The organism is Kitasatospora sp. NPDC058190 (assembly GCF_042883685.1).
Lineage (GTDB): Bacteria > Actinomycetota > Actinomycetes > Streptomycetales > Streptomycetaceae > Kitasatospora.
The window spans coordinates 1-55,397 of sequence record NZ_JBHVVI010000024.1; the positions used below are offsets into that span (position 1 = coordinate 1).

The 55,397-nt window shown below is 72.7% G+C and carries 48 protein-coding genes, 3 tRNA genes and 2 pseudogenes (1 of these 53 running past the window's edge); 24 read left to right on the forward strand and 29 right to left on the reverse strand.

Translation table 11 applies throughout. From position 1 onward, the window contains the following. Nucleotides 1-105: 105 nt before the first annotated feature. The 3 genes from ACFVWU_RS13980 to ACFVWU_RS13990 all read left to right on the forward strand — a co-directional run bounded on the left by ACFVWU_RS13980 (nt 106) and on the right by ACFVWU_RS13990 (nt 1,471). Entirely contained in the window at nt 106-606 is a 501-nt protein-coding gene (locus ACFVWU_RS13980) for a ribonuclease (protein WP_387619503.1), read from the forward strand. Between the two features lie 80 nt (nt 607-686). Further along, a complete protein-coding gene (locus ACFVWU_RS13985; RefSeq protein WP_387619506.1) occupies nt 687-1,160 on the forward strand; it encodes a hypothetical protein in 474 nt (157 codons plus the stop codon). After that, nucleotides 1,160-1,471, forward strand: a complete 312-nt coding sequence (locus ACFVWU_RS13990) for a transcriptional regulator (protein WP_387619509.1) — start codon at nt 1,160-1,162, stop codon at nt 1,469-1,471. The genes ACFVWU_RS13985 and ACFVWU_RS13990 overlap by 1 nt, the downstream gene beginning before the upstream one ends. 13 nt (nt 1,472-1,484) lie before the next feature. Here the strand turns inward: ACFVWU_RS13990 and ACFVWU_RS13995 are convergent, their stop codons facing one another. Next, on the reverse strand, nt 1,485-2,480 hold the full coding sequence (locus ACFVWU_RS13995) for a hypothetical protein (RefSeq protein WP_387619511.1): 996 nt from the start codon (nt 2,478-2,480) through the stop codon (nt 1,485-1,487). A gap of 113 nt (nt 2,481-2,593) precedes the next feature. Here ACFVWU_RS13995 and ACFVWU_RS14000 point away from each other — a divergent pair, with 113 nt between their 5' ends. Further along, a complete protein-coding gene (locus ACFVWU_RS14000; protein WP_387619514.1) occupies nt 2,594-3,853 on the forward strand; it encodes an ADP-ribosylglycohydrolase family protein in 1,260 nt (419 codons plus the stop codon). Nucleotides 3,854-3,858: 5 nt separating this feature from the next. Here ACFVWU_RS14000 and ACFVWU_RS14005 read toward each other — a convergent pair whose 3' ends face one another. Beyond that, entirely contained in the window at nt 3,859-4,593 is a 735-nt protein-coding gene (locus ACFVWU_RS14005; protein WP_355669436.1) for a GNAT family protein, read from the reverse strand. 681 nt (nt 4,594-5,274) lie between these two features. Here ACFVWU_RS14005 and ACFVWU_RS14010 point away from each other — a divergent pair. From ACFVWU_RS14010 to ACFVWU_RS14030, 5 genes are all read left to right on the forward strand, one after another. Then, nucleotides 5,275-6,219: a PAC2 family protein gene (locus tag ACFVWU_RS14010; protein ID WP_387619517.1), complete on the forward strand. Its 945-nt coding sequence runs from the start codon at nt 5,275-5,277 to the stop codon at nt 6,217-6,219. A 138-nt stretch (nt 6,220-6,357) separates the two neighbouring features. Then, entirely contained in the window at nt 6,358-7,359 is a 1,002-nt protein-coding gene (locus ACFVWU_RS14015; protein WP_387619520.1) for an SGNH/GDSL hydrolase family protein, read from the forward strand. Nucleotides 7,360-7,517: 158 nt separating this feature from the next. Then, on the forward strand, nt 7,518-8,828 hold the full coding sequence (locus ACFVWU_RS14020) for a deoxyguanosinetriphosphate triphosphohydrolase (RefSeq protein WP_387619522.1): 1,311 nt from the start codon (nt 7,518-7,520) through the stop codon (nt 8,826-8,828). 65 nt (nt 8,829-8,893) lie between these two features. Next, nucleotides 8,894-10,798, forward strand: coding sequence for a DNA primase (dnaG, locus tag ACFVWU_RS14025; protein WP_387619525.1), 1,905 nt, complete (start codon nt 8,894-8,896; stop codon nt 10,796-10,798). Nucleotides 10,799-10,935: 137 nt separating this feature from the next. Further along, nucleotides 10,936-12,120, forward strand: coding sequence for an RNA polymerase sigma factor (locus ACFVWU_RS14030; RefSeq protein ID WP_387619528.1), 1,185 nt, complete (start codon nt 10,936-10,938; stop codon nt 12,118-12,120). A 7-nt stretch (nt 12,121-12,127) separates the two neighbouring features. Here the strand turns inward: ACFVWU_RS14030 and ACFVWU_RS14035 are convergent, their stop codons facing one another. From ACFVWU_RS14035 to ACFVWU_RS14050, 4 genes are all read right to left on the reverse strand, one after another. Continuing rightward, nucleotides 12,128-13,225 (reverse strand): DUF2690 domain-containing protein, encoded by a 1,098-nt coding sequence (locus ACFVWU_RS14035; protein ID WP_387619531.1) that lies wholly within the window; start codon nt 13,223-13,225, stop codon nt 12,128-12,130. A gap of 397 nt (nt 13,226-13,622) precedes the next feature. Further along, nucleotides 13,623-15,026, reverse strand: a complete 1,404-nt coding sequence (locus tag ACFVWU_RS14040; RefSeq protein WP_387619534.1) for a glutamate decarboxylase — start codon at nt 15,024-15,026, stop codon at nt 13,623-13,625. A gap of 130 nt (nt 15,027-15,156) precedes the next feature. Then, entirely contained in the window at nt 15,157-16,602 is a 1,446-nt protein-coding gene (locus tag ACFVWU_RS14045) for an FGGY family carbohydrate kinase (RefSeq protein WP_387619537.1), read from the reverse strand. A 125-nt stretch (nt 16,603-16,727) separates the two neighbouring features. After that, nucleotides 16,728-17,021 (reverse strand): hypothetical protein, encoded by a 294-nt coding sequence (locus ACFVWU_RS14050; protein ID WP_387619539.1) that lies wholly within the window; start codon nt 17,019-17,021, stop codon nt 16,728-16,730. Nucleotides 17,022-17,263: 242 nt separating this feature from the next. On the opposite strand from ACFVWU_RS14050, the gene ACFVWU_RS14055 reads away from it, so the two are divergent. Both ACFVWU_RS14055 and ACFVWU_RS14060 read left to right on the forward strand, forming a co-directional pair. Then, nucleotides 17,264-17,336 (forward strand) — tRNA-Asn (locus tag ACFVWU_RS14055). Between the two features lie 62 nt (nt 17,337-17,398). Further along, nucleotides 17,399-17,471 (forward strand) — tRNA-Asn (locus ACFVWU_RS14060). Nucleotides 17,472-17,650: 179 nt separating this feature from the next. On the opposite strand, the gene ACFVWU_RS14065 is transcribed toward ACFVWU_RS14060, so the two are convergent. Next, nucleotides 17,651-18,397, reverse strand: a complete 747-nt coding sequence (locus ACFVWU_RS14065) for a trypsin-like serine peptidase (RefSeq protein WP_387619542.1) — start codon at nt 18,395-18,397, stop codon at nt 17,651-17,653. A gap of 120 nt (nt 18,398-18,517) precedes the next feature. Continuing rightward, the gene (locus tag ACFVWU_RS14070; protein ID WP_387619682.1) at nt 18,518-19,369 is read right to left on the reverse strand and encodes a trypsin-like serine peptidase; all 852 of its coding nucleotides are present in this window, start codon (nt 19,367-19,369) and stop codon (nt 18,518-18,520) included. A gap of 196 nt (nt 19,370-19,565) precedes the next feature. Here ACFVWU_RS14070 and ACFVWU_RS14075 point away from each other — a divergent pair. Continuing rightward, nucleotides 19,566-19,639 (forward strand) — tRNA-Ile (locus tag ACFVWU_RS14075). A gap of 309 nt (nt 19,640-19,948) precedes the next feature. Here ACFVWU_RS14075 and ACFVWU_RS14080 read toward each other — a convergent pair. Together ACFVWU_RS14080 and ACFVWU_RS14085 are read right to left on the reverse strand one after the other, a co-directional pair. Further along, nucleotides 19,949-21,499: a DHA2 family efflux MFS transporter permease subunit gene (locus ACFVWU_RS14080; protein WP_387619545.1), complete on the reverse strand. Its 1,551-nt coding sequence runs from the start codon at nt 21,497-21,499 to the stop codon at nt 19,949-19,951. Nucleotides 21,500-21,524: 25 nt separating this feature from the next. Continuing rightward, complete coding sequence (locus ACFVWU_RS14085) at nt 21,525-22,106, reverse strand: NADPH-dependent FMN reductase (protein ID WP_387619547.1); 582 nt, start codon at nt 22,104-22,106, stop codon at nt 21,525-21,527. 133 nt (nt 22,107-22,239) lie between these two features. On the opposite strand from ACFVWU_RS14085, the gene ACFVWU_RS14090 reads away from it, so the two are divergent. Both ACFVWU_RS14090 and ACFVWU_RS14095 read left to right on the forward strand, forming a co-directional pair. Then, nucleotides 22,240-22,896, forward strand: coding sequence for a TetR/AcrR family transcriptional regulator (locus ACFVWU_RS14090; RefSeq protein WP_387619550.1), 657 nt, complete (start codon nt 22,240-22,242; stop codon nt 22,894-22,896). A 1,151-nt stretch (nt 22,897-24,047) separates the two neighbouring features. Further along, nucleotides 24,048-24,296 (forward strand): annotated as a pseudogene (locus tag ACFVWU_RS14095) (transposase); the annotation flags it as partial. 105 nt (nt 24,297-24,401) lie between these two features. On the opposite strand, the gene ACFVWU_RS14100 reads toward ACFVWU_RS14095, so the two are convergent. Together ACFVWU_RS14100 and ACFVWU_RS14105 are read right to left on the reverse strand one after the other, a co-directional pair. After that, nucleotides 24,402-24,704 carry a hypothetical protein gene (locus tag ACFVWU_RS14100; protein ID WP_387619689.1) on the reverse strand — a complete coding sequence of 101 codons (303 nt, stop codon included), beginning with the start codon at nt 24,702-24,704 and terminating at the stop codon, nt 24,402-24,404. After that, nucleotides 24,688-26,157: a hypothetical protein gene (locus ACFVWU_RS14105; RefSeq protein ID WP_387619553.1), complete on the reverse strand. Its 1,470-nt coding sequence runs from the start codon at nt 26,155-26,157 to the stop codon at nt 24,688-24,690. Before ACFVWU_RS14105 ends, ACFVWU_RS14100 begins: the two co-directional genes overlap by 17 nt. 704 nt (nt 26,158-26,861) lie before the next feature. Here ACFVWU_RS14105 and ACFVWU_RS14110 point away from each other — a divergent pair. From ACFVWU_RS14110 to ACFVWU_RS14125, 4 genes are all read left to right on the forward strand, one after another. Next, nucleotides 26,862-27,809 carry an SPFH domain-containing protein gene (locus ACFVWU_RS14110; RefSeq protein WP_387619555.1) on the forward strand — a complete coding sequence of 316 codons (948 nt, stop codon included), beginning with the start codon at nt 26,862-26,864 and terminating at the stop codon, nt 27,807-27,809. 10 nt (nt 27,810-27,819) lie between these two features. Continuing rightward, nucleotides 27,820-28,047, forward strand: a complete 228-nt coding sequence (locus ACFVWU_RS14115) for a hypothetical protein (RefSeq protein ID WP_387619558.1) — start codon at nt 27,820-27,822, stop codon at nt 28,045-28,047. Between the two features lie 41 nt (nt 28,048-28,088). Further along, on the forward strand, nt 28,089-28,718 hold the full coding sequence (locus ACFVWU_RS14120) for a GPP34 family phosphoprotein (RefSeq protein ID WP_387619561.1): 630 nt from the start codon (nt 28,089-28,091) through the stop codon (nt 28,716-28,718). Nucleotides 28,719-28,797: 79 nt separating this feature from the next. Then, a complete protein-coding gene (locus tag ACFVWU_RS14125) occupies nt 28,798-29,709 on the forward strand; it encodes a 1-aminocyclopropane-1-carboxylate deaminase/D-cysteine desulfhydrase (RefSeq protein WP_387619564.1) in 912 nt (303 codons plus the stop codon). Between the two features lie 4 nt (nt 29,710-29,713). Here the strand turns inward: ACFVWU_RS14125 and ACFVWU_RS14130 are convergent, their stop codons facing one another. Together ACFVWU_RS14130 and ACFVWU_RS14135 are read right to left on the reverse strand one after the other, a co-directional pair. Then, entirely contained in the window at nt 29,714-31,219 is a 1,506-nt protein-coding gene (locus ACFVWU_RS14130; RefSeq protein WP_387619566.1) for an LCP family protein, read from the reverse strand. 119 nt (nt 31,220-31,338) lie between these two features. Continuing rightward, nucleotides 31,339-31,803 (reverse strand): MarR family winged helix-turn-helix transcriptional regulator, encoded by a 465-nt coding sequence (locus tag ACFVWU_RS14135; protein WP_387619569.1) that lies wholly within the window; start codon nt 31,801-31,803, stop codon nt 31,339-31,341. Between the two features lie 106 nt (nt 31,804-31,909). Between ACFVWU_RS14135 and ACFVWU_RS14140 the strand changes: the two genes are divergently transcribed. After that, nucleotides 31,910-32,935, forward strand: a complete 1,026-nt coding sequence (locus ACFVWU_RS14140; protein WP_387619571.1) for an NADP-dependent oxidoreductase — start codon at nt 31,910-31,912, stop codon at nt 32,933-32,935. Between the two features lie 352 nt (nt 32,936-33,287). Next, nucleotides 33,288-33,782 carry a DUF3145 domain-containing protein gene (locus ACFVWU_RS14145; RefSeq protein WP_188296478.1) on the forward strand — a complete coding sequence of 165 codons (495 nt, stop codon included), beginning with the start codon at nt 33,288-33,290 and terminating at the stop codon, nt 33,780-33,782. Nucleotides 33,783-33,846: 64 nt separating this feature from the next. Here the strand turns inward: ACFVWU_RS14145 and fabF are convergent, their stop codons facing one another. The 5 genes from fabF to ACFVWU_RS14170 all read right to left on the reverse strand — a co-directional run bounded on the left by fabF (nt 33,847) and on the right by ACFVWU_RS14170 (nt 38,890). Then, nucleotides 33,847-35,109: a beta-ketoacyl-ACP synthase II gene (gene fabF / locus ACFVWU_RS14150; protein WP_387619574.1), complete on the reverse strand. Its 1,263-nt coding sequence runs from the start codon at nt 35,107-35,109 to the stop codon at nt 33,847-33,849. Between the two features lie 183 nt (nt 35,110-35,292). Next, the gene (locus ACFVWU_RS14155) at nt 35,293-35,535 is read right to left on the reverse strand and encodes an acyl carrier protein (protein WP_380610724.1); all 243 of its coding nucleotides are present in this window, start codon (nt 35,533-35,535) and stop codon (nt 35,293-35,295) included. Between the two features lie 80 nt (nt 35,536-35,615). Further along, nucleotides 35,616-36,647, reverse strand: coding sequence for a beta-ketoacyl-ACP synthase III (locus tag ACFVWU_RS14160; RefSeq protein ID WP_387619578.1), 1,032 nt, complete (start codon nt 36,645-36,647; stop codon nt 35,616-35,618). Then, entirely contained in the window at nt 36,644-37,603 is a 960-nt protein-coding gene (locus ACFVWU_RS14165) for an ACP S-malonyltransferase (RefSeq protein ID WP_387619580.1), read from the reverse strand. The genes ACFVWU_RS14160 and ACFVWU_RS14165 overlap by 4 nt, the downstream gene beginning before the upstream one ends. Nucleotides 37,604-37,693: 90 nt before the next feature. Further along, the gene (locus ACFVWU_RS14170; RefSeq protein WP_387619686.1) at nt 37,694-38,890 is read right to left on the reverse strand and encodes a PucR family transcriptional regulator; all 1,197 of its coding nucleotides are present in this window, start codon (nt 38,888-38,890) and stop codon (nt 37,694-37,696) included. A 355-nt stretch (nt 38,891-39,245) separates the two neighbouring features. Here ACFVWU_RS14170 and ACFVWU_RS14175 point away from each other — a divergent pair, with 355 nt between their 5' ends. After that, nucleotides 39,246-40,022 carry a pirin family protein gene (locus ACFVWU_RS14175; protein ID WP_387619583.1) on the forward strand — a complete coding sequence of 259 codons (777 nt, stop codon included), beginning with the start codon at nt 39,246-39,248 and terminating at the stop codon, nt 40,020-40,022. Nucleotides 40,023-40,063: 41 nt separating this feature from the next. On the opposite strand, the gene ACFVWU_RS14180 is transcribed toward ACFVWU_RS14175, so the two are convergent. Further along, nucleotides 40,064-41,569 carry a hypothetical protein gene (locus tag ACFVWU_RS14180; protein WP_387619586.1) on the reverse strand — a complete coding sequence of 502 codons (1,506 nt, stop codon included), beginning with the start codon at nt 41,567-41,569 and terminating at the stop codon, nt 40,064-40,066. Nucleotides 41,570-41,685: 116 nt separating this feature from the next. Beyond that, nucleotides 41,686-42,519, reverse strand: coding sequence for a serine hydrolase domain-containing protein (locus ACFVWU_RS14185; protein WP_387619588.1), 834 nt, complete (start codon nt 42,517-42,519; stop codon nt 41,686-41,688). Nucleotides 42,520-42,640: 121 nt separating this feature from the next. Here ACFVWU_RS14185 and ACFVWU_RS14190 point away from each other — a divergent pair, with 121 nt between their 5' ends. Beyond that, on the forward strand, nt 42,641-43,144 hold the full coding sequence (locus ACFVWU_RS14190) for a MerR family transcriptional regulator (protein WP_387619590.1): 504 nt from the start codon (nt 42,641-42,643) through the stop codon (nt 43,142-43,144). On the opposite strand, the pseudogene ACFVWU_RS14195 reads toward ACFVWU_RS14190, so the two are convergent. Then, nucleotides 43,077-44,398: pseudogene (locus ACFVWU_RS14195) on the reverse strand (RNA-guided endonuclease InsQ/TnpB family protein). The gene ACFVWU_RS14190 and the pseudogene ACFVWU_RS14195 sit on opposite strands and share 68 nt — an antisense overlap. A 156-nt stretch (nt 44,399-44,554) precedes the next feature. On the opposite strand from ACFVWU_RS14195, the gene ACFVWU_RS14200 reads away from it, so the two are divergent. Further along, complete coding sequence (locus ACFVWU_RS14200) at nt 44,555-45,568, forward strand: aldo/keto reductase (protein WP_387619593.1); 1,014 nt, start codon at nt 44,555-44,557, stop codon at nt 45,566-45,568. Between the two features lie 78 nt (nt 45,569-45,646). Here the strand turns inward: ACFVWU_RS14200 and ACFVWU_RS14205 are convergent, their stop codons facing one another. Continuing rightward, nucleotides 45,647-46,225, reverse strand: coding sequence for a TIGR03086 family metal-binding protein (locus ACFVWU_RS14205; RefSeq protein ID WP_387619596.1), 579 nt, complete (start codon nt 46,223-46,225; stop codon nt 45,647-45,649). 110 nt (nt 46,226-46,335) lie between these two features. Here ACFVWU_RS14205 and ACFVWU_RS14210 point away from each other — a divergent pair, with 110 nt between their 5' ends. After that, nucleotides 46,336-47,316: a helix-turn-helix transcriptional regulator gene (locus tag ACFVWU_RS14210; RefSeq protein ID WP_387619599.1), complete on the forward strand. Its 981-nt coding sequence runs from the start codon at nt 46,336-46,338 to the stop codon at nt 47,314-47,316. 40 nt (nt 47,317-47,356) lie between these two features. On the opposite strand, the gene ACFVWU_RS14215 is transcribed toward ACFVWU_RS14210, so the two are convergent. The 6 genes from ACFVWU_RS14215 to ACFVWU_RS14240 form a co-directional block, all read right to left on the reverse strand. Further along, complete coding sequence (locus ACFVWU_RS14215) at nt 47,357-48,571, reverse strand: alpha/beta hydrolase (protein WP_387619601.1); 1,215 nt, start codon at nt 48,569-48,571, stop codon at nt 47,357-47,359. A gap of 186 nt (nt 48,572-48,757) precedes the next feature. Beyond that, nucleotides 48,758-49,105: an MmcQ/YjbR family DNA-binding protein gene (locus ACFVWU_RS14220; protein WP_387619604.1), complete on the reverse strand. Its 348-nt coding sequence runs from the start codon at nt 49,103-49,105 to the stop codon at nt 48,758-48,760. Nucleotides 49,106-49,212: 107 nt separating this feature from the next. Next, nucleotides 49,213-51,591, reverse strand: coding sequence for a Dyp-type peroxidase (locus ACFVWU_RS14225; protein WP_387619607.1), 2,379 nt, complete (start codon nt 51,589-51,591; stop codon nt 49,213-49,215). 29 nt (nt 51,592-51,620) lie between these two features. Beyond that, nucleotides 51,621-53,540, reverse strand: coding sequence for a galactose oxidase-like domain-containing protein (locus ACFVWU_RS14230; protein WP_387619610.1), 1,920 nt, complete (start codon nt 53,538-53,540; stop codon nt 51,621-51,623). A gap of 263 nt (nt 53,541-53,803) precedes the next feature. Further along, entirely contained in the window at nt 53,804-55,033 is a 1,230-nt protein-coding gene (locus ACFVWU_RS14235; protein WP_387619613.1) for an acyltransferase, read from the reverse strand. A gap of 33 nt (nt 55,034-55,066) precedes the next feature. Further along, nucleotides 55,067-55,397, reverse strand: partial view of an alpha/beta hydrolase gene (locus ACFVWU_RS14240; protein ID WP_387619616.1) — the end only. Its footprint extends 794 nt past the window's final position; only the last 331 of its 1,125 coding nucleotides appear in the window; the start codon falls outside the window, past its right edge — the gene reads right to left on this strand; its stop codon occupies nt 55,067-55,069.

Below are 55,397 nucleotides of genomic sequence, written 5' to 3' on the forward strand. Positions count from 1 at the left end.
GGGACGGACAACGGCGTCCGTCCCCGCCCGGCCGTACGTTCGTGTGGTGTCCGTCATGTGTGTGACTGGCTGAGCCGGACGTCGCCGGCTGCCAAGCTGGACCGCATGACCAGAAGCAAGAGCCCGCTCGTCGTCGTGGCCGTCCTGATCCTGGCGGTCCTCGCCGGAGCCGGCTACCTGCTCGCCGGCAAGGGTGGCAGCAGCCACCCCAAGGCCGCCGCGAGCGCCACCACCGCGGCGAAGCCCTCGGCCCCCAAGCCCACCCCGCCGTCCGGCGGCGGCACCCCCGCCACCGCCGGCAGCTGGGTCCCCGCCGACCCGGCGCTGGCCGACGTCTGCCGCACCAAGCTCCCCAGCCAGGCCCAGGACACCCTCACCCTGATCGCCAGGAACGGCCCCTACCCGTACAACCGCGACGGCATCGTCTTCGAGAACCGCGAGAGCCGCCTGCCGAAGAAGGCCGACGGCTACTACCACGAGTTCACCGTGGTCACCCCGGGCTCCAACGACCGCGGCACCCGTCGCGTCGTCACCGGCGGTTCGGGCGAGCAGTACTGGTCCCCGGACCACTACGTCACCTTCCAGGAGATCGACCCGCGCTGCTGAACCGGCGGCTTGTGGAAAGTACTTTCCAGCTCGGAAAGTTAGTGCCATAGTGGAATCACCATCGCTACGAGGGGGATTCCATGGGCGAGTCGATTCCTGCTGACCTGTCCGCCGCCGAGGCGCTACGCCTGGCCGACCGCGCCGGGGCGGCCGCCCGGCGGGCACAGCAACTGCCCCGCTGGTACGGGCCGGTGATCGCGGCCGGCTTCGCCGTGGTCGGGCTCGCGGTCGGCCAGGCCATCGTGGCCGAACAGGTCTGGCTGATCGCGGTCCTCGGCGCGCTGCCGGGCTCGCTCGGCGGGGTCGCCGCCCGGATCGCGGTGCGCCGGAGCGGGGTCGTGCCGCGCGGGAGCGCCCCCGGTCTCGGTGTTCCGGTCGTGCTGGCGGTGCTCGGGGTGAGCGCGGCGGGCCTGGGCGCGCTGGCGCTCGCCCGGCTGGCCGGCGGCGACCCGCGCTGGATGGGGGCGGCGGCCGGGATCGCGGCCGGCACGGCCTTCTGGATCGCGATGGACCGACTCAACCACCGCGTCCGACACATGCGGGAGAACAGCTGATGCCCGCCGCCCTCGACCCGCTCCTCCAGCACGCCACCCGGCTCACCGTGCTCGCCTTCCTCGGCGCCTGCCGCGAGGCCGAGTTCGGCGCCGTCCGGGACCACTGCGAGGTCTCCGACTCCGTCCTCAGCAAGGCCGCCACCGCCCTCGAACAGGCTGGGTACGTGCAGGTGAAGAAGGGCTACGTCGGCAAGCGCCCGCGCACCTGGCTCGCCGCCACCCGCGAGGGCCGCGCCGCACTCGCCGGCCACCTCGCCGAACTCCAGCGACTGGTCGCCGCCGCCGAAGCCGCCGGGGCCCAACACGCCTGACAAGCCGACGAGGTCACCGCGCCCGGCGCCAGGTGATGCGGTGGTGCCGGCCGTGGGGGCCGGTGGTGAGCAGGGCGGTCAGCTCGTGCAGCACCGGTGCCGGGTCGCGGCGCAGCTGGACCGGGGTGGTGCGGACCACCGGCAGGCCGGCGGCGGTGAGCCGGTTGGCTCGGGCGAGGCCGCGTTCGTGGTCGGCCGGGCGCAGGTGGTAGGCGCGGGAGTCGATCTCCAGCGCCACGCAGGCGTGCGGCCAGTAGGCGTCCGGGACGGCGAGGAAGCGGCCGTCCAGGAAGAGCACCGGGTTCCAGAGCGGCTCGGGCAGACCCGCGCCGGAAAGCACTTCGCGGGCCTCGCCCTCCACCACCGAGCGGACCCCGGCGGTCAGGTCCTCCACCACCAGGGCCACCTGCGGCAGCGCCAATGCGCCCGGCCGGGCCAGCAACTGGTCCAGCAGCTCGCCGAGTTCGCAGTGCCGCCGCTGCACGGCCTCGGCGCACAGCGCCCGGAACCGGCGCGGCCCGGTCTCCTGCGGCGCGAGGTCCGCCAGCGCCCGCGCGACCGTGGCGCTCCACAGCCCGTCGTCCCGCTCGACCCCGCCCGGCATCGCCCCGGACGCCCGGTGGATCCGGACGAACTCCCGGTCGGCCACTCGGCGTTGGCCGGGAATCAGGACGTCCACCTCGCCGAGGTCGGCCGGGTGCCCGGCGCTCGGCAGCCCCGCGTCGGCCAGCACCGCGAGCCCGGTCAGCAGCACCTCCCCGGGCTGCGGCTCCCGCCCCTTCGGACCCGCGTACGCCAGCGCGGCCCGCAGTTTCTGATGAACAGTCAATCGTCCGCTCTGCAGGCAGATCACCCGCGGCAGCACCTGCTGCCACGGCCCGCCCGGCCGTAGCCGGTGGGCGATGGTGCCGGAGGGAACGCCGAGTCGGCGCAGCTGCGCCCGGGTGGCGATGTGCTGCTGGTCGGCGCCGAGCAGGACGACGGGGTCGAGGGGGTTCGCGCGGGTCATGCCCCGGGTGCTGCCCGCCCGGATCGGAGGTATGCGAAACATCCCCCGTCGGGGGTGCCGGCGTAACGGAGTTGACGAAACGGCGGTTCAGCGGATCAGCTTGGGAGCACATGATGACCGAATCCCACGGCCCCGCGCTCGACGCGCTCAACGGCCTCTCCGTCGGTGACGCCCTCGGCGCCCAGTTCTTCGTCCCGGAAACCGCCCGGGCCCACCACGCCTCCCGTACCGAACCGCCCGGCCCCTGGCCGTGGACCGACGACACCGAGATGGCCTGCTCGGTGTACGCCGCCCACCGCGAACGCGGCACGATCGACACCTTCGACCTCACCCACGCCTTCGCCCGCCGACACGACTTCGACCGCGGCTACGGCCCCGCTGCCAACCGGCTGCTCCGGCTGATCCGGGAAGGCGGCGACGCGAAGGCCCTGGCCGCCGAACTCTTCGACGGCCAGGGCTCGTACGGCAACGGCGCGGCGATGCGGGTCGCTCCGCTGGGGGCGGCTTACGCGGATGACCCATCCGCCGTGGTCCGGCCCGCCGCCGACACCGCGGTGATCACCCATGCCCACCCGCAGGCGGTGGACGGCGCGATCGCGGTCGCGGTGGCGGCCGCGTACGCGGTGCGGGCCCGGACCGAGACCATGACGCCGAACACCTTCCTGGCGGCGGTCGCCGAGCTGACCCCGCGCGGGGCGGTCCGCGACGGTCTGACCGAGGCGATCGGCCTGCTCGCCGAACCGGACCCGCTGGTCGCCGCCAAGGTGCTCGGCAACGGCAGCCGGACCTCCGCGGTCGACACCGTCCCGTACGCGCTCTGGTGCGCCACCCGCCGGCTGGTCGACTACCGGGCGGCGATCTGGGAGGCGATCGCGCCCGGCGGCGACATGGACACCGTGGCCGCGATCACCGGAGGGGTGGTCGCCGCCCACACCGGTACCCAGGGCATCCCGGCAGCGTGGATGGCCGCCCGCGAGTCGCTGCCCGACTGGCTGCCCCACACGGCGGGTACCGTCCGGCCCGCCCCGACGCGATCGCAGGACCACCTGAAGCCGATGCTGCTGCCCCGCCCCTGCCCGGTGCCGGACGTGGTCTGGACCGAGGAACAGTGGCGGCGGATCCGTTCCGGGCTGCGCTCCCAGGTGATGGAGCACAAGTGGGAGTCCTACACGTCCGAGGGCGTGCTGCACCTGCACCGCAGTTGGACCGGCTTCGGGATCTGGAGCGTCCGGGTCGCCCCGGTGAAGGGCGGCGGCTGGCGACCGGTCTCGGCCCTCACCGAGCAGCATCCCGACCGGTACAAGGGCGCTCCCGACCCGGAGGGCCTCGCGGCCGTCCTCGGCCTGGCCGCGGAGGGTTACGGCTGGCCGTAACCCCCTCAGGCCGTGATCATCAGCTGCCCGGCGCCGCTGCCGCCTTGTCTAAGGCACTCCTGGTTGATCGCCGGATCCGGGGCGCTCGGCGAGGTGGCGGCGGCGATCCGCAGCTCGATGATGTCCCGGACGGCGGGCCACTCGGAGTCCAGGATCGAGTAGAACGCGGTCGAGCGCACCACCCCGTCCAGCCCGCGCGAGTGCGCCCGGCGGACGCCCTCGGAGGTGGCCCCGAGCCGCTCGATCGCGGCCCGCGAGCGCAGGTTGCGGGCGTCCGCGCGCAGCGAGATCCGCTGCACGCCCCAGGTCTCGAAGGCGTGCCGCAGCATCAGCAGCTTGGCCTCGGTGTTGATGCCGGTGCCCTGGGCGCGCGGCGAGAGCCAGGTGTTGCCGATCTCGGCGGCGTCCGGGACGGCCGTCTCCGGATCGCCGAACGGCACGCCGGGCACCGGCGGCCACACCATCGGGCCCTGCCAGTAGTCGAGTTCCAGGAACCGGGTGGAGCCGACCACCCGGCCGTCGGCGACGTTCACCGTCGCGAACGGCAGCGACCGGCCCGCGGCCTGGTCGGCGAGCGCCCGCGCGATGTAGTCGCGGGCGGCTTCCAGGCCGTGCGGGACGGGGGTGAAGGCGTAGGTCGTACGGTCCTCGGCGCCGGCCGTGGCGATGGCCTCGGCGTGGTGCGCGGCGAGGGGCTCCAGCCGCACGGTGCGGCCGGTGAGGATGACAGGTACGGGCACGGAACCTTCGGTCCTTCATCGGTCGTAGGGTGCCTCCCGCGCCGGGGTGCGGCACGGGGTGCGGTGGACTGACTTCGCCCCGCTCCGGTTTCCGTCCTCCGGGTACCCGTGTACGCCGGAGGATTCCGGTCGGGTGGGGCGGGGGCCCGGAACGGGCGGCGCAGGGTGCCGGAACGGACACGGGTCCTCGGACCGGTCCGGCGGGAAGTGCGAGGGGACAGTGTCGTCCGCGAAATGGCCGAGGAGGAAACGAGAGCGCGAAGGGAAGCAGGCGGCCAGGTGAAGGCAAGATGCGTCGTGGGTGTCTGCCAGAGTACCGATCCGGGTCGTGATCGACGGCGTTACGGACGACGTGACGACGACGCGACGATGCGAGGCAGCGAGAGGACGATACCCGCCAGAAGGCGGTGCGTCACTTCGCGGCACGCGAATGGCGGCGCGGGCCGCCGCGGCGCGCCCCGGATCGGCCTGCTGAACACCCGTGACCAGGGGCTTTTCCTTCGGGTGCGATCATGGTCCGGAGCGGTCGGCAACGGCCCTCGAGCGAGCCGCCCGCCGGGTCGTCGGCCGGGTCGTCCGACGGACCGTTCGCCGCAGCGGGAATTCCGGCGCCGCCCGGCACGCTGGAGGGGATGAGAGCCGGTCGGATCGGGACGAGCAGAGAACGGGGATGGGTGCGCGGTGCGTGACTTCCAGGCGCTGTACGAGCTGGATCAGCAGGGCGTGGCTGCGGTGGCCGCGGCCACCGCGGAGCTGCGCGACACCGGAGCCGGCCTGGTGCTGCTCCACCACTTCGAGGGCTTCATGGACGCCGGGGAGGCCGGCGGCCAGGTGGTGGCCCACCTGCTGGAGACGGGCTCGCCCCAGGTGGTGGCCCGCTTCGACCACGACCGCCTGGTCGACTACCGGGCCCGCCGCCCCGCGATGGTCTTCGACCGCGAGCAGTGGACGTCCTACGACCCGCCGGAGATCCTGCTCCAGCTGGTCCGCGACGCCGCCGGCGCGCCGTTCCTGCTGCTCAGCGGCCCCGAGCCGGACGTCGAGTGGGAGCGCTTCACGCGCGCCGTCCGCGAGCTGGTGGAACGCTTCGAGGTCCGCCTGGTCCTGGACTTCCACGGCATCCCGATGGGCGTGCCGCACACCCGCCCGGTCGGCCTGACCCCGCACGGCAACCGGCTCGACCTCGCGGCGGGCTACCCGCAGTGGTTCGAGCAGGCGCAGGTCCCGGGCAGCGCCCAGGCCCTGCTGGAGTACCGCCTGGCCGAGGCCGGGCACGACGTGCTGGGCTTCGCGGTGCACGTTCCGCACTACGTGGCCCGTTCGGCCTACCCGGCCGCCGCGGTGCTGATCCTGGAGGCGGTGCAGTCCGCCACCGGCCTGGTGCTGCCCGGCAAGCTGCTGCGCGAGCGGGTCGGTGAGGTCTACGCCGACATCGAGGAGCAGCTCTCCCAGGGGGACGGCGAGTTGCGCTCGGCGATCCGCGGCATGGAGGGCCAGTACGACGCGGTCGCGGGCGCGGAGGGCCGGGAGAGCCTGCTCGCCGAGCCGGTCGACCTGCCCTCGGCGGACGAGCTGGGCCGGCGCTTCGAGGAGTTCCTCGCCGAGCACGAGCGCGGCGCGGAGTAGGCGGCGCGGAGTAGGCGGCGCGGCGCGGTTGGGGCCTGCCGGGAGTCATCCGGCGGGCCCGTACGTTGGACCCCGGGGTGCCCCGGGGACGGGCCGCCGTACGGAGCCGCCCGCCACTCGTACCCCGGGAGGGACGCCATGCCGAGGACCACACGCCCGACCGTCGCCGTGACGGCCGGGGTGGCCGCCCTGCTGCTGGCCGGGTGCGGCGGCGGGGGCGGTTCGGACGCTTCGACGCCGGGCTTCGCGGGCGCGCTGCCCGGCCGGCCGGCCGCCGAGGCGACCCCGACACCCACGCCGACCCCCACCCCGACTCCCACCGGCCCGTACGTGGCGCTCGGCGACTCGTACACGGCGGGGATGAAGATCGCCCCGCAGGTCGGCGAGCCCAGCGGCTGCTCCCGCTCCGGGGTCAACTACCCCGCCCTGCTGGCGAAGGCGCTCGACCTGCCGCCCGCGCAGTTCCGGGACGTCAGCTGCAGCGGCGCCCGCACCGGGGACCTGCGGTCCCCGCAGAAGACCGACGGCGGGCCCAACCCGGCCCAGCTGGACGCGCTGACCCCGGCCACCCGGCTGGTCACCGTCGGGATCGGCGGCAACGACGCGGGCTTCATGCAGGTCGTCACCGAGTGCGCCAAGGACAACCTGGTGGACGCGGTGAAGGGCCTGGTCAGCGACGATCGGGCGGACGCGCCCTGCCGGGCGCACTACTCCACCGGCGGCGGCGACCAGCTGCAGGCCCGGGTGGACGCGACCGGCGAGCAGGTCTCCCAGATCCTCCAGGAGATCCGGCGGCGCTCCCCGCAGGCCCGGGTCTACGTGGTCGGCTACCCGGCGCTGTTCCCGGCCGACCCGACGAGCTGCGCGCCGGTGCTCGGTACGACGCTCGCGCCGGCGGACCTGGGCTTCCTGGCGGAGAAGGAGCAGCAGCTCAACGGGATGCTCAGGAAGCGCGCGGAGGCCGCCGGGGCGGTCTTCGTGGACACCGCGGGCCCCTCGGCCGGGCACGACATGTGCGCGGGGGAGGACACCCGCTGGATCGAGCCGCCCTTCCCGGCCCGGGGACTGGCGCCGGTGCACCCCAACGCCAAGGGGCAGGAGGCGGCGGCCGCCGCGGTGCTGAAGGCCGTCCGGGGCTGAGCGCGCCCCGGGGAGCGGTGCGGGAACCGGGCCGTCCGGGTGCGAGCGGTCAGCGGGGAGGGGCACCAGCGCGCCGCTCACCATTCACGCCCCGGCCCGCGCCCCTTCGCGCGCGGCACACCCCGCGTGTCGGAGGCGCGGCGTACCGTGAGATTCATATGGATGACACCACGCACCGCCTCGCCGCCCCGCTCCCGTACGACCACGCCGCCGAGGCCCGCTGGGTCCCCGAACCGGACAAACGCCCCGGCCGTACGGCGTTCCAGCGCGACCGCGCCCGGGTGCTGCACTCGGCGGCGCTGCGCCGGCTGGCCGGCACCACCCAGGTGGTCGCCCCGATGCGCAGTGACTTCCCGCGCACCCGGCTCACCCACTCGCTCGAATGCGCCCAGGTCGGCCGGGAGTTGGGCGCGGCCCTGGGCTGCGACCCGGACCTGGTGGAGACCGGCTGCCTGGCCCACGACATCGGCCACCCGCCCTTCGGTCACACCGGCGAGGAGGCCCTCGACCAGGCCGCCGAGGCCTGCGGCGGCTTCGAGGGCAACGCCCAGTCGCTGCGCATCCTCACCCGGCTCGAACCCAAGCGCTTCGCGCCCCAGGACGGCCAGCCCGCGGCCAGGCTGGCCCCCTGGCCCGGCCGCAGCGTCGGCCTCAACCTGACCCGGGCCGCCCTGGACGCCGCCACCAAGTACCCGTGGACCAAGGGCGCCCACCCCACCGACCCGGCCTCGCACAAGTACGGCGTCTACGCCGACGACCTGCCGGTCTTCCGCTGGCTGCGGGCCGGCTCCCCGGCCGGGCGCAAGTGCTTCGAGGCCACCGTGATGGACTGGTCCGACGACGTGGCCTACTCCACCCACGACGTCGAGGACGGCCTCCAGGCCGGCCACATCGACCCGGCCGCGCTGCGCGCCCCGAGCGAGCGCGCCGAGCTGTTCAAGGTCGCCGAGCGCTACGCCCCGGACGCCGAGCCGGAGGAACTGGCCGCCGCCCTGGACCGGCTGCTCGCCCAGGACTGGTGGCCGCGCAGCTACGACGGCACCGCGCGCGCCCGGGCCGGACTCAAGGACCTCACCAGCCAGCTGATCGGCCGTTTCTGCCTGGCCGCCGAGCAGGCCACCCGCGCCCGCTACGGCCCGGGCCGGCTCACCCGCTACACCGCCGAGCTGGTGGTGCCCAGGGACGTCCGGCTGGAGTGCGCGGTGCTCAAGGCGGTCGCCGTCCGCTTCGTCATGCAGCGCGACGAGCAGGCCCAGCTGCGCGCCCGCCAGCGGATCGTGATCGCCGAGCTGGCGTACGTGCTCACCCAGCGGGCCCCCGAGGGGCTGGACCCGGTCTTCGCCGCGATGTACCGCGAGGCCGAGGACGACCGCGCCGCGCTGCGCACGGTCGTCGACCAGATCGCCACCCTGACGGACGCCTCGGCCCTCGCCCTGCACGCCAGACTCGTCGGCGCCGCCTGGGCGTGAGCGCGGAACGGGCACCGGCCCCGTACCACGGCTCGAAACCCCGGCCACCCCAGTAGACTTCCGGGGTGGCCGGGCGGATCAGGGACGAAGACGTACAGGCGGTGCGCAGCGCACTGCCGATCGACGCGGTGGTCGGCGACTACGTACAGCTGACCAACGGTGGCGGCGGCGAGTACAAGGGCGTCTGCCCCTTCCACGACGAGAAGTCCGCCTCCTTCTACGTGAACCCCGCCAAGGGCGTCTTCCACTGCTTCGGCTGCCAGGAGAACGGCGACACCATCGCCTTCCTGATGAAGATCGAGCACTTCACCTTCGCCGAGGCCGTCGAGCGGATGGCCGCCCAGGCCGGCATCACCCTGCGCTACGAGGAGGGCGGCTACAGCCCCCGCCACCAGCAGGGCGAGCGGACCCGGCTGGTCGAGGCGCACAAGGTGGCCGCCGCCTACTACCAGGAGCAGCTGGCCTCGCCGGAGGCGGAGATCGGCCGCCGCTTCCTGGCCGAGCGCGGTTTCGACGAGGAGGCCGCGAAGGCCTTCGGCGTCGGCTACGCCCCTGTGGGGTGGGAGCACCTGGTCCGTTTCCTGCGCGGCAAGGGCTTCACCGACAAGGAGATCCTGCTCGGCGGCCTGGCCTCGCAGGGCCAGCGCGGCGGCCTGATCGACCGCTTCCGGGGCCGGCTGGTCTGGCCGATCCGGGACATCGCGGGCGAGGTGGTCGGCTTCGGCGCCCGCCGGCTGCGCGAGGACGACAACGGCCCGAAGTACCTGAACACCCCCGAGACGCCGATCTACAAGAAGTCCCACGTGCTGTACGGCATCGACCTGGCGAAGAAGGAGATCGCCAAGTCGGGCCGCGCGGTGGTGGTCGAGGGCTACACCGACGTGATGGCCTGCCACCTGGCCGGGGTGACCTCGGCGGTGGCCACCTGCGGTACCGCCTTCGCCGAGGACCACATCAAGATCATCCGCCGGCTGCTGATGGACACCTCGCAGTACCGGGGTGAGACGGTCTTCACCTTCGACGGCGACGCGGCCGGCCAGAAGGCCGCCCTGCGGGCCTTCGAGGACGACCAGAAGTTCGCCGCCAAGACCTCCATCGCGGTCAGCCCGGGCGGCATGGACCCCTGTGAGCTGCGCCTGGCCCAGGGCGACGAGGCGGTCAAGCAGCTGATCGACAACCCGGTCCCGCTGTTCGAGTTCGCGCTGAACTCGGTGGTGGCCCGGCACCGGGTGGACACCCCGGAGGGGCGTTCGGCGGCGCTGGAGGAGGCGGCCCCGATCGTCGCCAAGATCAAGGACCGCTCGATCCAGCACGAGTACGCCGTCCGCCTGGCCGGCATGCTCGGCATCCTGGACGAGCCCTTCGTGGTCCGCCGGGTCTCCCAGCTGGCCCGCTGGGACCGCGAGCGCCAGCAGAACCCGCGCGGCGCGGGCACCCGCCGCCCCGAGCCGGTCCAGCCGCAGCGTCCCGCGCAGCCCGCCTTCCGGCTCAACCCGCGCGACCCGGCCCAGTTCGTCGAGCGCGAGCTGCTCAAGCTGGCGCTCCAGCACCCGGACCTGGTCAGCCCGGCCTTCGACCACTACGGCGACGACGAGTTCCCGACCCCGCCGTACACCGCCGTCCGGCAGGCCATCGCCAAGGCCGGCGGCGCCGCGTACGGGGCGACCCTGCCCGACTTCACCGGTGCGGTGCGCGAGGCCTCCCCGGACGACCGGGTGCGCTCGCTGGTGACCGAGCTGACCGTCGAGCCGGTGCGCTCGCGCCGCAAGGCGGACGCGGTCTACGCGGGTGAGTTCCTGGTCAAGCTGCGCCTGCTCGCGGTGGACCGGCGGGTCAACGAGGTCCGCGCCTACCTCCAGCGGCTCGGCCACCGGGCCGACGCCGAGCAGCTGCACGCGGTGCAGACCGAGCTGTGGCAGCTCCAGCAGTACGGGCAGCAGCTCCGCAGCCGGGGCGCGGCGGCGCTGTAGGCGCCGCTGTTCCACCAGCCCGTTGCGCAGAAAGTCGGCGCACGAGTCTCGGCCACGGAGTGTGGCGTACCGCACACTGGAGGGCGTCCCACCTCCGTACAGCGCGGGTCCGCCAGAGTCGCGCCCGCCCCGAGGGGATGCCCGTGGACCAAGGCCTTGCCACAGCGACCACCGCCAGTAGACGAACCGAGCCGGCGGAACCCGCCGAACCGGCCGGGGAGCAGGAGACAGACCACGGCCGGGCCGGGGCGGCGCCCCCGGCCGGCGCCCGGGTCCCCGCCCAGGGCCTGCCGGAGGGGCACCCCGACAGCCCGGACGCCGACATCGAGTCCGCCGACGCCGCCGACGAGTCCGCCGACGAGGACGAGCCCCCAGAACCCCCCGAGCCTCCCGAACCCGCCGAGGGCGGCGGCCCGGCTGCCGACCTGCTGCGCCAGTACCTGCGCGAAATCGGCCGGATCCGGCTCCTCACCGCGCCTGAGGAAGTCGAACTGGCCCGCCGGATCGAGGCCGGGCTGTTCGCCGAGGAGCAGCTGAACGGGGATCCGCCGCCGCCCGACCCGCTGGCCGGCGAGCTGGACACCCTGGTGGTCCTCGGCCGGATCGCCAAGCGCCGCCTGATCGAGGCGAACCTGCGCCTGGTGGTGTCCGTCGCCAAACGCTATGTCGGCCGCGGGCTGACCCTGCTGGACCTGATCCAGGAGGGCAACCTCGGCCTGATCCGGGCGGTGGAGAAGTTCGACTACGCCCGCGGCTTCAAGTTCTCCACCTACGCGACCTGGTGGATCCGGCAGGCGATGAGCCGGGCGCTGGCCGACCAGGCCCGGACGATCCGGGTGCCGGTGCACGTGGTCGAGCTGATCAACCGGGTCGTCCGGGTCCAGCGCGCGCTGTTGCAGGAACGCGGCCTGGAACCGACCGCGGCCGACATCGGCACCGCCCTGGAGCTCACCGAGGAACGGGTGCGCGAGCTGCTCCGGCTGGCCCAGGAGCCGATCTCGCTGCACACCCCGGTCGGCGAGCAGGACGACGTCGCGCTCGGCGACCTGATTGAGGACGCCGACGCCGCCTCGCCCGCCGAGTCCGCGACCTTCCTGCTGCTGCGCCAGCACCTGGACGCGGTGCTGGCCACCCTCGGCGAGCGGGAGCGTCAGGTCGTCCAGCTCCGCTACGGGCTGGACGACGGCCGCCCGCGCACGCTGGAGGAGATCGGCGCGGTGTTCGGCGTGACGCGGGAGCGGATCCGCCAGATCGAGTCCAAGACACTGGTCAAGCTCCGCGACCACGCCTACACCGAGCAGCTGCGCGGCTACCTCGACTAGGCCGGGCCTAGGGTGCGGACGGAGACGCGGACGGGCTCTGTGCGGCCTGGGCCGGGCTCGCCGAGCCACCGGGCGTCGCCGGGGCCCCGGCGCCCGGGGGCGGTGAGGCGGAGCCGGTCGGGATCGGGGTGGAGGCCACCACCGAGGCCAGGTTGACGACGGTCGTGGTGCAGTCGTGCCCGGCCGGCTGGAAGCCGCAGACCTGGAAGCCGACCCCCGGGTCCGCGGCGTTCAGCATCATCGAGTAGTTGTCGTAGCCCCAGTGGATGAGGGCCGTCTCACTCTCCCCGGTGCTGTCGGTGATCACCGCGTAGTCCTTGGGCTCACCCTCGGTGATCGCGGCCCAGGCGGCCTGACAGGTCTGGCTGTAGCGGAGGTAGACGACCACCTTGCCGATGACCTGGGTCTGCAGCGTCCGGGCGTCCTTGCCGCAGCCGGTGGTCTGGGGGTTCTTGTGCGCGCAGCCGAGGGCCTGGCAGACGGGCTCGGACGGGACGGGCATCGCGCTGGGGACGGCGGGCGGGGTCGGGGCGTCGGCCGCGGAGGCCTCGTCGTGGTGCCGGGTGATCCGCAGGCCGACCAGCACCAGCAGCAGCGCCAGCACCGCCGCGCCCGAGAACAGCACCGCCGGGCGTCGCCACCAGGCGACGGCGGGGCGGTCGGCCTCCTCGGCGGCAGGTCCGCCGGTCAGCAGTTCCTCGGCCGCCGACTCCTCGCCCGTAGCGGCGGTGGCAGCGGTGACGGCCGAAACAGCCACAGGAGCCTCGCCCGGCTCCTCGACGGAAGGCGCGTCAGCGGTCGGCTCCTCGGCGGTCGGCTCCTCAGTGGTCGGCTCCTCGGCGGCGGGCTCCAGCGCCAGCCGCCACAGCCGCCGCAGCTCCGCCGCGTCGCACTCCACCGCCCCGACCAGCGCCTCCAACGCCTGCTCGGTCACCACCCGCTTGCCGTTCAGCCAGCGCTCCCAGGAGGCCCGGCTGTAGTGGGTCCGGGTGGCCAGTTCGGCCAGCGAGAGCCCGGCGGTGTCCTTGATGGCCCGGAGTTCCTCCGCCAGTCGCCGGGCGGGTCGGGAGAGCTCCTCGGGCAGTTCTTTCCAGGCGGAAGCCAATGCGGCCCTCCAAGGTCGCGAGACGGGACACGGGGGACAGGGCAGGAAGTGCACGCCCGGCCCGGGCCGTTCGGTGTCTACCCTTCTCCAACCTCAGCGGCCTGGTGTCTCAAACTCCAGGTCATGGCGTTGAGACGGACGGAAGTGTCTCACAACCCCCCGGAACGCTCGAACAATCGCGTGTTCGTGGTGCAGAGTTCTCTGGCCGGTGCGATTTCGCCGCTCCGGCCGCTTCGTTCGGGCCTCGGCCGGTCGGCCGTGGTGGCCCGACACCGAGTCCCGGATACCCCCACCGTTCGGGGCAGCCTCGCGGGGGGAGGCTGCCCCGAACGCCGGGACCCCGGTGGGAGGGTGCTTCCCCGCACCCTCCCACCGGCCCCTCCGGGTGGTGGCGCCGTCAGTGGTGGAAGCCCTCGTGGACGGGCATCCCGAGTTCCTTGAGCGGGACGGGCTGGCGCCGCAGCTCCGGCAGCAGCCGGTTGAGGTCGGTCAGCAGCAGATCGGCGAGGTCCCGGGAGAAGCCGTTGCGGCAGACCACCCGGAGCACCGAGAGGTCCTCCCGGTCCGCCGGGAAGGTGTACGCGGGCACCTGCCAGCCGCGCTCGCGCAGTCGCCGCGAGACGTCGAAGACGTCGAAGGGCACGTCCTCGGTGGTGGTGAAGGCGAACACCGGTAGCTGGTCACCGTGGGTCAGCAGCCGGAAGCAGCCCAGCTTCCCGATCTCCCCGGCCAGATAGGTGGCGACCTCCCGACAGGCGCCCTGGACGGCCTTGAAGCCCTCCCGGCCGAGTCGGAGGAGGATGTAGTACTGCGCCGCGACCTGTGCGCCGGGCCGGGAGAAGTTGAGTGCGAAGGTCGGCATCTCGCCGCCCAGGTAGTTGACCCGGAAGACCAGTTCCTGCGGCAGTGACTCCTGGTCGCGCCACAGTGCCCAGCCGACGCCCGGGTAGACCAGGCCGTACTTGTGCCCGGAGGTGTTGATCGAGGCCACCCGGGGCAGCCGGAAGTCCCAGACCAGCTCCGGGTCGAGGAAGGGCGCCACCATGCCGCCGGAGGCGCCGTCCACGTGCACCGGGATGTCCAGGCCGGTGCGCTCCTGGAGCTCGTCCAGGGCCGCGCAGATCTCCGCGATCGGCTCGTACGACCCGTCGAAGGTGGAGCCGAGGACGCCGACCACGCCGATGGTGTTCTCGTCGCACAGGGCGACCGCCTGCTCGGCGTCGAGGTGGAAGCGCTCGCCCTCCATCGGCGCGGTGCGGGCCTCGATCTCCCAGAAGGTGCAGAACTTGTCCCAGCACACCTGGACGTTGACGCCCATCACCAGGTTGGGCCGGGCGCCGGCCGCGTAGCGCTCGGGGTTGCGGCGCATCCAGCGGCGCTTGAGCGCCATCCCGGCGAGCATGCAGGCCTCGCTGGAGCCGGTGGTGGAGCAGCCGACCGCGAGGTCCGGGTCGGGGGCGTGCCAGAGGTCGGCGAGGATGGCCACGCAGCGCCGCTCCAGTTCGGCGGTCTGCGGGTACTCGTCCTTGTCGATCATGTTCTTGTCCAGGCACTCGGTCATCAGCCGGGTGGCCTGCACCTCCATCGAGGTGGTGACGAAGGTCGCCAGGTTGAGCTTGGCGCTGCCGTCCAGCATCAGCTCGTCGTGGATCAGCTGGTACGCGGTTTCGGCCGCGACCGGGCCGTCGCCGAGCCGGTGGACGGGCGGGGCGAGCTGCATCGAGCCCAGCGGGTCGGTGACGCCCAGGAACGGACTGACGCTCAGCCGGCGGCCGTTGCCGGCCCCTTTGTGCAAGGCCATGGGATGCTGCCGCCCTTCGCGTCGGTGGCCGTGTTCCGACCCACGCTGCCACCGGTCGTCGGGTGACGCATCTTCAGCGACGGACTCCAGCCAACGCCGCCCCCGGCAGTTTGAGGGCTCCCGGGCGGCCTCAGGCCGACGGGCCCGAGGCCGCCTCCGGGTGGATCTGGTGGCGGGCGGCCCGGTACTGCCGGCGCACCGCCGCGCCGATCGCGAGGTCCTGCTCGCCGTCCGGCTCGACCGTCTCGGCGTCCGGCAGCTCCCACTGCGGCGGCTCCGGGGTGCCCGCCAGCGCCCAGGCCGCCTGCCGGGCGGCGCCGCGGGCGGCGTGCGCGCCCGGCGCCGGCACCACGACCGGGACGCCGAACAGCATCGGGGCGATGTGCCGGACGGCGGGCAGCCGGCCGGCCGTACCGAGCAGGAAGACCCGCTTGATCCCCACGCCCTGGGCGCGCAGCACGTCCAGCGCGTCGGCGATGTTGCAGAGCATGCCCTCGACGGCGGCCCGGGCCAGGTGCTGAGGTGCCATCGCCTCGGCCCGCAGACCGGTCAGGGTGCCGGCCGCGTGCGGCAGCGCGGGGGTGCGTTCGCCGTCCAGGTACGGCAGCAGCACCAGGCCGTAGGCGCCGGGGGAGGAGTGCAGGGCGAGATCGCTCAACCCGTCCAGGTCCAGACCGAGCATGGCGGCGGTGGAGCGCAGCACCTGGGCGGCGTTCAGGGTGGCCACCATCGGCAGGTGGTGCCCGCTCGCGTCGGCGAAGGAGGAGACCAGGCCGGAGGCGTCCACCACGGCCTTCTCGTGCACCGCGAAGATCGTCCCGGTGCTGCCGAGCGAGACCACCGCGTCGCCCGGGCCGAGGCCCAGGCCCAGCGCGGCGGCCATGTTGTCGCCGGTGCCGGCCGAGATCAGCAGGCCCTCGGGGGTGTGCCCGGCGGGTTCGGCGGGGCCGAGCACCTCGGGCAGCTTGAGCTCGTGGCCGAGCGCCAGCTCGACCAGGTCCTGCCGGTACCCGCCGGTGATCGGGGACCAGTAGCCGGTGCCGGAGGCGTCGCCCCGGTCGGTGGTGCGGCGCTTGGAGTGGCCGAGCAGCTGCCAGACCAGCCAGTCGTGCGGCAGCAGCACCTCGGCGACCCGGCGGGCGTTGGCCGGCTCGAACTCGGCCAGCCAGCGCAGCTTGGCGATGGTGTAGGTGGGGCCGGGCACCGCGCCGATCGCGGAGGTCCAGGCGGCCGGGCCGCCGAGGGCGTCCAGCAGCTTGGCGGCGGCGCCGCTGGAGCGCGGGTCGTGCCACAGGATCGCGGGTCGGACCAGCACCCCTCCCGCGTCCAGGCCGATCATGCCGTGCTGCTGCGCGCTGACGCCGATCGCCCGGACGCTCTCCAGCAGGCCGCCGGTCGCGGCGTCGCCGAGTGAGTGCAGCCACATCTGCGGGTCGGCCTCGCCCGCGCGGAGGTCCTGGTCCTCGGGGACGGGATGGGGGGCCTTCCCGGAGCGCAGCACGGCGCCGGTGTCGGTGTCGCACGCGACGATCCGGGTGCGGTTGGTCGAGCTGTCTATCCCCGCGACGATGGCCATGTCGAGATCATGCCCCAGCCCGGCCCGGGACGCGTCCGGGCCGGGTGAGCCGTTGCCGGTTCGGAACGCCCGGTTGGGGGTTCCTTTGCCGGGGCCCGACCTCGGGCCCCGGCATCACCGCCCGGTCACGGGCGGAAGGTGCCCCAGCTGTCGTCCTCGGCCCGGGTGCGGTTGAGGTACGGCACCCGGTCGGTGACCGCGGTCGGCAGCCGGCCCCCGACCCGGTCCGCGACCGCGCCGGCCGCCTTCCCGGCGACCGCGCCGGCCTGGTGCCGCGCCCGGTCCGTCGCCCCCTGCACCGCAGGGCTCTGGGTGATCTGCCGGGTGACCTTGGCGATCTGTTCGTAGCGCTGGCGCCCGGCCCGCGAGCCCAGGACGTAGCCGGCCGCGAAACCCACGGCCAACGACAGCTTCCACATGATCGGACCCACCCTCTCCTGGCGGCCTTCTGCCGCATTGCCCTACCCGTTGGTCGGGACGGCGAACCGTCCGCGTCCCCAGCATCCCCGGGGGCCGTCGCGGGCGCGCGCGGGGCGCGCCGGGACGGCGGTCCGGGGCGGCCGGGGAAAGCGATTGGCGGACCACCCCCCCGAGTGCGCTAATGTATGTCCCGCAGCGAGCGCCGAGGAGCCCGGGAAACGGGAGCCGAAGCGGAAGCCGATCCCCCATAGCTCAATTGGCAGAGCAGCCGACTGTTAATCGGCAGGTTATTGGTTCGAGTCCAATTGGGGGAGCTCGGGAGGAGGCTCCTCAGGAGCCCACTTCCTGCACGTGGTACGGAAGTTGTGTATCGCGATCCCGCATAGCTCAATTGGCAGAGCAGCCGGCTGTTAACCGGCAGGTTATTGGTTCGAGTCCAATTGCGGGAGCTGCACCGGGTCCGCCCGGTGACTGCTCAGAGCGAAGGCCCCTCGGACGACCGGGGGGCCTTCGTGTTGTCGCGGCCCTGTTGCGTCCGTCACCCCGGCCACCGTCGTCGCCGGCCGCTGTCGTCCCGGTCGGGGGTGTCCGGTCGGGGGTGTCCGGTCGGCCGGCCGGGGTGTCCGGCTCAGGTGGTCGCCTTCCGGTAGAGGTCGGCGACCCGCTGGTCGAAGGTGACGCTGTACGAGGTGCCCGGGCTGTCGCCGCCCTCCTGGTAGCCGCCGATCACGCCGACCACCGTGCCGCTCTCGGTGACCCACGGGCTGCCGCTGGTGCCGTCGGTGTAGCCGCCGCAGTCGAAGCGCTCCTGGGTGGAGCTCTGCGAGCGGGTCTTCACCGAGCAGGTGATCGGCTCGTCGCTCTCGTTCGGGTAGCCGGTCACCGAGACCGCCAGCCCGACGCCCTGGGCCGTGCCGAGCGGGTTGCCGCCGACCGCGTCCTCGATCTGTCGGCCGTCGGCCCTGCGGACGGTGATGAAGGCCACGTCGTAGTCCGGGTCGTCGTCCTGCGCCCAGCGGGGGTCGACGGTGATCGACTGCACCGACCAAGTCCCGTACGGGGTGTATCCGTTGCGGTAGCCGGGGGTGAACACCAGGCCGTCGAGCAGGCCGACCCGCTGGTTCTGCACGCAGTGCGCCGCGGTGACCAGCAGATTGCGCCCGGGGCTGTGCACCACGCTCGCGGTGCACGCCCGGGGGCCCTGCGCGGTGTGGATGGACAGGGTGCCGATCCGGTCGCGGGCCGGGCTCGACTGGGCGACCTCCGCGTTCGGCGGCTTGTCCGGCCCGCCGCACGCGGTGCCGGCGGCCAGCAGCAGGGCGGCCAGCGTGGTCGCCTTGGCCGTACGCGCGGGCGGTACCGGGCGGGGCGCCATCCGGGGCTCCGTCTCGTTCCTCGGGGCGGGCACCCGGGCCGTGCGTTCCGCCGTTCGTGAGGAAGATCTACCAGGCCGTGCCCGTGGGCGCCACTGCCGGGTGTTCGATTCCGGTCCGGCTCAACCGGTGGCCCGGTCGTAGAGGGCCTGGACCCGGTCGCCGAAGTAGCTGCTGTACGAGGTGTCCGGGCTGTCGCCGCCCTCCTGGTAGCCGCCGATCACGCCGACCACGGTGCCGGTCCTGGTGCTCGGGTCGAAGTCGGTCACCCAGGGGCTGCCGCTGGTGCCGCCGGTGTAGTCGGGGCAGTCGATCCGCAGCTGGGTGGGGCTCTGCTCGGTGGTGGTGTTGGAGCAGGTGATCGGGACGTCGCTGCTGCCCGGGTAGCCGGTGACCCGCACCGGGACCTGGTAGCCGCGGTTGACGCCCAGCTTGTTGGCGCCGAGCACCTGCTGCACCTGCTGCCCGTTCTGGGCCTGGACGACCGCGAAGGCGACGTCCATGTCCGGGTCGGCGCCGTTCTTCCAGCCGTCGTCCACGGTGACCGCCAGCAGCGGCCAGACGCCGCTGGGGGTGTCGCCGCTGCGGTAGCCGGGGACGAAGACCAGGTCGCTGCGCTGGCCGAGCTTCGGGTCCCAGACGCAGTGGGCGGCGGTGACGATGAGGTTGAGCCCGGCGCTGTCCACCACGCTGGCGGTGCAGAAGTGGTCACCGTCCGCATTGCGGGTGAACACCGCCCCGACCAGGCCGTTGAGCACGGTGGGCTTGGCGGTGTGGGTGACCCCGGTGTGCTTGCCGACCGCGCCCTTGAGCCGCTTGCTGCTCCAGCCGTGGGTGTCCACGGAGCCGGAGGCCGAGGGGGAGGGCGGCGCCGAGGTGACGGTCGGGGCGAGCCCGCCCGGCCGCGCCGCGGTGGTGCAGCCCGCCGCCGCGAGCAGCAGCAGGGCCCCGGCCGCGGCTCCCGTCCCACGCATCGTCACCAGCCCAGGCTGCCCTGGACCGGGCCCCCGGCGCCAGCCGGGCTGCGCCGCCCACCGGGGCGCGTCGCGTCGCGCACCCAGGTACGCCCCCGGCGCGCACCACGGGTGATCGACCGGCTATGCTGCCCGGGACGGCCTCGCGGGGCCGTCTGCTGCTGCCGTGGCCGACGACCGGCGCGCGCGGCGAACCGGGGCGGTAGCTCAGCCGGTTAGAGCAGGGGACTCATAATCCCTTGGTCGTGGGTTCGAGTCCCACCCGCCCCACCTCTGATCTGACGGCCCAGTCGGGCGATGCGGGACGCTGACCTGCGGAAATGTCGAAATTGCCTGCGAGAACTGTAGGCGAATGACCGTCTGGTGGCGGTGATTACACGCCGATGTTCACCCGCATGGGAACGTTATGGGAACGTTACGCTGACGTGCGGCGGGGCTGAGCAGCGCGTTCGCGAGTCGAGCGGCTCAGCCCCGTGGGCCGATCAGCGCAATCCCTTGGTCCGGCTGGATGCGGGCGCGGACGATCAGGTCCCGGAAGCCCGCCGGTCGAAGCCCTTCGGCTGGTCCTTGCACGGTTCGTCAGGAGGTGTGCACTCGGCCTGACGTGGCGCTCCCGGCGGCGCCGCCCGGGGCGCGGCGGGAGAGCAGCAGCGCGGGCATCAGGGCGAGCGCGAGCAGGGCGACGGCCCAGCCGTAGGTGTCCCGGAAGGCGTCCGCGAGGCCGGGGGCGAGCGCGGCCCGCGCGGCGCCGTCCAGGGCCTGCACCGCGGCCAGTCCGCCGCCGGCCTCCCCGCCGGTGACCGTGGTCGGCAGCCGGTCGGCCATCGCCCCGGTGAGCAGGACGGACATCAGGGCGGTGCCGACCGAGCCGGAGACCTGCTGGACGATGGTGACCAGGGTGGTGGCGGCCGGGACCTCGACCGGGGCGACGCTGCGGGTGGCGGCCGCCATGGCCGGCATCAGCGTCATGCCGATGCCTGTCCCCATCACCACCAGGGCGGCGATCAGGCGAGGGTACGGGGTGTCGGCGGCGATTTGGACGGTGAAGCCGAGGAAGCCGGTGGCGGCCACGGCGGTGCCGGTGAGCACGATCCGGCCGGGGGCGAAGCGGTCGGACAGTCGGCCGGAGAACTGCATGGTGATGCCGGTGGCGAGCGCCTGCGGGATGCCGAGCAGGCCGACGTCGGTGGCGCTCTGGCCGCGCACCAGCTGGTAGTAGAGCGGGAGCAGCAGCATCGAGCCGAAGTAGCCGCAGCCGAACAGGGCGATGGTGGCGGCGGGCCCGGCGAAGGCGCGCCGGGCCAGCAGCCGCAGGTCGATCAGCGGTTCCCCCGCGGTCAGCGCCCGGACGACGAACCCGACGACCAGGGCCGCGCCGGCCAGGGTGGGCAGCAGGCTTCCGGCGGCAGCGGGGTGTCCGCGCTCGGCGCCCAGCCCGTAGATCAGTGCGGCCAGGCCCGGGGAGAGCATCAGCAGGCCGGGCAGGTCCAGACGACGGCGGGCGCCGCCGCCGTCGCGGGGCAGCAGCCGGGCGGCGAGAGCGAGGGCGAGCGCGCCGAGCGGCAGGTTGATCAGGAAGACCCAGCGCCAGGAGGCCTCGTCGACCAGCCAGCCGCCGAGCACCGGCCCGGCCAGCGGGCCGATCAGGACCGGGATGCCGAGCACGCTCATGGTGCGGCCGGTGCGGGCCGGGTCGGAGGCGCGGACCAGGACGGTCATCCCGACCGGCATCACCATGCCGCCGCCCAGGCCCTGAAGGACGCGGAAGGCGATCAGCGAGGGGGCGTCCCAGGCGGCGCCGGCGAGCGCCGAGCCGAGCACGAACAGGGTGAGCGCGGTCAGGTAGAGGCGGCGGGTGCCGAACCGTCCGATCGCCCAGGCGGTGACCGGGGTGACGGTGGCGAGCGCCAGGGTGTAGCCGGTGGTGACCCACTGGATGGTGGCCAGTGGGGCACCGAAGTCCCCGGCGAGGCGGTTGAGGGCGACGTTGACGATCGTGGTGTCGAGGACGGTCATCAGCGAGCCGAGGACCACGACGGCGGCGACGGCCGCGGTGCGCGGGCCGGGTGCGGCCGCAGCGGCCGTGTCGGTGGCTGTCCCGGCCGTGACGGGCTCGGTGGCGGTGCTCATCTTCTTCGTCCCCCCCGGCCGCGGTTCAGACGCCGTACGGGCGGACGGTGCGGGCGTCCCGGAGCGCGTGCGCCCACCAGGTGAGCTGGTCGAGCATGCCCTTGGCGGCGCCGTTCTGGATGGTCGGGTCGACCGGCTCGCCGTCCTCGCCGAAGAGGCCCCAGACGTTGTGGAAGCTGACGGTGTCCCGGACGGTGACGGCGTGCAGCTCGGCGAAGACCAGCCGGAGCTGCTCGACCGCGCGCAGCCCGCCACCGAGACCGCCGTAGGAGACGAAGCCGACCGGCTTGGCCCGCCACTCGGCGCCGTGCAGGTCGATGGCGTTCTTGAGGGCGGCCGGGAAGCTGTGGTTGTACTCCGGGGTGATCACCACGAAGGCGTCGGCCTCGGCCAGTCGGGGCGAGAGGGCCGCGTGCCGCTCGGCCTGCTCGGCGGTGGGCTCCTCGCCCACGTGGGCCAGCGGGTGCTCGGCCAGGTCGACGACGTCGATGTCGAGGTCCGCGCGCTGCCCGGCGGTGCGGACGAACCAGTCGGCGACGGTGGGCGCGAAGCGGCCCTGCCGGGTGCTGGCGATGATGACGGCGAGGCGGAACGAGGTCTCGGACATGGCTGTCTCCAAAAGTGCGCTGCTGTTCTGTCACCGCCCGTTCGGACGGCACGTCAGGTAAAGTACAACGTGTATGGCAACAAGTACAACGGTGACTGCAACTTTTCGAGGCAGCGGCGATGAAGGAGACTCCATGACCAGCCGGCAGGAAACGCAGGACCGGCCCCGCCGGGGGCTGGCCGAGAAGCGCCAGGCCATCACCCGGGCCGCCCGCACGGTCTTCGGTCGGGACGGCTACACCCGCGCCAGCATCGACGCCATCGCGGCGGAGGCCGGGGTGTCCACCCGGACCATCTACAACCACTTCGCGGGCAAGGAACTGCTCTTCCAGACCGTCGTCCAGGAGAGCGCGGCTCAGGTCGCCGGCGCCCAGCTGGACATCATCGAGCGCCGGCTCGGGAAGGTCACCGACCTGGAGGCGGACCTCGTCGGGTTCGCCCTGGCCTGGGTGGCCCCGCTGACCGAGTTCGCCGACCACTTCGGGCTGGTGCGTCAGATCAACGCCGAGGCCCGGCACCTGCCGAAGGCCGCCCTGGACGCCTGGCAGGAGGCCGGGCCGCGCCTGGTGTCCGCCGCCCTCGGGCGGCGGTTCGGGGAACTGGCCGAGGACGGGTGGCTGGAGGCGCCGGACCCGGCGCGCGCGGCCGCGCACTTCGTGCTGCTGACCGCGACGGAGGTCACCCAGCGTTCGTACTGGGGTGCGTACCCGCTGGACCGGGCGGAGACCGAGGAGATCGTCGTCGCTGGCGTCCGAGCCTTCCTGCGCGCCTACGCGGCACCCCGTCGGTGACACTGCCGCACGCCTCGAACGCGAGGCGCCGCCCCCGTCGTGGCCGGGGGCGCCCCCGGCCACGACGCGGATCGGGATGTCGCAACCCTCGGGTGGGTGCCCGGCCGGGGCCGGGGCCCGGTGTCAGGCCGAATCGCCTTTCCCGCCGCCACCTCCCCGAGGGCAGCATGGGTCAGATCTGCCCCACCGACCACGCCCGCGACGAACTACCGCCCACCGTATGGCCGTTGGCACGCGACCGCCGAACCACGCCAAGGGACACGACCGGCTCCGGCCCCGATGGCCGGCGCGGAGCTGTTTTCCTCGGGAAAGGCTCTCCCTTGGTCCGTGGCCTGAAGGGCCGTCGACTTATCGTCTGGCGGTCGGAGTTGCGGGAGAGAGCGCCTCCGACCTGGTCGGATGGGAGCGTCATGGGAACGTTACGCCGACGTTCGGCGGGGCTGAGTGGCGCGTTTCCGAGTCGAGCGGCTCCGCCCCGTGGGCCGATCGGCGCAACCCCTTGGATCGGCGCCTCGGGGTATGCGGATGCCTGCCCGTCGATGGTGATCAGCTCCATGTATGTGACCTTGTTCCGGGGGGCCTTGAGCGCGGAGGCGTACTTCCCCATCTTGAACTGCTCGCCCGCCAGGGTGTTCTCGTAGGTCTAGAAGAAGACGTTCGGTGTTGTGCCACGGGTCCGGGCTCATACTCCCCTCGGCCCAGGCGGGCCGCACCGAGGTTCGCGGTGCACACATGGCGGCCCTCGGTGAGGCTGGGGCTGGTGTAGGACTTCGCCGTCCCCGGACCGCCGTTGAGGGCGGCGGCCGCAGCACAAGCGGCAATGGATCAAGGCCGAGGCGGCACCATCAATGGAGGACCATGACGAATGGCGGGCCGTCACCGAGGCAATGCTGAGCCACGGCGTTCCACTGCCGGGCTGAATCTCGCCCGAGGAATAACAGAACGGTCAGGTCGAGTTGCGATGCCAACTCGACCTGACCTTGGGCACTTCATCCGCCAGAGCAATAGTCAAGCCCCGTGGATCGGCTGCGAAGTGGATGATCTTTAGGGTCCAGGAAGTGCTGCGCCGTACTCAACAGGGCTTGTCCGAGTTGGCTGTCGACGGGCCACGATTCGGTGGTTTCTCGGCCCACGCCGCTGAGTGGGCGTTCTCCACCAACCTGTCTCTGGCCAGCCAGGGAACTGATGCCGCCAAGAAAATCGCCGGCCGGAAGCGGGGCATCCTCACCGGCACCATCGGACTCATCCTCGCCGTGACCGTGACCGCCGCGAGCCTGTCCGAGAACGCCCTGGGAACACGTCTCCTCAACCAGGCCGAGAAGGCCTGCCCCGGCATCTCCAAGAGCTGGGTCGACACCGGCTTCGAGAACGCCGTTGTCGAGCACGGAGCTGGCCCGGGTCCCCCCCCCCCCACCCACCCCCCCGGCCCCCCCCCCCCCCCTTGCCGCCCTAGCGCGGCGGGGGCCCCGGGCCCGCCGCCCGGGCTCCGCGCGCCGACGGTTCTGCTACTGCCCCGCGTTCCGCTCCCGCGTCTTGCGCTGCATCTCGTCCAGGATGGCCAAGGTCTCGGGGTGAACCGGGGCCTTGCTCTCTGCGACGACCTGCGGATTCTGCTGTGCCGCCGGAAGCAGCTCGTCGTAGCGAGGGTCTCCCGGCTCGAACTTGTGCCACCCGTCGTAGAAGAACCCCTCCGGGGCCCTTCCGCCGTACCGCTGCCAGATGGTGACGCCATTGGCGTCGAGCATCGGGTTCCCGGTGACGTGGTAGGGCTCATCGGTGACCTCGTAGGGCTCAGAATGCTCGCTCAAAATACTCCTCCAGAATCTGCGCCGCCCCGCGGTCGCCGTACGTGAATTGGTCCAGTGTCTTGGAAGTCCAGTGATTGAACGCCTCGGCGAAGTACTCGTGCGGCTGGCGGGTGTACGCATCCAAATGTGGATTGTCGCCGATCCGGTCCAGGACCCGCTGCCGCGCATACAGCCACTCCGGCTGGCGGCTCAGATTGCCGTAGACTTCATCGACCGCGTGCCCGAACTCATGGACAGCAACACTACTGGGCGTCTCGGCAATTGAATTGACCAGGAGTCTACGCTGGCCGGGCACGTACATGCCAGGTATGAATTCTGCCGGTGAAGTGCCTCCTACCGGGTTGACGCCGGCGAGGTGGTAGCCGCCTGGAAGCTGCGTGATGGGCCTGGGTCCGATGCTGACCCCGCCGCCCGGCACCTCTTTCAGATGGTCCCAGACCTTTTTGAAGATCTCGGCCGGCACGCGTGCCAGCTCCGTTTTCACCTTCGCGATGCTCGGGTGATCTTCAATGTACTCAAGCGGTACCTTGCCGGGCATCGGTAGCTCAGCAGGTTTGGCATGCCTCGGACCGCGTGGAGCGTTGTCGCCGGGACGTCCGCGTGGTCCTGTCGCGCCACCGGCAGCGCCGACGACGACGTCGAGGGGCGCGACGGGGCCGGTCTTGAACTCGGCGTCGTAGCCGTAGCTGAGGCCGGCGCCGGTGACCATGCGGCCGGGCATGGTGTCGGCGGCGTTGGCGACCTTGGCGAGGCCGGCGAGGGCGACGGATGCGCTCTCGGCGCGCTCGGCGGCGTTGACGACGACGCGTCCGCCGGCGCCGAGGCCACCGCCGGCAGCGCCCATGATTTCGCCGGACTTGGCGGAGTCGACGGCCTCCTTGAAGCTGTAGCCGCCGTCGTCGAAGAACTCGACGCGGATGGGCTGGGCGACGGCGAGGTCGACGGTGATGGACTCGACGGCGCCGAAGGCGGCGCCGACCAGCACGGTGGCGGCGATGGTGGCGATGGCCTCGGAGACGGTGATGCCGACAGATGCGGCGGTGGCGACGATGCCCGCGGCGGTGGCGGCGGCGATGTCCGCCGAGATGCTGAAGGTGACGATGGCGAGGGCGGTGCCGACGACCAGGGTGCCGCCGACGATCGCGGCTTCCTCCTCCAGCTTCTTGATGGCCTTGTCGACCTCGTGGGCGAAGTCGCGCAGCGCCTTGGCCAGGCTGCGGCAGGCGTCGGCGGTCTCGGCAGCCAGCCCTTGCCCTTGCCCGCGCTGTCCTTGCCGCCGTAGTACTGGCCCCAGAACTTGCCGAAGGCGTCGATCGCGGGGCCGTGGTTGTTGGCGACGATGGCGGCGGCGGCCTGATTGGTGGGGACGGCGACGTTGTCGATGGCGGTGGCCATCGCGTCCCAGGCGTCGGCGACCTTGCGGAGTTTGTCCGGGTCGGCGTCGGGCCACCACATGCCAGTGACCTTCTGGACGGCCTTCGCGACCGTGGACTCACCCATCCGCCGCCCCCGTCCGGGAAGGGGCGCCGGTCATGCCGACAAGTCCTTCTTGACCTTGCCGTCGGTGCCGGTGTGGTTGTCGGCGTGGGCGTGCAGCCCCTCGTTGATGCTGTTGATGCCCTTGACCAGGACGTCGAGCCCGGAGAGCACGTGGTCGTGCGGGGTGTTGTAGGCCGCCGCGAACTCGTTGCCCTGCTTGTCGCTGCCCCAGGGGGCCCCGTCCTCGGCGAGGCTCTTCTTGAGCTTGTCGAGTGCGTCCTTGAGCGCCTTGCTCTGGGTCTAGAAGGTCGGCGCGGCGTCCTTCAGGTCCCCCGGCCGGAGCTTGAACTCCGGTCCGCCGGCCTTCGCTGCGTCATCTCCCATGGCATCACCCCCCCGTACTGTCCGTCGACTGACCATTCTTGTTGGTCAGACCGACCAACGAGCTGACGAGGTTTCAGTTCGGGCGCGTGATAGCAGTCACGTCCGCAACGGCTTGCGCGGCAGTGCCTGCGAGCGAACCGGCCCGGGTGCTCCTGACGGTCCTGCATCGCCCCAGTGGCCACTCTTGTACGGCTTTCGTACCGGACCTGGCGTGCTGCGCGAAAAAAGTGATATCACTTTGACAGCTGAAGCGGGCACCCGCGCAGCGGACATCGCACAGGGGGAGTCGGTTCCATGACCACACCGCGTTTCGCCGTCGAGGACGGCCCTGCCGTCGACCTTCCGGCCCCGAGGGTCACCGAACGGATCATCACCGGGGCCGCCGGGTTGCCGGTGCTCGGCGGCGCCCTGCTCGGCCTGGTCGTCGGGTTCGCCTCCGTCATCACCGGAGGGTTCCAGGTGTCCGGCGGGAACAAGGGCCTGGGCATCGCCCTGGTGGTCGCCGGGCCCGTGCTGGTGCTGGCCTCGCTGTTGCTGCTGTGCGGGCTGACGGTGGTCTCGCCCGGCTCGGCCCGGGTGGTCCAGCTGCTCGGCAACTACCGGGGCACCATCCGGGCCGAGGGGCTGAGCTGGGTGAACCCGTTCACCAGCCGTCGGCACATCTCCCTGCGGATCCGCAACCACGAGACCGAGACCACCAAGGTCAACGACGCGGACGGCAACCCGATCGAGATCGCCGCCGTGGTGGTCTGGCACGTCGAGGACACCGCGATGGCCGTGTTCGAGGTGGACGACTACACCGACTTCGTCGCCATCCAGACCGAGACGGCCGTCCGGCACATCGCCACCAGCTACCCGTACGACGCCCACCACGAGGGGCAGTTGTCGCTGCGCGACGGCGCGGACGAGGTCGCCCGCAAGCTGTCCGCCGAGATCGCCGCCCGGGTCGCCTCGGCCGGTGTGCGGGTCATCGAGTCCCGGATCACCCGGCTCGCCTACGCGCCCGAGGTCGCCCAGGTGATGCTCCAGCGCCAGCAGGCCGGGGCCGTGGTGGCCGCCCGGCGGCTGATCGTCGAGGGCGCCGTCGGCATGGTCGAGGAGGCGCTGGACCGGCTCGCCGAGCGCGACGTGGTGGAGTTGGACGAGGAGCGCAAGGCTGCCATGGTGAGCAACCTCCTGGTGGTGCTCTGCGGCGACCGGGGCACCCAGCCCGTCGTGAACACGGGCTCCCTCTACCAGTAAGGGCGCGGCGTTGGCGACGGAACGGAAGAAGATCCTGTTGCGACTGGACCCTTCAGTTCACGACGCGCTGGCCAGGTGGGCTGCGGACGAACTGCGCAGCACCAACGCACAGATCGAGTTCGTGCTCCGCCGCGCCCTCACCGAGGCCGGCCGGATGCCCAGCGGTGCGGCCCGGCTTCCCCGGCGCGGCCGACCGCCCAAGGAGAGCCCGGAGAGCGGCGGTTCCGAGGAGGACTGATCGCAGCGGCCGGGCGCCACAGACCTTTCGGAGAGACCGAGATGGACCTGCCCGTCAATCTGCCCGAGAAGCTCTACCTGCTCGCCTACGACCCCGAGCGCGGGCGGCCCACCCACGCGACCGACCTCGATCTGGCCCTGCGGGCGGCGGCGCTCACCGAGCTCCTCCGCCGCAAGCTGATCCGTGACGACGGCCGGCACCCGGCCCCCGTCGACGGCGCGACCGACGGGCTCGACCCGCTCTCCGCCGCGCTGTTGGAGCAGATCCGCCACGGGCGGCGGCGCACCTGGAAGAGCTGGATCGGGCGCCAGCGGGGATCGGTGCGGGTGGTCCGCGACGGGCTCGCGGCCGCCGGCCGGATCCGGGTCGAGGAGCACCGGCTGCTCGGGCTCTTCCCGGTCGCCCGGGTCACCCTTCCGGAGCCCCGGGTGCGCAAGGCGCTGACGGCGAGCGTCGAGTCGGCGCTGAGCGGCCCGTTCAGCCGGGTCGACCCGGCGGACGCCGCACTGGTGGCCCTGGTCGACGCGGCCCGGCTGGGATCGGCCCTGACCTGGCGTCGGCGGCGCGAGCACCGGGCCCGGATCGACAAGCTGGCGCCCGCCGCCGGCCCCGTCCCGCGCGCCCTGCGCCGCGCCATCACCGCGCGGCACGCGGACGGCGGGGCGGTCTGACCGCCCGGAACGGTGTCCCCGGCCCGGCTGCCCCACGGCGGCCGGGCCGCCTGCCGTCCTCGGCCCGTAAGCTGACCGGGTGCTCGATTCCGCCCTGCTGCCGACCCCGCTGGTGGACTGCACCGACGAGGCCTTCGCCCGGGCCGGGGTGGAGCTGCGGCTCAAGCGGGACGACCTGCTGCACCCGACCGTCCCCGGCAACAAGTGGCGCAAGCTCGCGCCCAACCTGGCCGCCGCCGTCGAGCGGGGCCACACCCGGCTGCTGACCTTCGGCGGGGCCTACTCGACCCACCTGCGGGCGGTCGCGGCCGCCGCCGCCGCGCTCGGGCTGGAGAGCGTCGGGCTGGTGCGCGGCGAGGAGCTGGCCGACCGGCCGCGCAACTGGTCGCTGCGCGCCGCCGAACAGTCCGGGATGCGACTGGAGTTCCTCACCCGGACCGCCTACCGGGAGGCCACCGGCCGGGCCGCGGGGGCATGCGGTCCGCAGGCCCCGCAGCACCGCTGGGGCCCCTGCCTGGTGCTCCCGGAGGGCGGCTCCAACGCGCTGGCCGCGATCGGCGCGGCCGCGATCCCGGCCGAACTGCCCGACCTGGGCGAACGCGACGTGGTCTGCTGCCCGGTCGGCACCGGCGGCACCCTGGCCGGCATCGCGGCGGGCCTGCCGCCGGGCGCGCGGGCGCTCGGGGTGGCCGTGCTGCGCGGCGGCGAGGGCTACCTGGAGGCGGAGGTCGCCCGGCTGCACCGGGCCGGGTACGGGCGCGAGTTCGACAACTGGCGGATCGACCACGCCCACCACGGTGGCGGGTACGGCAAGGTCCGGCCCGAACTGGACCTCTTCGCCGAGGAGTTCGAGCGCCGCCACGGCATCCCGGTGGAGCGCCGCTACGTCGCCAAGCTGCTCGCCGCGCTGGCCGACCTGGCCGGGGCGGGCGCCTTCCCGCGCGGCACCCGCCTGACCGCCGTGGTCACCGGCCTGCCGGACCCGGAGTAGTGGCTCAGGACCCGAAGGTCAGGTCGGCGCACGGATCGGTGTCGGCGCCCCGGGTGTTCTCGGCTATGCCGGTCGGGATGCCGCTGGGCGTGGTGCCGCCGGGCGCGGTGGTGGGCGCCGCCGAGGGCGAGGACGCCGAGTTCAGCTGGGTGCCGCCGGCCGGCTGGTAGTCGGCGCCGAGGGTGACGGTGACGGAGTCCGCGCCCGGCTCCTCGACCGTACGGGCCCCGGGGAAGAGCGCCGCGACCTGGTCGGCGACGGCCTTCTGTGCCGGGTCGTAACCGATCTCGGTCTGCTGCTTGCCGGGGTTGTTGGCGCCGAGCACGACGTTCTGGAAGCCGCGTCCCTTGAGCGTCTGCGCGCCGGAGCCGGCCAGCCCGGCGGTGCCGACCCCGTTGACCACGGTGATCGGGGCGGCGGCCTGCTCGGGGGTGAGCGGCGCGGCGGCGGTGGGGCTCGCGGTCGGGGTGGGGGAGGTGGCCGCGCCGGTGCCGGCGGTGACCTGCCCGTCCAGGGTGCGGTCCTCCCGCAGCAGCTTCCACAGGGTGTCGGCGTCCGGCTGGACCAGCCGCACCCGCTCCCCGGCGAAGCGCCAGGGGGCGGTCACGAAGGTGACGTCGGAGAGCTTGATGTCCTCCACCGAGCGGGCGAAGTCCACCAGCTTCATCGCGGTGCCGAGCCCCTCGTCCACGGTGAGCGACTTGGTGGCGGCGTCCGCCAGCGGGAGCAGGGTGGGCAGCGAGAAGCCCTGGTCCTGCACCTTCTTGATCATCGAGGAGAGGAAGGCCTGCTGGCGCTTCATCCGGCCTATGTCGGAGTTGTCGCCGATGCCGTGGCGGGCCCGCAGGTAGTCCACCGCGGACTGCCCGGAGAGCTTCTGCAGCCCCTTCTTGAGGTGGATGCCGTACTCGTTGACGTCGTTGGGCACACAGGCCTCCACGCCGCCGAGGGCGTCGGCCATCGCGGCGGCGCCCTTGAAGTCGACCACGACGGTGTGGTCGATCCGCAGCCCGGTGAGCGCCTCCACGGTGTTCTGGGTGCAGGCCGGGTTGCCCTTGGGGAGCAGGCCGACGCTGAACGCCGAGTTGAACATCTGGTCGTTGCGCGGCTTGCTCCAGGTGCCGTCCGCCAGCTTGCAGGACGGGATGGTGACCAGGGTGTCGCGGGGGATCGAGACGCCGACGGCGTGCTTGTGGTCGGCGTAGACGTGCACCAGGATCGCGGTGTCCGAGTTGCCGACGCCCTCGTCGCCGCCGCCCAGCGCGTTGTTGCCGTCGTCCCGGGTGTCCGAGCCCAGCAGCAGCACGTTGACCGGTACCTGGGCGCCGGGGGAGGCCGGGACGGGGGCGGGCGGGCGCTCGGTGGCGACGCCGCCCGCGTCGAAGGTGGTGATGTTGCTGTCCAGCCTGTGGTAGAACCAGGCTCCGGCCCCCACGACCGACAGCACCAGAACGGCGGCCAGGCCGATGGCGGTCCGCAGGTAGCGGCGCCGGCGCGTGCTGCTGCTCATCCTCCGTGCCCCCCGTCTTCAGGTATCTCGCGTTCGGTGTTCGAACGTTAGACGTTCCGGAAGGCCGTTCGGTTACCCCCGGGGGGTGGGGCAATCGATCCACCGGGCTGTGATGCTCGTCACGCTCCGGGGCCGGAGGCGCCGGTGAGCATCCGGCGGAGCAGGTCGCGCAGCACCGTGCGTTCCTCCTGGCCGAGTGCGGCGAGCGGCTCGCGGGCGAAGTTGAGCGACTCGCGCAGCTCCTCGGAGGCGGCCGCGCCGGTGTCGGTGGCGGCGACCAGCTTGACCCGGCGGTCCTGCCGGTCGGCCTCCCGGGTGACGAAGCCGCGGGCCTCCAGCCGGTCGACGATGCCGGTGATGTTGGACGGCTCACAGCTGAGCGTCTGGGCGATCTGCCGCATCGGCAGCGGGCCGCGCCGCAGCAGGGCGAGCACCTTGGCCTGGGCGCCGGTGAGCGAGCGGGCGGCCGCGGCCTCCTCGTACTCGCGGTGGAAGAGCGCGACCAGGTTGGCCATCAGATCGACGACCTCGCGGGTGATCTCGTCGGACTGCGGCGTGGCGACCTGGGTCGACTGGGTGTCCATGCCTCAGAGTCTACCTGAAAAGTTGACAAGGTGAACCTTTCATGTCCATCGTTACTTCAGTTGCTCAACCTTTCACCTGCCGAAACCCCCTCCGAGGAGCACCTCCATGGCAGAGCAGGCCGTCCCCGCCACCGCCCGTGAATGGCACCTCGCCGCCCGCCCGCAGGGCTGGCCGGTGCCCACCGACTTCGCACTGGTCGAGGCCCCGGTCCGGACTCCGGGCCCGGGCGAGATCCTGGTCCGCAACACCCACCTCTCGGTGGACCCGTACATGCGTGGCCGGATGAACGACGTGAAGTCGTACGTGCCCCCGTTCCAGATCGGCGCGGCCATGGACGGCGGTGCGGTCGGCTACGTCGTCGCCTCCGAGGCCGAGGGCTTCGCCCCGGGCGACGCGGTGCTGCACGGGCTCGGCTGGCGCGAGTACGCCACCCTGGACGCCAAGCACGCCGTGAAGGTCGACCCGGACGCCGCCCCGCTCTCCGCCTATCTCGGCGTGCTCGGCATGCCCGGTCTGACCGCCTACGCCGGCCTGCTCGCCGTCGGCGCCCTCAAGGAGGGCGACAAGGTCTTCGTCTCCGGCGCGGCCGGTGCGGTCGGCTCGCTGGTCGGCCAGATCGCCCGGCTCAAGGGCGCCTCGCTGGTGATCGGTTCGGCCGGCTCCGCGGAGAAGGTCGCCAAGCTGGTGGACGAGTACGGCTTCGACGCCGCCTTCAACTACAAGGACGCCCCGGTCGCCGAGCAGCTCGCGAAGGCCGCCCCGGAGGGCATCGACCTCTACTTCGACAACGTCGGCGGCGACCACCTGGAGGCCGCCATCGGCGCGCTCGGCGTGCACGGCCGCGCGGTGCTCTGCGGCGCGATCGCCCAGTACAACGAGACCACCGCGCCCGCCGCCCCGCGCAACCTCGCGATGGCGATCGGCAAGCGGCTGCGCCTGGAGGGCATGCTGGTGCGCGACCACGCCGCCCTGCAGCCGCAGTTCGTCACCGAGGTGGCCGGCTGGCTGAAGTCCGGCGAGCTGCGCACCGAGGAGACCGTGGTGGACGGCTTCGAGAACGCCGCCGAGGCCTTCATCGACCTGCTGCGCGGTGTCAACACCGGCAAGATGGTGGTCCGCCTGGAGGGTTGAGTCCCCGTCAGGACGACTGACCGCCCCGCCGCCCCCACCGGGCGCGCGGGGCGGTTCGCGTGCACGGCGCAGGGGATCCGGTCGCACTACCGCATTCCGGTCGGATCCGAAAGTGCGTCATCCATCCTGCGGCGCTGCGCGGTACGGTGGTTCCGCCTGGCGATGGGGCCGTTCGGGGGAGAGATCCGGCCGAAGGGTAGACCTCGTTGAGGATTCGACTAGCATTGAGCGAAAGCCTGTCCGTTTTGCTCAATTTAGTAGCTTAATGTCGGCTAACGTGGGTAACTGCGGATCAACTGCAGGCACGAGGCAGCTGGGGAAGGCGACCCTCGTCCACAGCCTGGAGGTCCCGGTGACGACACGTGGAGTTCTCTACATCCACTCCGCGCCCCGCGCGCTGTGCCCGCACGTCGAGTGGGCCGTCGCGGGGGTGCTCGGTGTGCGGGTGAGCCTGGACTGGATCCGCCAGCCGGCCGCACCCGGGCATTGGCGTGCCGAGCTCTCCTGGCAGGGGGAGCCCGGTACGGCCTCGAAGCTCGCCTCGGCGCTGCGCGGTTGGCAGCTCATGCGGTACGAGGTGACCAGCGAGCCCTGCGCCACGGCGGAGGGGGAGCGGTACAGCAGCACGCCCTCGCTCGGCATCTTCCACGCCGTCACGGGCATCCACGGCGACATCCTGATCCCCGAGGACCGGCTGCGCGCGGTGCTGCTGCGGGCCCGCAGCGAGGGGGCCGACCTGGAGGCCGAGATCGCCCGGCTGCTGGGCAAGCCCTGGGACGACGAGTTGGAACCCTTCCGCTACGCGGGCGAGGGCGCGCCGGTGCGCTGGCTGCACCAGGTGGTCTGAGCCCGGAGGAACGACGCAGGGGCCGGCGCTCGCGGAGAGCGCCGGCCCCTGCTGACGTGTGCGGTCAGCGGGTGCGGAAGGCCAGCACCACGTTGTGGCCGCCGAAGCCGAACGAGTTGTTCAGCGCCGCGATCCGGCCCTCGGGCAGCGGGGTGGCCTCGCGCACGATCTTCGCGTCCACCTCGTCGTCCAGGTCGTCGACGTTGATGGTCGGCGGGGCGACCCGGTGGTACAGGGCCTGCACGGTGGCGACGGTCTCGATGCCACCGGCGCCGCCCAGCAGGTGACCGGTCATCGACTTGGTGGCCGAGACGTAGATGTGGTCGAGGTCCTCGCCCAGCTCCTTGCGCAGCGCCTTCAGCTCGGCGGTGTCGCCCTGCGGGGTCGAGGTGGCGTGCGCGTTGACGTGCACGATCTCGGCCTTGTCCAGCTCGTTGCGCTCGAACAGGTCGGCCAGCGCGCGGGCCACGCCGGCGCCGGTCGGCTCGGGCTGGGCGATGTGGTGGGCGTCCGAGGACAGGCCCTGGCCCACGGCCTCGCAGTAGATCCGGGCACCGCGCGCCTCGGCGTGCTCCAGCGTCTCCAGCACGACCACGCCGGCGCCCTCGCCCAGCACGAAGCCGTCGCGGGCCTTGTCGTACGGACGCGAGGCGCGCTCGGGGTCGTCGTTGTTCTTGGACATCGCCATCATGTTGGCGAACGCGGCGATCGGCAGCGGGTGGATCGCCGCCTCGGTGCCGCCGGCCACCACCACGTCGGCGCGGCCGGTGCGGATCATCTCGATCGCGTAGCCGATCGCCTCGGCGCCGGAGGCGCAGGCCGAGACGGGGGTGTGCACGCCGGCGCGGGCGCCGACCTCCAGACCGACGTTGGCCGCCGGGGAGTTGGGCATCAGCATCGGGACGGTGTGCGGGGAGACCTTGCGGGCCCCCTTCTCGCGCAGCACGTCGTACTGGTCGAGCAGGGTGGTCACGCCGCCGATGCCGGAGGCGATGACCGCGCCCAGGCGCTCGGGGGCGAGCTTGGAGGACTCGTCGGTGGCCGGGGTCTCGTAGCCGGCGTCGGCCCAGGCCTCGCGGGCGGCGATCAGCGCGAACTGCGCGGAACGGTCCAGCTTGCGGGCCAGCGGGCGGGGCAGGATCTCGCCCGGCTCGACCGCGGTGCGCGCGGCGATCCGGACCGGCAGGTCCTGGGCCCACTCCTCGGTCAGGGCCGCCACTCCGGAGCGCCCGGCGACCAGGTTCTCCCAGGTGGTGGCGGCGTCGCCGCCCAGCGGCGTGAAGGCGCCGATACCCGTGACGACCACGGTACGGTTTTCAGCGGTCACTGGTTTCTCTTCTTTCACGTTTCGTGCGGGGGTCGGCGGCGAGCCGGGGAAGGGCCCGGCCGGGCGCCCGGTGGGGCGTCCCGGCCGGCGGGTCGGCCTGGCTCGGGGAGCCGGGCCGACGGGTCAGCCGTCCGAGGCGTTGCTCGCGCCGGACGGGCTGGACGACTCGAACGAGTCGATCGCTCAGGCGTTGGCGATGATGTAGTCGACCGCGTCGCCGACGGTCTTCAGGTTCTTGACCTCGTCGTCCGGGATCTTGACGTCGAAGCGCTCCTCAGCGGCCACGACGACCTCGACCATGGACAGCGAGTCGACGTCCAGGTCGTCGGTGAAGGACTTGTCCAGCTGGACGTCCTCGCCCGGGATGCCGGCGATCTCGTTGACGATCTCGGCGAGACCTTCCAGGACCTCGTCCTTGGTAGCCATACTGGCTGCTCCTCTTCGGTGTTGAGCGTGTCCGACCGGCGGCCGAACACAGGCTTGTGGATGGGTGGGGCGAAACGCGCCTAGGGGAGCGTAACGACTGCCGCGGCGTACACGAGACCCGCCCCGAACCCGATGATCAGGGCGAGGTCCCCGCTGTGGGCCTCGCCGCTCTCCAGCATGCGCTCCATCGCCAGCGGGATGGAGGCGGCGGAGGTGTTGCCGGTCTCGGCGATGTCGCGGGCGACCGGCACCGACTCCGGCAGCTTGAGCGCCTTGATCATGGCGTCGGTGATCCGCATGTTGGCCTGGTGCGGGATGAAGGCGCCGAGCTGGTCGGCGGTGATCCCGGCGGCGTCCAGCGCCTGCTGGGCCACCTTGGCCATCTCCCAGACCGCCCAGCGGAAGACCGGCTGGCCGTCCATCCGCAGGGCCGGCCACTTCTGCTCCTCGCCCTGGCCGTTGACGGCGTCGGGCTTGGCGAAGGCGGTGTCCCAGGCCTGGGTCTGGCTGATGACGTCGGCCTGCGAGCCGTCCGAGCCCCAGATCAGCTTGCCGATGCCCGGCGTGTCGGAGGGGCCGACGATCGCGGCGCCGGCGCCGTCGCCGAAGATGAACGCGGTCGAGCGGTCGGACTTGTCGGTCAGGTCGCTGAGCCGCTCGACGCCGATCACCAGCACGTACTCGGCGTTGCCGCCGCGGATCATGCCGTCGGCCAGGCCCAGGCCGTAGCCGAAGCCGGCGCAGGCGGCCGAGATGTCGAAGGCCGGGGCGGCGCCGCAGCCGAGCCGCTCGGCGATCTCGGTGGCGATCGCGGGGGTCTGCTTGAGGTGCGAGACGGTCGCGACGATCACGCCGCCGATCTGCTCGGGGGCGATCCCGGCCTGCGCGATGGCCTTGCCGGCGGCCTGCACCGACATCTCGGAGACGGACTCCTCCGGGCCGGCCCAGCGGCGCTCGGCGATCCCGCTGCGGGTGCGGATCCACTCGTCCGAGGAGTCGATCCACTCCAGCACCTCGGAGTTGGGGATGACCCGGACCGGCCGGTAGCCGCCGACACCGTGGATGCGGGAGTACTGCGCGCCGGTGGCGGGACGGATCTGCGGCTTCGTCATGCCTGCTCCTCCTGGTCCTGCTGGTCCTGACCGCCGTGCTCCGCGACGAGCTCGCGGGCCTTGTCCAGATCGGCGGGGGTCTTCAGGGCGAGCGTGGCCACACCCTTGAGGTTGCGCTTGAGCAGAGCGGTGAGGGTACCGGCGGGGGACAGCTCGATCACGGCGGTCGCGCCCAGCCGGCCGAGGGTCTCCATGCAGAGGTCCCAGCGCACCGGGTTGGAGACCTGCGACACCAGGCGCTCGAGGACCTCGGCGCCGGAGCCGACGACCTCGCCGTCCTTGTTGGAGACGTAGCGGACCTGCGGGTCGGCCACGGTCAGGGTCGGGGCCAGCTTGGCCAGCCGCTCGACGCCGGGGGCCATGTGCTCGGTGTGGAAGGCACCGGCCACCTTCAGCGCGATCAGCTTGGCGCCGGCCGGCGGGTCCGCCTTCAGGGCCTCCAGCTGGGCCAGCGTGCCGGCCGCGACGATCTGGCCGCCGCCGTTGTTGTTGGCCGCGGTCAGGCCGTGCTCGGCCAGCTTCGCCGCGACGACCTCGGGTTCGCCGCCGAGCACGGCGATCATGCCGGTCTCGGTGACGGCGGCGGCCTCGGCCATGGCCCGGCCGCGCTCGCCGACGAAGGTCAGCGCGTCCCGGGCGTTCAGCACCCCGGCACCGGCCGCGGCGGTGATCTCGCCGACGCTGTGGCCCGCGACGGCGCCGACCAGCTTGCGGGCGACGTCCTCGTCCGGGAACAGCTCACGGGCGGTCACCAGACCGGCCGCGACCAGCAGGGGCTGGGCGACGGCGGTGTCCTTGATCTCCTCGGCGGACGCCTCGGTTCCGGCGTGCACCAGGTCGAGCCCGGCGACCTCCGACCAGCCGCGCAGGCGGTCGGCGACACCGTCGAGCTCCAGCCAGGGGCTGAGGAAACCGGGGGACTGGGCACCCTGTCCAGGGGCGACGATTACGAGCACGGTTCAACCCTCTCTCGCCAGGCGCCCAGGGGCGGGTAGGCGACGGTAACGAAGAAAACCATCCGGGATTGTATGGTCCCTACACCCGGCTCAGCTGGGCTCCCCGGCTGCGGTCAGCCGGCCGAGGGCCAGTGCGATCCGCAGAGTGAACGCCGAACGCACGTCGGAGGGGGCGTACCCCGTGACGTCGGTCACACGTCGTAGCCGGTAGCGCACCGTGTTGGGGTGGACGAAGAGCATCCGGGCCGCACCCTCCAGGGAGGACGCCTGCTCCAGGTAGACACTCAGCGTCTCCAGCAGCGCGGAGCCGGCCTCGTCCAGCGGTGTGTAGATCTCCTCCACCAGCTGCTGCCGGGCGGCCTGGTCCCCGGCCAGCGCCCGCTCGGGCAGCAGGTCGTCGGCCAGCACCGGGCGGGGGGCGTCCGGCCAGGCGGCGCAGGCGCGCAGGCCGGCCGCGGCGGCGTGCGCCGAGCGGGTCGCCGAGAGCAGGTCCGGCACGGTCGGGCCGATCACCACCGGGCCCGGCGCGAACTGGCCGATCAGCGCCCGGGCGGCGTGCACCGGCTCCTTGTCGCCGCCGACCACGACCACCAGGCGCTTGCCCAGTACTCCGGTCAGCACGTTCAGCTTGGCGTACCGGGCGGCCCGGCGGATCGCCTCGACCACCAGCTCGCTGTCACCGTCAGGAGCACTGCCCATCACGACCCGGACCTGGCTGGGCTGCCCCCAGCCCAGCGCGGCGGCGCGGGAGAGCACGCCCTCGTCGGCGTCGCCGGACAGCAGCGAGTTGACCACCAGCGCCTCCAGCCGGGCGTCCCAGGCGCCGCGCGCCTCGGCCGCCTGGGCGTAGACCTGGGCGGTGGCGAAGGCGATCTCGCGGGCGTAGACCAGCACGGACTCGCGCATGTCCGCCTCGTCGCCGGGGGCGGCCACCTCCTCGATGGCCTCCTCCATCACCTCGATCGTGGTGCGGATCAGCTCGACGGTCTGACGCAGGGTGATCGCCCGGGTCAGCTCGCGCGGGGCGGTGCCGAAGACGTCGGTCGAGATCGCCTGGGCGGCGTCGGGGTGGCGGTACCACTCGGTGAAGGCGGCGATACCGGCCTGGGCGACCAGGCCGATCCAGGAGCGGTGCTCCGGCGGCATCCGCCGGTACCAGCCGAGCTGGTCGTCCATCCGCGCGATCGCGGCGCTGGCCAGCTTGCCCGAGGACTTCTCCAGCCGTTTGAGCGTCGCCGCCCGGCGCTCGGCCCGCTCGGCGGCGTTTCTGCGCTCCTGGGCCGTCAGGCGGGGTGCCGCCCGGCCGGGGCGGTCGCGGCCGGCCCGGCCGGCCGGGCTCTTGCCGGTCGGTTCGGGTGCGGCGGGACTGGGTTCGCTCTGGGAGTTCGCGGAAACGGCTGGCACAAGGACAAGACTGCCTCACGTGAGTGACTGCTCGTGCACAACCCCCGGCGCTCAGGTGCGGTGGCAAGAGTCACAACCGCGAGTCGGAGGGCGCGCTGGTACCGAAAGCGACGAGCGACAAGCGACGGAGGAGCGCCGGAGCGTGGGGGCACCTCCCAGCCGCCAGGCTGGGGGAGACCGTCGGCGCCGGGTCCGGAGCGCCCGGAGCGAGCCGACGAAAGGGGCTACGGTGGAGCGCGTGACCGACGCTCCTGAACGCCCCCGCGCCGACCTGCGCCGCACCGCCGAGCGCTACCGCTCCACCCCGGCCGAGGGTGTCGAGACCCGGCACGCGTTCTCCTTCTCCGGCCACTACGACCCGAAGAACACCCACTTCGGCGCGCTGCTCGCGTGCAACGAGGAACTCCTCGCCCCCGGCGCCGGGTTCGAGGAGCACAAGCACCGGGACACCGAGATCCTCACCTGGGTACTGGAGGGCGCGCTCGCCCACCGGGACTCGCACGGCCACAGCGGGGTGGTGCGCCCGGGCATGATCCAGCACCTGAGCGCGGGCTCCGGCGTCACCCACACGGAGCGCAACGTCGGCGGCGCCACCGGGCCGGTGCGCTTCGTCCAGATGTGGCTGCAGCCGGACGAGTTCGACGCCGCCCCGGCGTACGGGCTGCGCAAGGTGGAACCGGCGGACGGCGGGTTGACGCTGCTCGCCTCCGGGCTGGAGCGCGACGCCGGGACGCAGGCCCTGCGGCTGCGCCGGAGCGACGCCGCGCTCTGGCTGGCCGTCGCCGGGCCGTGGCAGCCGCTGCCGCGACTGCCCGAGGCGCCCTGGCGGTACGCGCACCTGACGGCCGGCTCGCTGGGCTACCGGACGATCCCGGGGCCCAAGGGCGGCGGGCGGTCGATGGTCCCGGGCGACAGCGTGCGGATCACCGGCGAGGCCTTCGCCGACCCGACGGCGGGCGAGACCGGCGCCGAACTCCTGCTCTGGGAGATGCACTCGCCGGTCTCGTACGGCTGACCGCCCGCCCCCTCGGGGAGCGGGCGGCCGTCGGCCGGGCGTCAGGCCTTGTCGTACTCGCCGAGCAGGTCGACGATCAGGTCGGTCGGCTGCCAGCTCCGGTTCCAGAAGTCGACGATGCCGGTGTTGCCGGTGCTCGCCTGGACCAGGTTCGACACGGTGGCGTCCTTGGTGAAGTTCAGGACGGAGGAGTCCGGCGGCAGCGGCTGGACGGCCTTGCCGGACATGTAGTCGTCCGAGGAGTTCGGGTCCGGGGACACCGAGAGGTGCCCGTCGCCCTGCGGGTTGGTCACCGTGGTGTTCAGGACGAGGGCCTCCAGGGCCCGGCCCGACGTCCACACGCTCTCGTGGCGGTAGGCCTGGGGGTTGAGCGGATCCTTGTAGGTCCGCGTGTCGAACATGCGCCGCGGCTCCACCGGCAGGTAGGCGGCCTTGCCGTCGGCGCTGTAGTAGCCGGTGACGTCCACGATCACGTCGGTCGAGTCCCAGGCGCCGTTGCGGACGGTGATCCTGCCGTCCGGTCCGACCGGCACGATCACCGCGTTCGCGACCGTCTGCCCGGCGGTGAAGTTCAGGTTGGACGTGGTCGGCGCCTGCTGGCCGCTCGGGGACAGGGTCAGGTGGCCGGCGGTCTTCGGGTCGGTCACCGTGACGTTGAGGGCCACGGCCGCGACGCCCTGGGCCGGGAGCCCGCCCTGGCCGGCGATCTGGACGTCGAAGCCGCTCCGGCCGGCGACCTGGCCCTTGGCCGTGCCCAGTCCGGTCCGGGTGTCGACGAACCGGGACGGCTGCTTGGTGGCGGTGTAGCCGTTGGCGGCGGAGCGGGTGAAGTAGCCCGACACGTCGGCGATCAGGTCCACCTGGCCCGAGCTGCGGTTGGCCAGCTCGACGTACCCGTCCTCGCCGACCGGCACGACCACCAGGTTCGGCACGTCCTGTCCCGCCGCGAAGTTGACGTTCGAGGTGTCCGGCCGCGCCTTGCCGGAGGGGTACGCGATGATGTGCCCGGGCGCCGCGGCGTTGGTGACGGTGACGTTCAGGGCCACGGCGGTCACCCCGGCGGGGATGCCGGCGTTGCCGGCGACCTTCACCCGGGTCGTGCCGTACGCGGCGACGGGGGCGGCGGCCGGGGCGCCGGTGCCGTCGCGGGTGTCCAGCAGGCGGCTGGGCGCCTGCGGGGTGAACTCGGAGCCGTCCACCGTGACGTCCTTGGTGGTGGTGGCGGTCAGCTTGTTGTACACGTCGGTCGCCTTGATCGTGATCTTGTGCGAGCCGACCTTGGCGTACCTGTGGTCGAGGTACACGTTCTGCTTGATGTCGTTGGAGCCCTGGCCGGTGGTGCCGTCACCCCAGTCGATGTCGTACGTGACCCAGCCCTCGGTCAGGTTGGCGCTGACGCCGACCGCCATGCTGATGCCGTGGGCGTTGGAGTTGGTCACGCCCGTGAACACCGCGAAGTACGGGCTCGGCGGTGCGGACGGAGTGGCTGCCTGCGCGGCGGTCGGCACGAAGCCGACGGCTGCCGCGACGACGGCGGCGGAAATCATGACACGGTGACGGTGCACTGGCCCCCCCAGTTACTGAACCTGTTCAAGAAATGCTGATCGGACTATATCCCCAAGGGTTCGTATCCATTGTGCAAAGGGTGTGCCTTGACGGGCCCTTAATGCTCCAGCTCCGCGAGCACCGCGTCGGACAGGGCCGGCCAGACCTCGACGGCCCAGGGCCCGAAGTCCTGGTCGGTGAGCGCGATGCAGGCCACGTCCGCCTGCGGGTCGACCCACAGAAAGGTGCCGGACTGGCCGAAGTGGCCGAAGGTCTCGGGGGAGTTGGCGGTGCCGGTCCAGTGCGGGCTCTTGCCGTCGCGGATCTCGAAGCCGAGGCCCCAGTCGTTCGGGCGGCGGTGGCCGTAGCCGGGCAGCACACCGCTGGTGCCGGGGAAGGCGACCTCGCGGGTGGCCTGCCGGACGGTGGACGGGTCCAGCAACTTGGGCGACTGCAGCTCGGCGGCGAAGCGGGTCAGGTCGGCCACCGTGGACAGGCCGCCGGCGCCGGCCGGGGACTTGTGCGCGGTGTTGAGCAGGGTGTCGTGCATGCCCAGCGGCTCGAACACCGCCTCGGTGGCGTAGCGGTGGAACTCGATCCCGGCGGCCTCGGACAGGGCGTGGGAGAGCGCGTCGAAACCGGCGTTGGAGTAGAGCCGGCGGTTGCCGGGCTCGGCGAAGACCCGGTCCTCGTCGAAGCCGAGGCCGGAGGTGTGGGCGAGCAGGTGGCGCACGGTCGAACCGGGCGGGCCGGCCGGGTCGTCCAGCTCGAACACGCCCTCCTCGATCGCGACCAGCGCCGCGTACGCGGAGAGCAGCTTGGTCACCGAGGCCAGCGGGAAGAGGTGCTGCTGCGGCCCGTGCGCGCCCAGCACCGCCCCGTCCGAACCCCGGACCACCGCCGCGGCGGCGTGGGGCACGGGCCAGTTCTCGATCATCCGCAAGCTCTCCATGCGGTTGACTCTAGTCCGGGCCCGGAGAGGGGTGGCGGGGGCACCCGGCTGGCAGGCTTGCTTGGAGTGCACTCCAACTCGGTAGCGTCGTCGCCGTCGCACAGGACAGGGGGAACGATCAATGGCCACACCCGCGCTCGTCGAGGGCCGGCTGCGCAGCTGCTCCGAGGTGTTCAACCGCCCGGTCGGCGATCCGGACCGGACCCCGCGGCACACCATCAGCGAGGTCGCCGCGGCCAGCGGACTGACCGCCCACACCCTGCGCTGGTACGAGCGGATCGGTCTGCTCGACCCGGTCGACCGCGCGGTCGGCGGCCAGCGCCGCTACTGCGACGGCGACCTGCACCGGCTGGCCTTCCTGGGCCGGCTGCGGCTGACCGGGATGTCGGTGGCGGACATGCTCAAGTACGTCGACATGGCCCGTCGCGGCGAACAGACCTACGGGGAGCGGCGGCAGCTGCTGGAAGCGCAGCGCGAGGAGGTCCGGCAGAGGATCGCCGACCTCCAGGCCACCCTGTCCGTCCTCGACTACAAGATTGATCTCTACGCCGGGAAGGTCACCGACACCACCGGTGCTCCCGTCCAATGCCAGTACTACCGAGTAGAGGAAGAACAGAGCGCTTGACTTCCTCCCTCTCGCGCGAGAGGGATTCCCCTCGGCCTCGCAGCTGAGCCGCTGCGCACCGGCGCTGCGGTGGGACTACTTCCTGCTTCGCCGACGACCGCCTGCCCGGAGTGCTCCGTTGAGGTCTTACACCGTCTCCACAGGCTGCAACCGCCGGCCCGGCGGCCAGGATGTTGCGTGCCGCGTTCACGTCCCGGTCGTGGACCGCCCCGCAGTCGCACGTCCATTTACGGACGTTCAACATCAGTTTCTCGCGGATCACTCCGCAAGCCGGGCACAGCTTGGAGCTGGGGAACCACCGGTCGACGGTTACCAGGTCGCGGCCGTACCACCGGCACTTGTATTCCAGCATGCTTCGCAGCTCGGTCCACGACGCGTCCGAGATATTCCGGGCGAGCTTCTTGTTCTTGAGCATGTTGCGGACGGTCAGGTCCTCGATCACGATCGTTTGGTTTTCACGGACGAGTCGAGTGGTGAGCTTGTGCAGGAAGTCCCTGCGCCGATCGGCGATCCTCGCGTGGATCTTCGCGACCTTTCGCCGGGCCTTCTCCCGATTTGTCGAGCCCCGGGCCTTGCGCGACAGCTCCCGCTGGGCCTTCGCGAGGCGTTCGCGCTCCTTGCCTTCGTGCTTCGGGTTGGTGATCTTCTCTCCGGTGGAGAGCGTTATCAGGCTGGTGATTCCGGCATCGATCCCCACCGCCGTACCCACGGCGGGCAGGGGCCTGACAGTGCGGTCCTCACAGAGCATGGAGACGAACCAGCGCCCCGCGCTGTCTCGGCTGACGGTCACCGTGGACGGCGAAAGGTCCTCTGGGAGCGGTCTCGACCACACGATCGCCAGCGGCTCGGACATCTTCGCCAGAGTCAGTCGGCCCTCACGGAAGCGGAATGCGCTGGCGGTGTATTCGGCGCTGTCCCTGGTTTTCTTCTTCGACTTGAACCGGGGGTGCTTCGCCCGCTTCGCGAAGAAGTTCGCAAAGGCTCCTTGCAGGTGCCGGAGGGTTTGCTGAAGAGGCACGGAGGAGACCTCGTTGAGGAACGCCAGTTCCTCGGTCTTCTTCCACGCCGTCAGCATCGTGGAAGTGGCGTTGTAGTTGATTCGCTCGCCCCGGAGCGCCCACGCCTCGGTACGGGCCCGCAACGCCATGTGGTACACCTTGCGGACACACCCGAACGTGCGCGAAAGCTCGGCCGCCTGCGCATCGGTTGGATAGAAGCGAACTTGAACGACCGCTTCACGTGGGTGATCTGCATACTCGCAAGATATGTCGTCAGATCGTAGCTGTCTGCGGAAATTGCATATCGAGATGTCATACCGCCTCGGTGGCGGTCTGGCTGCCCCTGCCCTGTTGGGCGGGAGTTTCATTCCATCCCCGGTTGAGGCCAGGGCTGTCCACGAAGGAGATTCCGATGACTCACCCCGTCCTCCCCACCGCCGAACTCGGCACCGCCGGCCCGCTGGTGGGCATCCAGGGCCTCGGCTGCATGGGCATGAGCGACTTCTACGGCCCGACCGACTCCGACGAGGCGCTCGCCACCCTGGACGCCGCGCTGGAGGCCGGTGTCACCCTGTTCGACACCGCCGACGCCTACGGCTACGGCCGCAACGAGGAGTTCATCGGCCCCTTTGTCCGGGCCAACCGGGACAAGGTGGTGCTCGCCACCAAGTTCGCCATCGAGCGCAAGGAGGACGACCCGACCCACCGCGGCATCCGCAACGACCCGGCGTACGTCCGGGCCGCCGTGGACGCCTCGCTGCGCCGCCTCGGCGTGGACGAGATCGACCTCTACTACATGCACCGCCGCGACCCGGCCGTGCCGCTGGCCGAGTCGGTCGGCGCGATGGCCGAGCTGGTCGCGGCCGGCAAGGTGCGTCACCTGGGCCTGTCCGAGGTGACCGGGGCCGAGCTGCGCGAGGCGCACGCGATCCACCCGATCGCCGCGCTGCAGTCGGAGTGGTCGGTGTTCGCCCGGGACATCGAGCGGGCGGTGGTGCCGGCCGCGGCGGAGCTCGGCGTCGCCCTCGTGTCGTACTCGCCGCTCGGGCGCGGCTTCCTGGCCGGCTCGTTCCAGGCCGCCGAGCAGCTCTCGGCGGACGACGCCCGGCGCACCCAGCCGCGGTTCATCGGCGAGAACGCGGTCGCCAACGGCGAACTGCTCGCCCCGCTGCGGGAGATCGCGGCGGACCGCGGGGTGACGATGGCCCAGGTCGCGCTGGCCTGGGTGCAGCAGCGGTCCGAGGTGCACGGGCTGACCGTGGTGCCGATCCCGGGCACCCGCAAGCGCGTCCGGCTGGCCGAGAACACCGCGGCGGCGACCCTGCGGCTCACCGCGGAGGAGCTGGCGCTGCTGGAGCCGGTGTCGGCGCAGGTGGCCGGCGGCCGCTACCCCGACATGAACTTCACCTTCGTCGGGCGGGAGTAGCACGGGAGTAGCGCGGGAGTAGCGCGACCGGGCCCGGGGAGCCGTCACCCCCCGGGCCCGGTCGTCGCAGGGCCCGGCTCAGACCGTGCGGCCCGTCCAGGCCGCCAGCCGGGTGTGGACGTCGGCGTCCTCGGCGACCGGCTGCATCTTGGCGAAGGGGACGCCCTCGACCCGGCTCTCGGCCGGCAGGGCGACCTCGGCGATGGCCAGCGCGGTGTGCGCCAGCCCGTCGTCCAGCACGAAGCCGTTGTCCAGGGACTTCGCGATGTCCCAGGCGTGGGTCGTCGCCTCCATCACGTAGCCGCCGACCACCATGCCGCCGGGCACCTCGCCCCAGGGGGCGAAGGTCGGGCGCCCCAGCTTGGCGTCGTCCGCCCAGGCGGCGGTGGCGCGGGCGCCGGCCCGGGCGAGCGCGGCCGACCAGCCCTCGTCCGACGGGTCCTCGATGCCGGGCAGGACGTCCTCGGCGCGGCCGCCCTCGCCCATGTACGCGAAGCGGTGGATGCCGCCGACCACGTGGTTCAGCAGCTGGCGCAGCGTGAACTCCTCGCAGGGGGTGGGCCGGTCGAGCTCGGCCGGGGTGATCACGGCGAACAGCTTCTCCAGCTGGCCGAGGGCGAGCAGGTACTGCGGGCGGGCGTCCTGGACGGCGTTCACGGGTGGTCAGCTCCCTTGTGCGGTGCGGTCTTTCGAGCCTCTCGGGCTCGGAACGCAATCTCCCAGTAAAACCTGACAAGTGCCGTCAGGATTACTGGGATTCTTGTGCCATGAAGGCCGACCGCCTGCTCTCGATCCTCCTGCTGCTCCAGACCCGCGGCCGGGTGCCCGCCACCGAGCTCGCCGAACGGCTGGAGGTGTCCGTCCGCACCATCTACCGGGACGTGGACTCGCTCTCCGCGGCCGGGGTGCCGGTGTTCACCGAGCGCGGCCGGCACGGCGGCATCAACCTCCTGCCCGGCTACCGCACCGATGTCACCGGGCTGACGGCGGACGAGGCCCGGGCGCTGTTCGTGCTCTCCGCCCAGGGCGCGCACAGCGACCTCGGGCTGGACGGCGCGCTCGGCTCGGCGCTGCGCAAGGTGATGGCGGCCCTGCCGGCCCCGCACCGCCCGGCGGCCGAGCGGGTCAGCGAGCGGATCCTGGTCGACCCGGCCCGCTGGATGCAGAGCGCCCAGCCCGGCGCCGGGAGCGGACCGGACCTGGGGGAGCTGCAGTACGCGGTGTTCGCCGACCGGCGGCTGCGGCTGCGCTACCGGCACAGCGGCACGCCCGCGCCGGTGGACTACACCGTCGATCCGTACGGGCTGGTCAGCAAGGCCTCGGTCTGGTATCTGGTGGCCGATCTGCACGCCGAGCCGAGGCTGTTCCGGGCCGACCGGGTGCTGGCCGCCGAGACCACCGAGGAGACGGTGCGGCGGCGCGCGGGGGTGGGGCTCGGCGAGGTGTGGGCGGTCCTGCGCGAGCAGGTGGAGCGGGTGCCCAAGGAGCTGCCGGTGCGGGTGCGGGTCCGGCGCGGGCGGCTGGACATGTTCCTGCGCATCCACGGCAGCCGGATCGCCGAGCTGCCCCCGGAGGCGGGGGCCGGGCCGGCCGAGGAGTGGGTCGAGCTGGCGATGGCCTTCTCGTCCCCGGCGGCCGTTCGCTCGCTGCTGGCCTTCGGCGCGGAGGTCGAGGTGCTGGCCCCGCCGACCGCCCGGCGCGAGTTGGCCAGGTCGGCGGCGGAGGCCTTGCGGCTGTACCAGGACTAGGGCCCGGCTCTCGGGCCCTGGCTCGTGGGCCCTGGCCGGCTCAGGAGTTGGGCGTGGTCCGGACGACGTCCGAGTAGTTGCCGAGCGAGATCGCCGCGAAGTTGTGCAGGCTGTCGGTGCCGTCGCTGAGGTAGCCGTTGTGGCCGGACGCCCGGGCCGAGGAGATCTGCTCCGCGCCGAAGCCGCCGCCGGTCGGGTCGGCGCCGTGGCCGAGCTTGCCGACCTCCAGGAACGGGACCTTGCCGATCCAGTCGCTGGGGTTGCGGGTGGCCCACACGTGCACGCCGGTGCCCAGCTCGGCGGCGTCCTGCACGCCCATGCCGGGGCTGCCGAACACCATCATGTCGGTGATGCCCGAGGTGTCGGACGGCGAGGCGGCCGCGCGCGGGATCTTCGGGCCGGCGGTGCCGCAGACCACCGAACCGTACGAGTGGCAGAGCAGCGCCGGGGGCGCGTCCGGGTGGGTGGTCTCCTTGAGGCCGCCCAGCAGCCGCTCCAGCCGGGGCGCGGCGACGTCGGCGAGCCGGGAGGTGGCGGCGTCCGGGCCGAGGCCGGAGGGGGTGACGTAACCGGTCCAGGCGATCACGGCGGTACGGGTGCCCGGGGCCTGGCGCTGTTCCTCGCCGTACAGGGCGCGGGCCATGCCGGCCGGGCCGCGCAGCGGTTCGGCGCTCTGGTCGAAGTGGCCGAGGTCGGCGTCCGAGCCGGGGACGATCACCGAGATCCGCTCGGCGTCGGCGAGGTCGCCCCACACCTCGGTGACCAGGCCGCGGCCGCGCGGGTCGAAGGCCAGGATCTGCCGGCCGGGGCTGAGCAGGTGCTCGACGTCGTTGGCGCGGGAGACGGCCAGCGCGCGGGTGTCGGCGTCCAGCTTCTTGTCCTGGGCGCGGACCCGGGCGGCGTCGCGCTCGTTCGCCAGCGCGATCCGGTTGGCGCGGTAGCGCAGGTCCAGCGGGGCGCCGTCGTAGTTGCCGACGACCAGCGGGTAGTCCTTGATCAGCCGGTCCAGCTCGGTGGGGGCGAGCGAGGCGAAGAAGGCGGCGGCGTCGGCCGGGCTGGTGGTGGCCGGGTCGGGCAGGGAGCGGCCGAAGGTGTGGTCCTGGATCCAGGAGGCGCTGCCGGCCGGGGGCGTGGAGATCGCCAGCTGCTCGGAGGAGACCGCGGCCGCGGCCGCGGAGGCGCCGGCGTCGGCGAGCACGGCACAGCCCGCGAACGCCCCGATCAGTACGCGCTTCCAGCGTCGACGGTTGCGCACCGCACCAACTCCCTTGGGGCCCGTCACCGTTTCTCGGGCGGTGCCCGGAGGGTGCGATTGGACTTGCTGACTTCCCTGCGCAAGCGTAGAGGTCACAGGAGGGTGACGGACACGCCCAAACTGTGGGATGGGTCACATGAACCGGGGGTGTCCTCCTGGCGTCCGTATGTGGCCGTTCCGACGCCGCTAACCGGCGTGCCGGGCGTCGAATTCGCGCACCAGCCGCTTGGGCGCCGTCCGCCGCCAGGCCTCGGTGACCAGGTCGTGCAGCTCCTCCGGGTCGACCAGGTCCAGCCGGACCCGCACCCAGCCGTGCCGGCCGACGTACGGGGCGAAGGAGAACACCGCGGGCTCGGCGGCGAGCAGCTCGGCCTGGTCCTCGGGGGAGGCCTTGACGGTGACGCTCCCGCCCTCCGGCGCGCCCATCGCGAAGATCTTGTGCCGGACCCGCAGGGTCTCGATGTCCCAGGTCGGCTCCTGGGCGGACTCCGGCAGGGCCAGGGCCATCGCACGGAACTCGTCGAACGTCACCATGGCGGCAGGGTAGAGCAGGGCGCCGACGGCGCGCCCCCGGCGCGCGCTGTGGCGCACCGGGGGCGTGGGGCTGCGCCGCCGAGGTCAGCCCCGGGCGGATGCCCGGATCAGGACAGCGAGGCCCAGTTGTCGCAGGTGCGGTCGCCGTCGACCAGGCGGTCCGGGTGGCCGCTGCCGTCGGCGATCGAGATCCGGCGGTAGCTCTGGCCGCAGAACACCCAGTACTCGCTGCTCCCGTTGACCCGCTGGCGGTCCGGGACGGGCAGGAAGCAGTCCACCCGGCTCAGGCCGTTCAGCGAGGTCCACTGGGAGAGCTCGCGGTCGGTGCGCTCGCGCACGTCGGTGTGGGCGGAGCCGTCGGCGATCGAGATCAGCCGGTACTGCTGGCGACCGCTGGTGGTGTGGAAGCACCAGTACCAGCTCTTGCCGCCGACCCGCTGCTGGTCCGGCACCGGCAGCCAGCAGTCCACCTGGCCGACGCCGCTGAGCGAGCCCCAGTAGGTGAGGTCGCGGTCCGAGCGCTCCAGCGCGGTGGTGTAGCGGCTGCCGCCGCAGGCGATCGAGACCAGCCGGTACTGCTGGCGGCCGCTGGTGCTGTGGAACACCCAGTACCAGCTCTTGCCGGCCGGGTCCTGCTGGTCCGGGACGGGCAGCACGCAGTCCACCCGGCCGACGCCCTGCAGACAGGTCCAGGTCGTCAGCCAGGTGTCGTCCTCGACCTTGCGGTCGGTGTGGGCGGAGCCGTCGGCGATCGAGATCAGCCGGCAGCGGTCGCCGTGGAAGGCCCAGTACTGGCTCTGGCCGCCCTTGCGGTACTGGTCCGGGACGGCGACGAACTCGTCGCACGGGTAGGCCTTCACCGGCTGGGGCTTGGGCTGGCCGCCGGTCTGCCCGCCGGTCTGGGTCGTGGTCTGGCCCCCGGTCTGGGTGGTGGTCTGCCCGCCGACCGGGGTGAGCCGGCCCTCGCTCAGCCCGCGCAGGATGCTCAGCGAGGGCATGAAGGCGTACACCGAGCCGGTGGTCTGGACGAACTGCTGGAAGCTCACCGGGGTGTGGTGGATCAGGCCGTCCGAGCCCCGGCTCTCGAAGTCGACGTCCGGGGCCTCCTGGGTCACCGGGTCCTTGCCGGGCACCGGCCGGGGGTCGGCGTGCCCGGGTGGGACGGTGCCGCCGCTGTCCCGGTTCGGCGGGAAGTTCGGCTGGTCCATCCAGTCGGCCTGGATGAACTCGAACTGCCGCTGGATGTCCGCCTGGTAGCAGACGAACAGCAGGCCGCGCGGGTCGTCGGGGCCGCCCGGACCCTCGGAGGCCGGGTCGAACGGGGCGCCGTACGGGGTGCCGCGGCGCATGATCCGCCGGCCGTCCAGGACCCCGGCGTCCAGCGCGGGCTTGTCCGGGGCCTCCTGCAGGCCGGCCCGCGGGCTGGTCTTGCGCAGGTGCGACCAGAGCGGGGTGACCAGGCCCTCCAGGTCGTCCCGGAAGTCGAAGTCGTTGTCGTTGGCCGACGCCGGGTCGTTGGGGGAGTCCTGGAACTGGTGCTTGCAGACCGGGGCGCCGGAGCGCCAGCGACCGACCATCCGGGCGGCCAGCCACTCGGCGGTGGCGGTGTCCGGGACGGCCTTGGCCCGCTTGAGGTCCCGCAGCTTGACCGAGACCTGCGACCACCAGCCGGGGACGTCCTGGGCGAGCCGGCGGACCACCTGGAAGGAGCCGTTGCGCGACCACTCGGGGTACTGGTCCCTGGGGAAGCTGAACGGGTCGTTCTCCAGGCCGCAGACGAACTCGCCGGCCGGGATCATCCGGGTGCCGGGGTGGCCGTCCTGCTCCTCCGGCTTGGCCGGGTCGGGCTTGTCGAAGCCCTTGATGCCGGGCTCGCTGATGCCGTCCTTGAAGCCGAAGTGCTCCTTGCCGCGGCGGCTGCCCAGCAGGGTCTGGGCGTTCTGCTGGTAGACGATCAGGACCCGGCACTCGGCGGCGGCGATCCGCTGGGCCTCGACGGCCGCCTTCAGGCCGTTCTCGGTGTCCGAGGAGATCTTCAGCAGCGCGTGCACCGGCTGGTTCTTCCCGTTGCCGAAGAGCCAGTTCTCCGGGGAGTTGTCGCCGGAGTCGCCGAGCGCGCCGGCCCGCTGGGCCGAGCCCTCCTTGAAGGCCTCCAGGCCGCTGCCGATCGGCGGGGCGGTCGGGAACGGGTCGGTGGTGGCCAGCATCCGCAGGCCCTCGTAGGTGAAGCTGACGCCCAGCCAGGTGGCGGTCAGCGACTTGGGGTCGTCGCCGCCGGAGGCCTGCCGGGCCTCGCTGAACTTCTCGTTGAACGCCGCGACCTCGCGTGTGGTGGAGATCTGCGGGGTGAGCCGGCGCAGCCAATCGCGGGCCCGGGTGGCGTCCTCGAACTTGAGGAACAGGACGCTGACGTTGTCCTTCTTGAAACCGGCCAGGATGTCGCCCTGGATCTCCTCGCTGTCGCGCAGGCTCAGTTCCGTCGTCATGGTTCTCGGGGCTCCTTTCGGGGTGGGGGTCAGGCGGAGGGGCTGAGCTGGACCCACTGCGCGACGCTGGGCACGCCCGTGTCGCTGAGCAGGAAGAGCAGGTACCAGCCGGGCGGGGCGGCCTTGGCGTCCGGCGGGGCCTGGAACTCCAGCCGGTTGCCGGCCCGGCTGGTCAGACGCAGGTCGATGTGCCGCTGGCTGGTGTTGACCGCGTGGGTGGAGGTGGTCGGCGCCAGCAGGACGGCCTTGGCGGCCAGGCCCGGGGTGGTGCTGGTGACGGTGAACTTCTTGTCGTAACCGACCGGCGCGGTGGGCGCGTTGGCCAGCGCGGGCCGGTCGCCCTGGTGCAGGTAGGCCGGCTCGTAGATCTCGATGGTGCCGTTCATGGTGATCGGGCCGGAGGTGCCCGGGACGCCGCTCACGGTGCCGTTGACGTCCGTGTTGTTGGCCAGCTGCTGGAGCTCGTCGCCGGTCACCATGACCCGGCCGTCCGGCAGCACCACGGCGTTGGAGTGGTAGCCGCGCGGCAGCCGCTGCACCGGGCCGAGCTGCCAGTCGCCCTGGTCGTCGCGCAGCTCGATCTGGCGGTACTTGAGGTCGGCGTTGGGGTTGTACGGGCCGTTGCCGTAGTCGCGGATGTCGTAGGCGCCGTTGACCGTCATCAGTCGGCCGTTGGGCAGCAGGATGGTGTCGTCCTGGGTGCGGCCGAAGGCGCGCGACTTCTCGGCGGTCCAACTGCCGTTGGAGAAGCGCAGGGTGCTCGGGTTGTCCCGGTCGCCGCCGAGGATCAGCGCGGAGTCCGGGCCGTTGGCGCCCGCGGGCAGCATCACGGCGGAGCCGTAGTTGCGGTCGCGGCCGTCGGGGCGGGCGGTGAGGTCGGTGCGGGACTCGGCGACCGGGTCGAACTTCCACTGCTGGGCGGCCGCGCGGCCGAAGCCGTAGACGTTGCCGTCGTTGAGCGAGAACAGGTGCGGGTAGTCGAGCCTGAACGGCGCGTCGGCCTTGAACCGCTCCACCGGGGTGTTGACGGGGGTGTCGGTCTTCTTCAGCGACACCGGGAAGGCCTTGGCGGGGAAGCGTTCGACCACCGGGGTCGGGGTGCCGTGCCCGAGTTCGGACTGGCCGGACATGATCAGCTGCCGGCCGTCGGCGCCGGTCACCACCGAGGGGTACCAGCGGCCCACCGACATGTCGGGGTTGCGGGTCCAGGTCTCGGTCCACGGGTCGAAGATCAGCGAGAGTTTGGCGCCGGTGCCGCCGTTGCCGCCCAGGTTGCCGCCGAAGACGCCGAGCATGCCGTTGGGCAGGAAGGAGTGGCCGGAGCAGAAGAACGGCACCGGGCGGGGCTCGTTCAGGCCGTCCGGCATGTCGGAGGTGGGCGGGTTGACCTGCTTGAAGGCCTCCTTGCCGGTGCCCTTGGCCGGATCCCAGAGGAAGGCCCGGCCGGCGTTCTCCTTGCCGGTGGTCTGGGTGGGGGCGGGCTCCTTCTCCGGGTTGGTCTCGATCCGCTCGAAGGAGAACAGCAGCACCTTGCCGGTCGGCAGCAGGGCGACGTGGTCGCCGAAGTCCGGGGAGGGGAAGTACTCCTTGAACGCCCCCCAGGTGTTCGGGGCGAAGGCCTTGTTGTGGTCGGCCTGGGAGGCCGTCAGGGCGTTGTACCGGTTGGTGCGGGTGGTCTGCGGGTAGTCGCCGATGCCGCGCACCGCCGCGCGCATCCGGGCGTGCTCCTCGGCGTGCTCCTGGCCGAGGGCGGCGACCTCGTCCTGCCGCAGCTCCTCGGCCACCCGGTGGGAGTCGACGTGCGGGGCGAGGTCGTCCCCGCCGTGGGCGACGGCCGGCGCGACGGCGCTCAGCAGGGTGCCGGCGGTGACCGCGAGGACCACGGCGGTGGCCGGCAGCCGACGGCCGGCCCGGGGCCGGGGCCGCGGGCGGGGTGGGGACGGGGACATGGCTCTCCTCAGGAAGGGGCGTTCGGGGACGGGGCGTTCGGAGGTGCGGCGAATGCGGGCGGACGGGCCGTGGGCGGGCGGTCCGGCGATGGTCGCCGACCGTCACAGAACATCACAGTGCGTGGTGGTTCGCATGCGCATGCACCCCTTGGGGCGGTCCCGTTCCTCGGGTGCGCCGGAACGGCCGAAGGGGCGCGGACCGGTCGGTCCACGCCCCTTCCATGCCCTGCCCTCCGGAGCAGGTCACCGCCGGTACGGCGGGTTCACACCACACCCAGCGCGTACGCGGCGAAGAGCGCCGCCGCGGCCCCGGCCACCGCCTTGCCGACCCGGGAGAACGCCGTCCAGGGCCCGTCGAAGCGCCGGGTGAACCACCCGATCGCCACCAGCGCGGCTCCGAACAGCGGAAGCAGCGCCAGCCGGGCGGCCACCCAGCCGAGCGAGTCCGGTGCGGTGGTCAGCCCCGGGACGGTGCCCAGGCCGGCCGCGCCGGGCACCGCCACCGCGAGCATCGCGCTCTGGTGCCAGCAGAAGATCGTCATCGCCGACAGGTTGACCACCACCACCGGCAGCCAGAGCAGCGGACGGCGGGTCAGCAGCCGGCCCAGCCGGTCCCGCAGCAGCACCGCGGCACCGCACTGCACCGCCGCCAGGGCGAGCACCAGCAAGGACGGCGGGTGCGAGTTGGTGCGCTCGACACCGGGCACGCCGACCATGCTCGCCGGGTAGTGGAACACCAGCAGCAGCGCGGCGAACAGCGCGCCGCCGCCGAGCAGCAGCACCCGGGCGGCCGGCCCGCCGAGCCGGCCCCGCGCCCACAGCACGCCCAACTGGTAGCCGAACAGCCAGCCCGGCAGGATGTTCAGCAGCCCGACCCAGGACGGCACCGCCTCGGCCCACGGCCCGTACCGCAGCAGGTCGACCACCGCGACCGAGGCCGCCAACAGGCCCGCCGACCAGCCGCCCAGTCGCCGCGCGAAGGCCGCGCAGAGCGGGGTGAGCGCGGTCAGCCCCAGGTAGACCCCGATGTACCAGAGCGGCTGCACCACCAGCGTGGCACCGGTGCGCAGGGTGTCCGCCGGGACGCCGAGCCGGGGCAGCAGTGGGATCAGCACCGCCCAGACGGCCGTCACGCCGAGCACCGGGCGCAGCAGCCGGACCGTCCGGCTCCGCAGCCAACTCCCGTACGTCAGGCCCTTCTCCCGGGCGCGTTCCAGCGAGCGGACCGAGGAGTGGCCGCCGACCAGGAAGAACACCCCGAGCATCTGCAGCACCCAGCTGACCGGGGCGAAGAAGCCGAGCGAGGAGAGCGGGCTGGCGTTGTGCAGGGCGCCGTCGGGGGAGAGGGTGAGGCCGCCGAGCATCCAGTGTCCGATCGGCACGGCGAGCAGGGCGAGGGCGCGCAGCCCGTCCAGGGCGCGGTCGCGGGTCTCGGGCGTCCGGGCGTCGACCTTCTCGGCGGCGCGGCGCAGGGTGGTGAGCGGGTGGGCCATGGCGGTGCTCCTTCCAGTGCTGGGCTCGGAGGGTCAGCCGCGCCCGAGGGCGATGGCGGCGTAGGCGGCGAGCGAGGCGGTGCCGGGGGCGAAGTAGCCGGAGTGGCCGTGGGATCCGGTGGCGGGCAGCGGGCGGGCGCCGAAGCCGGGGTCGGTCGGGTCGGCGCCGTGGCCGAGGCCGAACAGGCGGACGTTGGGCACGTCGCCGATCCAGTCCGAGCCGTTGCGGGTGGTGGCCCAGAGCGGGACGCGCGGGTCGAGGTCGCCGGCCGAGTCGACGCCCATGCCGGGCGAGCCCAGCACCACCAGGCCGGAGGCCTGGGCCGGGTTCGGGCGGGCCAGGCCGCAGACCACCGAGCCGTAG

What these genes read in the sequence shown, in the direction of transcription:
- ACFVWU_RS13980 (WP_387619503.1), top strand. Translation starts at nt 106, where the DNA reads ATGACCAGAAGCAAGAGCCCGCTCGTCGTCGTGGCCGTCCTGATCCTG.
- ACFVWU_RS13985 (WP_387619506.1), top strand. Translation starts at nt 687, where the DNA reads ATGGGCGAGTCGATTCCTGCTGACCTGTCCGCCGCCGAGGCGCTACGC.
- ACFVWU_RS13990 (WP_387619509.1), top strand. Translation starts at nt 1,160, where the DNA reads ATGCCCGCCGCCCTCGACCCGCTCCTCCAGCACGCCACCCGGCTCACC.
- ACFVWU_RS13995 (WP_387619511.1), bottom strand. Translation starts at nt 2,480, where the DNA reads ATGACCCGCGCGAACCCCCTCGACCCCGTCGTCCTGCTCGGCGCCGAC.
- ACFVWU_RS14000 (WP_387619514.1), top strand. Translation starts at nt 2,594, where the DNA reads ATGACCGAATCCCACGGCCCCGCGCTCGACGCGCTCAACGGCCTCTCC.
- ACFVWU_RS14015 (WP_387619520.1), top strand. Translation starts at nt 6,358, where the DNA reads ATGCCGAGGACCACACGCCCGACCGTCGCCGTGACGGCCGGGGTGGCC.
- ACFVWU_RS14020 (WP_387619522.1), top strand. Translation starts at nt 7,518, where the DNA reads ATGGATGACACCACGCACCGCCTCGCCGCCCCGCTCCCGTACGACCAC.
- ACFVWU_RS14030 (WP_387619528.1), top strand. Translation starts at nt 10,936, where the DNA reads ATGCCCGTGGACCAAGGCCTTGCCACAGCGACCACCGCCAGTAGACGA.
- ACFVWU_RS14040 (WP_387619534.1), bottom strand. Translation starts at nt 15,026, where the DNA reads ATGGCCTTGCACAAAGGGGCCGGCAACGGCCGCCGGCTGAGCGTCAGT.
- ACFVWU_RS14045 (WP_387619537.1), bottom strand. Translation starts at nt 16,602, where the DNA reads ATGGCCATCGTCGCGGGGATAGACAGCTCGACCAACCGCACCCGGATC.
- ACFVWU_RS14050 (WP_387619539.1), bottom strand. Translation starts at nt 17,021, where the DNA reads ATGTGGAAGCTGTCGTTGGCCGTGGGTTTCGCGGCCGGCTACGTCCTG.
- ACFVWU_RS14065 (WP_387619542.1), bottom strand. Translation starts at nt 18,397, where the DNA reads ATGGCGCCCCGCCCGGTACCGCCCGCGCGTACGGCCAAGGCGACCACG.
- ACFVWU_RS14070 (WP_387619682.1), bottom strand. Translation starts at nt 19,369, where the DNA reads ATGCGTGGGACGGGAGCCGCGGCCGGGGCCCTGCTGCTGCTCGCGGCG.
- ACFVWU_RS14080 (WP_387619545.1), bottom strand. Translation starts at nt 21,499, where the DNA reads ATGAGCACCGCCACCGAGCCCGTCACGGCCGGGACAGCCACCGACACG.
- ACFVWU_RS14085 (WP_387619547.1), bottom strand. Translation starts at nt 22,106, where the DNA reads ATGTCCGAGACCTCGTTCCGCCTCGCCGTCATCATCGCCAGCACCCGG.
- ACFVWU_RS14090 (WP_387619550.1), top strand. Translation starts at nt 22,240, where the DNA reads ATGACCAGCCGGCAGGAAACGCAGGACCGGCCCCGCCGGGGGCTGGCC.
- ACFVWU_RS14110 (WP_387619555.1), top strand. Translation starts at nt 26,862, where the DNA reads ATGACCACACCGCGTTTCGCCGTCGAGGACGGCCCTGCCGTCGACCTT.
- ACFVWU_RS14120 (WP_387619561.1), top strand. Translation starts at nt 28,089, where the DNA reads ATGGACCTGCCCGTCAATCTGCCCGAGAAGCTCTACCTGCTCGCCTAC.
- ACFVWU_RS14130 (WP_387619566.1), bottom strand. Translation starts at nt 31,219, where the DNA reads ATGAGCAGCAGCACGCGCCGGCGCCGCTACCTGCGGACCGCCATCGGC.
- ACFVWU_RS14135 (WP_387619569.1), bottom strand. Translation starts at nt 31,803, where the DNA reads ATGGACACCCAGTCGACCCAGGTCGCCACGCCGCAGTCCGACGAGATC.
- ACFVWU_RS14140 (WP_387619571.1), top strand. Translation starts at nt 31,910, where the DNA reads ATGGCAGAGCAGGCCGTCCCCGCCACCGCCCGTGAATGGCACCTCGCC.
- ACFVWU_RS14155 (WP_380610724.1), bottom strand. Translation starts at nt 35,535, where the DNA reads ATGGCTACCAAGGACGAGGTCCTGGAAGGTCTCGCCGAGATCGTCAAC.
- ACFVWU_RS14160 (WP_387619578.1), bottom strand. Translation starts at nt 36,647, where the DNA reads ATGACGAAGCCGCAGATCCGTCCCGCCACCGGCGCGCAGTACTCCCGC.
- ACFVWU_RS14180 (WP_387619586.1), bottom strand. Translation starts at nt 41,569, where the DNA reads ATGATTTCCGCCGCCGTCGTCGCGGCAGCCGTCGGCTTCGTGCCGACC.
- ACFVWU_RS14185 (WP_387619588.1), bottom strand. Translation starts at nt 42,519, where the DNA reads ATGGAGAGCTTGCGGATGATCGAGAACTGGCCCGTGCCCCACGCCGCC.
- ACFVWU_RS14190 (WP_387619590.1), top strand. Translation starts at nt 42,641, where the DNA reads ATGGCCACACCCGCGCTCGTCGAGGGCCGGCTGCGCAGCTGCTCCGAG.
- ACFVWU_RS14200 (WP_387619593.1), top strand. Translation starts at nt 44,555, where the DNA reads ATGACTCACCCCGTCCTCCCCACCGCCGAACTCGGCACCGCCGGCCCG.
- ACFVWU_RS14210 (WP_387619599.1), top strand. Translation starts at nt 46,336, where the DNA reads ATGAAGGCCGACCGCCTGCTCTCGATCCTCCTGCTGCTCCAGACCCGC.
- ACFVWU_RS14220 (WP_387619604.1), bottom strand. Translation starts at nt 49,105, where the DNA reads ATGGTGACGTTCGACGAGTTCCGTGCGATGGCCCTGGCCCTGCCGGAG.
- ACFVWU_RS14225 (WP_387619607.1), bottom strand. Translation starts at nt 51,591, where the DNA reads ATGACGACGGAACTGAGCCTGCGCGACAGCGAGGAGATCCAGGGCGAC.
- ACFVWU_RS14230 (WP_387619610.1), bottom strand. Translation starts at nt 53,540, where the DNA reads ATGTCCCCGTCCCCACCCCGCCCGCGGCCCCGGCCCCGGGCCGGCCGT.
- ACFVWU_RS14235 (WP_387619613.1), bottom strand. Translation starts at nt 55,033, where the DNA reads ATGGCCCACCCGCTCACCACCCTGCGCCGCGCCGCCGAGAAGGTCGAC.